The organism is Superficieibacter sp. HKU1 (genome assembly GCF_029319185.1).
Taxonomy (GTDB): domain Bacteria; phylum Pseudomonadota; class Gammaproteobacteria; order Enterobacterales; family Enterobacteriaceae; genus Superficieibacter.
On record NZ_CP119754.1, the window covers coordinates 287,025 to 343,909 of the forward strand.

Annotated in this window: 55 protein-coding genes (2 of these 55 cut by a window edge); 24 read left to right on the forward strand and 31 right to left on the reverse strand. The window is 54.4% G+C overall.

Features of this window, described 5'->3' with window-relative positions:
• Positions 1–502, forward strand: the 3' portion of a protein-coding gene (locus tag P0H77_RS01360; protein WP_276161369.1) for a pitrilysin family protein. The gene continues 992 nt to the left of window position 1, outside the view; 502 of the gene's 1,494 nt are visible here — the last part of the coding sequence; the start codon falls outside the window, past its left edge; its stop codon occupies positions 500–502.
• A gap of 187 nt (positions 503–689) precedes the next feature.
• Here P0H77_RS01360 and P0H77_RS01365 read toward each other — a convergent pair whose 3' ends face one another.
• Entirely contained in the window at positions 690–1,619 is a 930-nt protein-coding gene (locus P0H77_RS01365; RefSeq protein ID WP_276161371.1) for a sugar kinase, read from the reverse strand.
• Between the two features lie 233 nt (positions 1,620–1,852).
• On the opposite strand from P0H77_RS01365, the gene pdeH reads away from it, so the two are divergent.
• On the forward strand, positions 1,853–2,653 hold the full coding sequence (pdeH, locus tag P0H77_RS01370) for a cyclic-guanylate-specific phosphodiesterase (RefSeq protein WP_276161378.1): 801 nt from the start codon (positions 1,853–1,855) through the stop codon (positions 2,651–2,653).
• A 134-nt stretch (positions 2,654–2,787) separates the two neighbouring features.
• Positions 2,788–4,848, forward strand: a complete 2,061-nt coding sequence (locus P0H77_RS01375) for an AsmA family protein (RefSeq protein ID WP_276161386.1) — start codon at positions 2,788–2,790, stop codon at positions 4,846–4,848.
• Between the two features lie 262 nt (positions 4,849–5,110).
• On the opposite strand, the gene P0H77_RS01380 is transcribed toward P0H77_RS01375, so the two are convergent.
• The 3 genes from P0H77_RS01380 to P0H77_RS01390 form a co-directional block, all read right to left on the reverse strand.
• Positions 5,111–6,436 (reverse strand): MFS transporter, encoded by a 1,326-nt coding sequence (locus P0H77_RS01380; RefSeq protein ID WP_276161388.1) that lies wholly within the window; start codon positions 6,434–6,436, stop codon positions 5,111–5,113.
• 274 nt (positions 6,437–6,710) lie between these two features.
• Complete coding sequence (gene yhjD / locus P0H77_RS01385; RefSeq protein WP_276161390.1) at positions 6,711–7,781, reverse strand: inner membrane protein YhjD; 1,071 nt, start codon at positions 7,779–7,781, stop codon at positions 6,711–6,713.
• Positions 7,782–7,836: 55 nt separating this feature from the next.
• Positions 7,837–8,736, reverse strand: a complete 900-nt coding sequence (locus P0H77_RS01390; RefSeq protein WP_276161391.1) for a LysR family transcriptional regulator — start codon at positions 8,734–8,736, stop codon at positions 7,837–7,839.
• 117 nt (positions 8,737–8,853) lie between these two features.
• Here P0H77_RS01390 and P0H77_RS01395 point away from each other — a divergent pair, with 117 nt between their 5' ends.
• Positions 8,854–9,612 carry an SDR family oxidoreductase gene (locus P0H77_RS01395; protein ID WP_276161395.1) on the forward strand — a complete coding sequence of 253 codons (759 nt, stop codon included), beginning with the start codon at positions 8,854–8,856 and terminating at the stop codon, positions 9,610–9,612.
• A gap of 396 nt (positions 9,613–10,008) precedes the next feature.
• A complete protein-coding gene (locus P0H77_RS01400; protein ID WP_276161398.1) occupies positions 10,009–10,623 on the forward strand; it encodes a response regulator transcription factor in 615 nt (204 codons plus the stop codon).
• Here P0H77_RS01400 and P0H77_RS01405 read toward each other — a convergent pair.
• Positions 10,620–11,087 carry a lysozyme gene (locus P0H77_RS01405; protein ID WP_276161403.1) on the reverse strand — a complete coding sequence of 156 codons (468 nt, stop codon included), beginning with the start codon at positions 11,085–11,087 and terminating at the stop codon, positions 10,620–10,622. The two genes, P0H77_RS01400 and P0H77_RS01405, sit on opposite strands and share 4 nt — an antisense overlap.
• Before the next feature lie 198 nt (positions 11,088–11,285).
• Between P0H77_RS01405 and P0H77_RS01410 the strand changes: the two genes are divergently transcribed.
• Positions 11,286–12,872, forward strand: coding sequence for an STY4199 family HEPN domain-containing protein (locus P0H77_RS01410; protein WP_276161407.1), 1,587 nt, complete (start codon positions 11,286–11,288; stop codon positions 12,870–12,872).
• On the opposite strand, the gene P0H77_RS01415 is transcribed toward P0H77_RS01410, so the two are convergent.
• The 4 genes from P0H77_RS01415 to P0H77_RS01430 form a co-directional block, all read right to left on the reverse strand.
• On the reverse strand, positions 12,869–14,524 hold the full coding sequence (locus P0H77_RS01415; protein ID WP_276161414.1) for an alpha,alpha-trehalase: 1,656 nt from the start codon (positions 14,522–14,524) through the stop codon (positions 12,869–12,871). The two genes, P0H77_RS01410 and P0H77_RS01415, sit on opposite strands and share 4 nt — an antisense overlap.
• A 423-nt stretch (positions 14,525–14,947) precedes the next feature.
• Positions 14,948–16,300: a glutathione-disulfide reductase gene (gorA, locus tag P0H77_RS01420; RefSeq protein WP_276161418.1), complete on the reverse strand. Its 1,353-nt coding sequence runs from the start codon at positions 16,298–16,300 to the stop codon at positions 14,948–14,950.
• A gap of 102 nt (positions 16,301–16,402) precedes the next feature.
• Positions 16,403–17,245 carry a 23S rRNA (adenine(2030)-N(6))-methyltransferase RlmJ gene (locus P0H77_RS01425; RefSeq protein WP_276161421.1) on the reverse strand — a complete coding sequence of 281 codons (843 nt, stop codon included), beginning with the start codon at positions 17,243–17,245 and terminating at the stop codon, positions 16,403–16,405.
• Positions 17,246–17,343: 98 nt separating this feature from the next.
• Complete coding sequence (locus tag P0H77_RS01430; RefSeq protein WP_276161423.1) at positions 17,344–17,790, reverse strand: hypothetical protein; 447 nt, start codon at positions 17,788–17,790, stop codon at positions 17,344–17,346.
• Between the two features lie 153 nt (positions 17,791–17,943).
• On the opposite strand from P0H77_RS01430, the gene prlC reads away from it, so the two are divergent.
• Positions 17,944–19,986 carry an oligopeptidase A gene (gene prlC, locus P0H77_RS01435; RefSeq protein ID WP_276161428.1) on the forward strand — a complete coding sequence of 681 codons (2,043 nt, stop codon included), beginning with the start codon at positions 17,944–17,946 and terminating at the stop codon, positions 19,984–19,986.
• Positions 19,987–19,992: 6 nt separating this feature from the next.
• Positions 19,993–20,742, forward strand: a complete 750-nt coding sequence (gene rsmJ / locus P0H77_RS01440; RefSeq protein ID WP_276161431.1) for a 16S rRNA (guanine(1516)-N(2))-methyltransferase RsmJ — start codon at positions 19,993–19,995, stop codon at positions 20,740–20,742.
• 153 nt (positions 20,743–20,895) lie between these two features.
• Here the strand turns inward: rsmJ and P0H77_RS01445 are convergent, their stop codons facing one another.
• On the reverse strand, positions 20,896–22,098 hold the full coding sequence (locus P0H77_RS01445; RefSeq protein WP_276161435.1) for an NAD(P)/FAD-dependent oxidoreductase: 1,203 nt from the start codon (positions 22,096–22,098) through the stop codon (positions 20,896–20,898).
• A gap of 232 nt (positions 22,099–22,330) precedes the next feature.
• Between P0H77_RS01445 and P0H77_RS01450 the strand changes: the two genes are divergently transcribed.
• The 4 genes from P0H77_RS01450 (at position 22,331) to hxpB (ending at position 25,018) form a co-directional block, all read left to right on the forward strand.
• Entirely contained in the window at positions 22,331–22,834 is a 504-nt protein-coding gene (locus tag P0H77_RS01450; RefSeq protein ID WP_194207461.1) for an Rrf2 family transcriptional regulator, read from the forward strand.
• 171 nt (positions 22,835–23,005) lie between these two features.
• The gene (locus P0H77_RS01455) at positions 23,006–23,725 is read left to right on the forward strand and encodes a ribulose-phosphate 3-epimerase (RefSeq protein ID WP_276161445.1); all 720 of its coding nucleotides are present in this window, start codon (positions 23,006–23,008) and stop codon (positions 23,723–23,725) included.
• The gene (gene hxlB / locus P0H77_RS01460) at positions 23,722–24,279 is read left to right on the forward strand and encodes a 6-phospho-3-hexuloisomerase (protein ID WP_276161451.1); all 558 of its coding nucleotides are present in this window, start codon (positions 23,722–23,724) and stop codon (positions 24,277–24,279) included. Before P0H77_RS01455 ends, hxlB begins: the two co-directional genes overlap by 4 nt.
• Before the next feature lie 82 nt (positions 24,280–24,361).
• Complete coding sequence (hxpB, locus tag P0H77_RS01465) at positions 24,362–25,018, forward strand: hexitol phosphatase HxpB (protein ID WP_276161461.1); 657 nt, start codon at positions 24,362–24,364, stop codon at positions 25,016–25,018.
• A 62-nt stretch (positions 25,019–25,080) separates the two neighbouring features.
• On the opposite strand, the gene P0H77_RS01470 is transcribed toward hxpB, so the two are convergent.
• From P0H77_RS01470 to uspA, 7 genes are all read right to left on the reverse strand, one after another.
• Positions 25,081–25,365, reverse strand: a complete 285-nt coding sequence (locus P0H77_RS01470; RefSeq protein WP_276161465.1) for an HPr family phosphocarrier protein — start codon at positions 25,363–25,365, stop codon at positions 25,081–25,083.
• On the reverse strand, positions 25,355–26,533 hold the full coding sequence (locus P0H77_RS01475) for a mannitol dehydrogenase (RefSeq protein ID WP_276161469.1): 1,179 nt from the start codon (positions 26,531–26,533) through the stop codon (positions 25,355–25,357). Before P0H77_RS01475 ends, P0H77_RS01470 begins: the two co-directional genes overlap by 11 nt.
• An 18-nt stretch (positions 26,534–26,551) precedes the next feature.
• Positions 26,552–27,253, reverse strand: coding sequence for a DeoR/GlpR family DNA-binding transcription regulator (locus P0H77_RS01480; RefSeq protein WP_228066284.1), 702 nt, complete (start codon positions 27,251–27,253; stop codon positions 26,552–26,554).
• 37 nt (positions 27,254–27,290) lie between these two features.
• On the reverse strand, positions 27,291–27,719 hold the full coding sequence (locus tag P0H77_RS01485; RefSeq protein ID WP_276161477.1) for a PTS sugar transporter subunit IIA: 429 nt from the start codon (positions 27,717–27,719) through the stop codon (positions 27,291–27,293).
• Entirely contained in the window at positions 27,716–29,122 is a 1,407-nt protein-coding gene (locus P0H77_RS01490; protein ID WP_276161480.1) for a PTS mannitol transporter subunit IICB, read from the reverse strand. The genes P0H77_RS01485 and P0H77_RS01490 overlap by 4 nt, the downstream gene beginning before the upstream one ends.
• A 94-nt stretch (positions 29,123–29,216) precedes the next feature.
• On the reverse strand, positions 29,217–30,026 hold the full coding sequence (locus P0H77_RS01495) for a sorbitol-6-phosphate dehydrogenase subunit (RefSeq protein ID WP_276161487.1): 810 nt from the start codon (positions 30,024–30,026) through the stop codon (positions 29,217–29,219).
• Between the two features lie 479 nt (positions 30,027–30,505).
• Complete coding sequence (gene uspA, locus P0H77_RS01500) at positions 30,506–30,943, reverse strand: universal stress protein UspA (RefSeq protein WP_103675822.1); 438 nt, start codon at positions 30,941–30,943, stop codon at positions 30,506–30,508.
• Between the two features lie 392 nt (positions 30,944–31,335).
• On the opposite strand from uspA, the gene uspB reads away from it, so the two are divergent.
• Positions 31,336–31,671 carry a universal stress protein UspB gene (uspB, locus tag P0H77_RS01505; RefSeq protein ID WP_176919478.1) on the forward strand — a complete coding sequence of 112 codons (336 nt, stop codon included), beginning with the start codon at positions 31,336–31,338 and terminating at the stop codon, positions 31,669–31,671.
• Between the two features lie 52 nt (positions 31,672–31,723).
• On the opposite strand, the gene pitA is transcribed toward uspB, so the two are convergent.
• Positions 31,724–33,220: an inorganic phosphate transporter PitA gene (pitA, locus tag P0H77_RS01510; protein ID WP_276161510.1), complete on the reverse strand. Its 1,497-nt coding sequence runs from the start codon at positions 33,218–33,220 to the stop codon at positions 31,724–31,726.
• Between the two features lie 230 nt (positions 33,221–33,450).
• On the opposite strand from pitA, the gene P0H77_RS01515 reads away from it, so the two are divergent.
• From P0H77_RS01515 to P0H77_RS01530, 4 genes are all read left to right on the forward strand, one after another.
• On the forward strand, positions 33,451–34,644 hold the full coding sequence (locus tag P0H77_RS01515) for an NAD(P)/FAD-dependent oxidoreductase (protein WP_276161514.1): 1,194 nt from the start codon (positions 33,451–33,453) through the stop codon (positions 34,642–34,644).
• A 238-nt stretch (positions 34,645–34,882) separates the two neighbouring features.
• Positions 34,883–35,215 (forward strand): DUF1971 domain-containing protein, encoded by a 333-nt coding sequence (locus tag P0H77_RS01520; protein WP_276161519.1) that lies wholly within the window; start codon positions 34,883–34,885, stop codon positions 35,213–35,215.
• A 10-nt stretch (positions 35,216–35,225) separates the two neighbouring features.
• Complete coding sequence (locus P0H77_RS01525; protein ID WP_276161523.1) at positions 35,226–35,564, forward strand: DUF1869 domain-containing protein; 339 nt, start codon at positions 35,226–35,228, stop codon at positions 35,562–35,564.
• A 23-nt stretch (positions 35,565–35,587) separates the two neighbouring features.
• Complete coding sequence (locus P0H77_RS01530; RefSeq protein WP_276161529.1) at positions 35,588–35,944, forward strand: DUF1971 domain-containing protein; 357 nt, start codon at positions 35,588–35,590, stop codon at positions 35,942–35,944.
• 171 nt (positions 35,945–36,115) lie between these two features.
• Here the strand turns inward: P0H77_RS01530 and P0H77_RS01535 are convergent, their stop codons facing one another.
• The gene (locus P0H77_RS01535) at positions 36,116–36,910 is read right to left on the reverse strand and encodes an SDR family NAD(P)-dependent oxidoreductase (protein ID WP_276161537.1); all 795 of its coding nucleotides are present in this window, start codon (positions 36,908–36,910) and stop codon (positions 36,116–36,118) included.
• A 181-nt stretch (positions 36,911–37,091) separates the two neighbouring features.
• Between P0H77_RS01535 and P0H77_RS01540 the strand changes: the two genes are divergently transcribed.
• Complete coding sequence (locus tag P0H77_RS01540; RefSeq protein WP_276161546.1) at positions 37,092–37,388, forward strand: DUF1778 domain-containing protein; 297 nt, start codon at positions 37,092–37,094, stop codon at positions 37,386–37,388.
• The gene (locus P0H77_RS01545; RefSeq protein ID WP_276161552.1) at positions 37,379–37,855 is read left to right on the forward strand and encodes a GNAT family N-acetyltransferase; all 477 of its coding nucleotides are present in this window, start codon (positions 37,379–37,381) and stop codon (positions 37,853–37,855) included. Before P0H77_RS01540 ends, P0H77_RS01545 begins: the two co-directional genes overlap by 10 nt.
• A 6-nt stretch (positions 37,856–37,861) precedes the next feature.
• On the opposite strand, the gene nikR is transcribed toward P0H77_RS01545, so the two are convergent.
• The 7 genes from nikR to P0H77_RS01580 all read right to left on the reverse strand — a co-directional run bounded on the left by nikR (position 37,862) and on the right by P0H77_RS01580 (position 44,347).
• The gene (gene nikR, locus P0H77_RS01550; protein WP_276161559.1) at positions 37,862–38,260 is read right to left on the reverse strand and encodes a nickel-responsive transcriptional regulator NikR; all 399 of its coding nucleotides are present in this window, start codon (positions 38,258–38,260) and stop codon (positions 37,862–37,864) included.
• A gap of 12 nt (positions 38,261–38,272) precedes the next feature.
• Complete coding sequence (nikE, locus tag P0H77_RS01555; RefSeq protein ID WP_276161564.1) at positions 38,273–39,049, reverse strand: nickel import ATP-binding protein NikE; 777 nt, start codon at positions 39,047–39,049, stop codon at positions 38,273–38,275.
• A complete protein-coding gene (gene nikD, locus P0H77_RS01560) occupies positions 39,046–39,810 on the reverse strand; it encodes a nickel import ATP-binding protein NikD (RefSeq protein WP_276161567.1) in 765 nt (254 codons plus the stop codon). Before nikD ends, nikE begins: the two co-directional genes overlap by 4 nt.
• Positions 39,810–40,643 (reverse strand): nickel ABC transporter permease subunit NikC, encoded by an 834-nt coding sequence (gene nikC / locus P0H77_RS01565; protein ID WP_276161571.1) that lies wholly within the window; start codon positions 40,641–40,643, stop codon positions 39,810–39,812. The genes nikD and nikC overlap by 1 nt, the downstream gene beginning before the upstream one ends.
• Positions 40,640–41,584 (reverse strand): nickel ABC transporter permease subunit NikB, encoded by a 945-nt coding sequence (nikB, locus tag P0H77_RS01570; RefSeq protein WP_276161578.1) that lies wholly within the window; start codon positions 41,582–41,584, stop codon positions 40,640–40,642. The genes nikC and nikB overlap by 4 nt, the downstream gene beginning before the upstream one ends.
• Entirely contained in the window at positions 41,584–43,155 is a 1,572-nt protein-coding gene (gene nikA, locus P0H77_RS01575; RefSeq protein ID WP_276161587.1) for a nickel ABC transporter substrate-binding protein, read from the reverse strand. The genes nikB and nikA overlap by 1 nt, the downstream gene beginning before the upstream one ends.
• Positions 43,156–43,297: 142 nt before the next feature.
• A complete protein-coding gene (locus P0H77_RS01580; protein WP_276161595.1) occupies positions 43,298–44,347 on the reverse strand; it encodes an AI-2E family transporter in 1,050 nt (349 codons plus the stop codon).
• Positions 44,348–44,556: 209 nt separating this feature from the next.
• Between P0H77_RS01580 and P0H77_RS01585 the strand changes: the two genes are divergently transcribed.
• Positions 44,557–45,801 carry an MFS transporter gene (locus P0H77_RS01585; protein ID WP_276161601.1) on the forward strand — a complete coding sequence of 415 codons (1,245 nt, stop codon included), beginning with the start codon at positions 44,557–44,559 and terminating at the stop codon, positions 45,799–45,801.
• Here the strand turns inward: P0H77_RS01585 and P0H77_RS01590 are convergent, their stop codons facing one another.
• Positions 45,802–46,362 (reverse strand): DcrB family lipoprotein, encoded by a 561-nt coding sequence (locus tag P0H77_RS01590; protein WP_276161613.1) that lies wholly within the window; start codon positions 46,360–46,362, stop codon positions 45,802–45,804. It lies immediately after the preceding gene.
• 75 nt (positions 46,363–46,437) lie between these two features.
• The gene (locus P0H77_RS01595; protein WP_276161620.1) at positions 46,438–47,103 is read right to left on the reverse strand and encodes a 7-cyano-7-deazaguanine/7-aminomethyl-7-deazaguanine transporter; all 666 of its coding nucleotides are present in this window, start codon (positions 47,101–47,103) and stop codon (positions 46,438–46,440) included.
• Between the two features lie 167 nt (positions 47,104–47,270).
• Here P0H77_RS01595 and tusA point away from each other — a divergent pair, with 167 nt between their 5' ends.
• The gene (gene tusA, locus P0H77_RS01600; protein ID WP_176919455.1) at positions 47,271–47,516 is read left to right on the forward strand and encodes a sulfurtransferase TusA; all 246 of its coding nucleotides are present in this window, start codon (positions 47,271–47,273) and stop codon (positions 47,514–47,516) included.
• Between the two features lie 126 nt (positions 47,517–47,642).
• Here the strand turns inward: tusA and P0H77_RS01605 are convergent, their stop codons facing one another.
• A complete protein-coding gene (locus tag P0H77_RS01605; protein WP_276161630.1) occupies positions 47,643–49,172 on the reverse strand; it encodes a PLP-dependent aminotransferase family protein in 1,530 nt (509 codons plus the stop codon).
• 104 nt (positions 49,173–49,276) lie between these two features.
• Here P0H77_RS01605 and P0H77_RS01610 point away from each other — a divergent pair, with 104 nt between their 5' ends.
• The 3 genes from P0H77_RS01610 (at position 49,277) to P0H77_RS01620 (ending at position 54,493) form a co-directional block, all read left to right on the forward strand.
• Positions 49,277–50,926 carry an amidohydrolase gene (locus tag P0H77_RS01610; RefSeq protein WP_276161636.1) on the forward strand — a complete coding sequence of 550 codons (1,650 nt, stop codon included), beginning with the start codon at positions 49,277–49,279 and terminating at the stop codon, positions 50,924–50,926.
• A 174-nt stretch (positions 50,927–51,100) separates the two neighbouring features.
• Positions 51,101–52,768 carry an MFS transporter gene (locus P0H77_RS01615; RefSeq protein ID WP_276161643.1) on the forward strand — a complete coding sequence of 556 codons (1,668 nt, stop codon included), beginning with the start codon at positions 51,101–51,103 and terminating at the stop codon, positions 52,766–52,768.
• A 108-nt stretch (positions 52,769–52,876) separates the two neighbouring features.
• Positions 52,877–54,493, forward strand: coding sequence for an MFS transporter (locus tag P0H77_RS01620; RefSeq protein WP_276161651.1), 1,617 nt, complete (start codon positions 52,877–52,879; stop codon positions 54,491–54,493).
• Between the two features lie 5 nt (positions 54,494–54,498).
• Here P0H77_RS01620 and zntA read toward each other — a convergent pair whose 3' ends face one another.
• Complete coding sequence (gene zntA, locus P0H77_RS01625) at positions 54,499–56,694, reverse strand: Zn(II)/Cd(II)/Pb(II) translocating P-type ATPase ZntA (protein WP_276161656.1); 2,196 nt, start codon at positions 56,692–56,694, stop codon at positions 54,499–54,501.
• A gap of 76 nt (positions 56,695–56,770) precedes the next feature.
• Positions 56,771–56,885, reverse strand: partial view of a lysoplasmalogenase gene (locus P0H77_RS01630; RefSeq protein WP_276165220.1) — the end only. The gene runs 512 nt beyond the window's last position; only the last 115 of its 627 coding nucleotides appear in the window; its start codon lies beyond the right edge, outside the window; the stop codon is at positions 56,771–56,773.

Consider the following 56,885-nt stretch of genomic DNA (forward strand, 5'->3'; position numbering starts at 1 on the left):
CCAGCGTGCGCAGTGCGGTATTAATATCGATTCTCCGAACGAGAAGCTGAACACCAGTCTGGTTACCGTTGCTCGCGAACTGGCAACCCTGCGCGAAAAAGGACTGACGGAAGAGGAATTTAACGCGCTGGTGGCGCAGAAGAAGCTGGAGCTGCAAAAGCTGTTTGCGACCTATGCGCGTACCGATACCGACGTCCTGATCAGCCAGCGAATGCGTTCACTGCAAAATCAGGTGGTAGATATCGCGCCGGAGCAGTACCAGAAGCTGCGGCAGAGTTTTCTTGATAGCCTGACGCTGGAAATGCTGAATCAGGATCTGCGCCAGCAGCTTTCTCAGGATATGTCTCTGGTGCTGCTACAGCCGAAAGGCGAGCCGGAATACGACATGAAGGAGCTGCAGGCAAGCTGGAACGATATCATGCTACCGGCTGAACCTGCCGCGGCGTCTGCGGCGCAGGAAGATGTGCATCCGGAAGTCTCGGATATTCCACCGGCGCAGTAACTGTTTCGTCTTTCTACTGGCGGCCTCCTTGCGGGGCCGTTATACCGTGGAATGATGCCCGGCGGCGCTTCGCCTGCACGGGCCTACGGGAGTCGTGCAACTGGTTGATATGCAATAATGTGTAGGCCGGGTAAGGCGGAGCCACCACCCGGCAAAACGTCACTACACTAGCCAATCAGGTTTAATATTACTGCGGCATGGCCTCGCGCGGAATAATCGCCCCGCGATACTGGATCACCGTACTGGCGGTCAGGTGTCCGCGTTTTGCCGCTTCAGCCGCATCACCGCCGGTCAGACGCACGGCCAGATAGCCTGCGCTGAAGGAGTCTCCGGCAGCCGTGGTATCGATCACCTTCTCTTTCGGCAGTTTCACCGCAGCGACCTCAACGACTGGCTCATCGCCCACCGCGACCAGGCACGACTCTGCACCGCGTTTGATGACGATTTCTTTTACTCCCGCGGCCTGCGTGCGTGAAATCACCTCTTCAACCGGTTGCTCGCCCCACAGCGCGTCTTCATCATCCAGCGTCAGGAAGGCAATATCAGTACATTCCAGCATCTGACGATACACCTGCTGCGTTTCTTCCTGACTTGCCCACAGGCGTGGCCGATAGTTGTTGTCGAAGATCACCTGACCGCCGTTGGCGCGGCATTCGCGCAGCAGGGAGAACAATTTCTCGCGGCTGGACGGGCTGAGAATGGCCAGGCTGATGCCGCTCAGATAAAGATAATCAAACGTTGCCAGCTTCTCACAGATGGCAGCAGCTTCCGGCGTTTCCAACCAGAATTTGGCTGCCGCTTCATTACGCCAGTACCAGAACGTCCGCTCGCCGCTGTCGTCGGTTTCAATGTAATAAAGTCCCGGCAGGCGGTTTGCCATCCGCTGGATCAGGCCCGTGCCGACATTTTCGCTCTGCCAGGCATCCAGCATCTGCTGGCTGAAGTTATCGTTACCCAGCGCGGTCACATACTCAACGCTCAGCGCGGCGGCAGGGACCTGACGGGCTATATAGACCGAGGTGTTAAGCGTGTCGCCGCCGAAGCCGCGCTTCACTTCTGCACCTTTCTCTGACATCTCAATCATACATTCGCCGATGACGGCAATTTTCTTAGACATACAGTTAACCTGACCTGAAGCGGGAAATGAGCTTAGTCTGCTCTGTGGAGATTTTTCGGTCAACCATATTAAAACAACGTTCCATAATTTTTTTGAGCTAACGCGTGTTATTGGCGACTTTTGCCGTGCAGATTTTCAATTTGCCCACCGTTGAACATAAAGTTCTCAATTCGTGCGCCGATAACTCTGTGACGAGTACCGACAGATCATCCCCTTTGCACAGGACATCTGAGATGAAGTTAAAGCAGGTTATCCAGCGGCTGAACATTCCTGAAGCAGAGATTGAAAGCCTTCAGGAGCGGCGCTATTGGCTGCAATGTAAGCTTGCCTGGACCTATCAGCCGATCTATAGAACGGACGGCCGCCTGATGGCGATCGAAATTCTGACGATCGTGACCCATCCTGATAATCCCGGCCAGCGAATTGCCCCTGACCGCTATTTTGCCGAGGTTGCGGTACGTCAGCGTATGGACGTGGTGAAAGCACAGCTCGCTGTGCTACAGCAAAAACAGGCTTTTTTTGAGCGCAATCAGATTCTGGCATCGGTAAACGTGGACGGGCCAACGCTGCTCGCGATGCGCCAGGACAAAACGCTGCTGGCGACAATAGACAGTCTTTCCTGGCTGCGTCTGGAACTGGTTGAGCACATTAGCCTGCCGGTGGACTCATCCTTCGCTTCGTTCTGCGAATTTGGCCCGCTATGGCTGGACGACTTCGGCACCGGGATGGCGAATTTTTCCGCGCTGAGTGAAGTACGCTACGACTACATCAAAGTGGCGCGCGATCTGTTTATTATGTTGCGCAAAACGCCAGAAGGCCGCAACTTGTTTACCCTGCTAATCCAGTTGATGAATCGCTATTGCCAGGGCGTGATTGTAGAAGGGGTTGAGACGCTGGAAGAGTGGCACGATGTCCAGCAGTCGCCCGCCTTTGCCGCCCAGGGATATTTCCTTTCACGGCCGGTGCCCATGGCCACGCTTGACGATGTGGTGATGCAACTTTCGCCGGAGTGGATGGTTCAGCAAAGCGCTTAGCCGTCAGCCCTGACGTGCATTCTGCAGACGTTTAAGCAGGTTACTCTTTCATAATTAAGGAAACTGCCGCTCCCTTTTCTGCCAGCCTCAACTATCTTTAGGACAGGTAAGGTAATCAGAAAGCGGAGTGGGGCATGTCGAAAACAAGTAAAATACTTGCCATTATCTTTGGGACGCTGGTGCTACTCATTGTAGTTGCCATCATTATTATCGCGACCTTTGACTGGAATCGCCTTAAGCCGACCATTAACCAAAAAGTGTCTACGGAACTTAATCGTCCTTTTGCCATTCGTGGTGATTTAGGCGTGGTGTGGGAGCGGCAAAAACAGGAAACGGGCTGGCGAAGCTGGGTGCCGTGGCCGCATGTGCATGCGGAGGATATTATTCTCGGTAACCCGCCGGATATCCCGGAAGTCACCATGGTGCATCTGCCGCGCGTAGAGGCGACGCTGGCACCGCTGGCGTTATTAAGCAAAACGGTTTATCTGCCGTGGATCAAGTTTGTGCAGCCCGACGCGCGATTGATCCGTCTGTCTGAAAAAAATGATAACTGGACGTTCAATCTCGCCTCGGATGACGAGAAAAAAGACAATGCCCAGCCTTCCGCCTGGTCTTTCCGTCTCGACAATATTCTCTTTGACCGTGGCCGTGTCGCTATTGACGATAAAGTCAGCCGCGCCGATATCGAGATCCTTGTTGATCCGTTAGGTAAACCGCTGCCCTTTAGCGAAGTTACCGGCAGCAAAGGCAAGGAAGACAAAGGTAAAGTCGGCGACTATGTATTTGGCCTGAAAGCGAAAGGGCGCTACAACGGGCAGCCGCTGACCGGCACCGGTAAAATCGGTGGCATGCTGGCGCTGCGCAGTGAAGGCACGCCGTTCCCGGTGCAGGCCGATTTCCGCTCGGGCAATACCCGCGTGGCGTTTGACGGTACGATCAACGATCCGATGAAAATGGGCGGCGTCGATCTGCGCCTCAAATTCTCCGGTGATTCGCTGGGTGAACTGTACGACTTAACCGGCGTGCTGCTGCCGGACACGCCGCCGTTTGAAACGGATGGCCGACTGGTCGCCAAAATCGATACCGAGAAGTCCTCTGTCTTTGACTATCGCAACTTTAACGGTCGTATCGGCGACAGTGATATTCATGGTTCACTGACTTATACCACCGGTAAACCGCGTCCGAAGCTGGAAGGCGATCTGGAATCGCGCCAGCTACGACTGGCGGATCTGGGGCCGCTGATTGGCGTGGATTCGGGCAAAGGCGCTGAAAAATCAAAACAATCGGAGCAGAAAAAAGGCGAGAAAAGCGTACAGCCTGCTGACAAAGTACTGCCTTACGATCGCTTTGAAACCGACAAGTGGGATGTGATGGATGCCGACGTGCGCTTTAAAGGCCGTCGTATTGAACATGGTAGTAGCCTGCCGATAAGCGATCTCTCAACGCATGTCATCCTGAAAAATGCCGATCTGCGTTTGCAGCCGCTGAAGTTTGGTCTGGCAGGCGGGACGATTTCATCCAACATCCATCTTGAAGGCGATAAAAAGCCGATGCGCGGCGTGGCGGATATTCAGGCCCGCCGGTTGAAGCTGAAAGAGCTGATGCCTGATTCAGAGATGATGCAGAAAACGCTGGGTGAAATGAACGGTGATGCCGAGTTCCGCGGGACGGGTAACTCCGTTGCGGCGCTGCTGGGCAGCAGTAATGGTAACCTGAAACTGCTGATGAACGACGGTTTGATCAGCCGTAACCTGATGGAAATTGTCGGGCTTAACGTGGGTAATTTTATTGTCGGCCAGCTGTTTGGCGATGAGGAAGTCCGCGTGAACTGTGCAGCGGCAAATCTGGATATCGTGAACGGTGTGGCGCGACCGCAAATCTTCGCTTTCGATACGGAGAATGCGTTGATTAACGTGACCGGTACTGCCAGCTTCGCTTCCGAGCAGATGGATTTGACCATCGATCCGGAAAGTAAAGGCATCCGTATCGTCACTCTGCGTTCACCGTTGTACGTGCGTGGTACCTTCAAGAACCCGCAGGCGGGAGTGAAGGCGGGTCCGTTGATTGCCCGTGGTGCGGTAGCCGCCGCGCTGGCAACCCTGGTCGCCCCAGCCGCCGCGCTGGTAGCGTTGATTTCCCCGTCAGAAGGGAATGAAAACCAGTGTCGCACCATTTTGTCGCAGATGAAGAAGTAAGGTGTACGCACGCGGATGACGTTTTAGCACGGCGATAACATGCCCGGTGGCGCTACGCTTACCGGTCCTGCGTTCTGGTATAAGACTGTGAAGCTGTAGGCCGGGCAAGCGCAGCGCCGCCCGGCATGACAACGCGGGATTACAGTCCGGTGAGGCCCTGCCCGGTGGCGCTACGCTTACCGGGCCTGCGTTCTGGTACAAGATTGTGAAGCTGTAGGCCGGGCAAGCGCAGCGCCGCCCGGCATGACGACGCAATAGCAGGTTACAGCGACTGGTGACGGGTTTCGTGGGTCAGCAGCAGCGCAATTAACGTCAGGGCAGCCATTGCGGCCAGATAGAACCCGACGTAAGCCAGGCCGTAATTCGCCTGAAGCCAGGTAGCGATATACGGCGCTACGGACGCGCCCAGAATGGATGACACGTTATAGGAGAATGACGCCCCGGTATAACGCACTTCGGTGGGGAATAATTCCGGCAGCAGCGCGCCCATCGGGCCGAAGGTCAGGCCCATCAGGCTCAGGCCAATCAGCAGATACGCCATCACCAGCAGCGGATTTCCCGAGCCCAGCAGCGGCGGGAACACGAACAGTGCGAACAGAATAATCAGCGTGGTGATCACAATCATGCTTTTCCGGCGGCCAAACGCATCCGCCAGCAGCCCGGCAATCGGCACCATCACACCGAAACCAATCACCGCCATCATCAACATCCATAACACCTCGTTACGCGGCAGACCCAGCCCCTGCGGTGCAGCCGTGGTGCTGAAAGTCATTGAATAGACGGTCATAATGTAGAACAGGGTATAGGTCGCCAGCATAATGAACGTGCCCAGTACGGTCACGCGCAGGTGCTTCGACAGCAGCGTTCCCATCGGAACTTTCACCTGTTTCTTCGCGGCAGCGACTTTGGCAAAGACCGGCGTTTCATGCAGCGACACGCGCACGTACAGGCCAATCAGCACCAGGACCGCAGAGAAGATAAACGGCACGCGCCATCCCCACTGCATAAACTGCTCGTCGGTCAGCAGCCAGGAGAGCAGCAGGAACGTCCCGTTGGCAAAGAAAAAGCCAATCGGTGCGCCGAGCTGCGGAAAAGAGCCATACAGCGCGCGCTTGCGGGCCGGAGCATTTTCGGTCGCCAGCAGCGCCGCACCGCCCCATTCACCACCGAGGCCTAAACCCTGACCAAAGCGAGCCAGTGCCAGCAGCAGTGGCGCAAAAATACCGATGGTGGCGTAGCTGGGAAGCAAACCGATGACTACCGTCGAAATCCCCATCGTCAGTAGCGACGCAACCAGCGTTACCTTACGGCCTACACGGTCGCCAAAATGCCCGAATAGCGCTGAGCCTATAGGACGCGCGATAAACGCAATGGCGAACGTCGCCAGTGACTGTAGCGTCGCCGCGGTCGGATCGCCCTGCGGGAAAAAGATATGAGGAAACACAATCACCGCAGCGGTGGCGTAAATATAGAAGTCGAAAAACTCAATGGCAGTACCAATGAGGGAGGCAACGACGACCTTATTACGGGAATTGAACGGTGCGATGTCGGCGGCATTGTCGAGCGTAGTTGTGGCGGTTGCTTGCATAGATATTTCTTATTTTATGACGAACGAAAGGCCATATTACGCACAGCAAAAGCGACATTTCAATCCTGAAGGGAATAGCGAGGCGGTTAAAAAAGAAGCGAAAAGTGAATAATGTTCATACCTGCAGGTTATGGTCTATGAAATGCTTCACAGAATTTAAAAGTTAGCATTTAAAACCAGGTTTAGGTTAAATAAAAGTTACAGGTTGGTTTTATCTGCTGAAATGAAGGCGCGGGCTAAGATTTTGCTTTTTCTCTCAGCCCGCGATGAGCTATTAACGGTGCCCTTTACCCGGCATATGCGGGTCGTCTTTATACTCTGCCGTCGCGATCCACGCCGCGCAGAACAGCGTCAAACGCGCAAAGAAGTAGAAGAACGCCATCACGCCCAGAACGGAGCCAAATGCCGCTCCTGACGGGGAGGTTGCCAGAGAAGGCAGCGTCCAGGTCATGATAATTTTAATCACCTCAAAACCAATCGCCGCAATCAACGTTCCGCGCATCAGCGCTTTACGACGCGGGCGATGGCGAGGTAAACGCCAGAAGATCCAGAAGAACAGCAGATAATTAGCGAAAATAGATATTGCCAGGCCGATCAACTGCCACACCGGTTTCAGCCAGTCGATGTAATCCAGATAGAGCCAGGAAATAATTTTTTCCTGCGCTGCTCCGGCGATAGACGTAATCGACAGGGTGATGACCAGCGCCACCAGCAGACCAATCAGTGAAACAAAATCGCGGAGATATTTTACCCAGAATTTTTCGTCTTCCTGGGTTTTATTCTCCCAGACATCACGCGACTGGGCGCGGATCGCTTCGCGCAGGTTGCCTACCCAGTTCACCCCTGAATAGAGCGCGACCAGCAGACCGACGATGCCGACCGTAGTACGTTGCTGCACCGCAGTGCTGATAGTGCTTTTCAGGGTTGTTGCCGTGGTTGGGTCGTTCACACTGTCGAGAATTTTATTGAAAATATCCTGCAAAAGCGTCGGGTGCGAGGCGAGAATGAAACCGGCGGCCGCAAAACAAACCATCAAAATTGGGATCATCGATAAGAAAGAAAAATAGGTGATGGCCGCGCCAAACTGATTACCCAGCCTGTCATTAAAGCGTTCCGTGGCGCGGATCAGGTGCGCAATCATGGGACGGCGCTGAATTTTTTCCGCCGTCTCCGTCACCGTCGCGATGACACCACCGTCAGACGCTTTCTTTTCAGCTTCCGGCTGTTCCTTCTCGCCATGCTGTGCATCCGGCGTTGCATCAGGGGGCGTGTCCGTCATCACCTTTTTAACAGGCTTATAGTCCAGTTCGGTTACGGGGCGCTTTTCATCATTATCCGGCGTCATTAGAGAGAGATTCCTTTTTATGAATATGTGACGTATTAGGCAATTATAGTCACGGTTAATCGACGTAGGTTTTCATTACGCCAGTTAACCACTCCATAAACAGATGTACGCGCCGGGAAAGATTACGCCGGTGCGGATAAATCAGCGAAACCGGCATCGGCTGCGCGCGATACTGTGGCAAAATCTCAACCAGTTTTTTACTGCGCAGTGCGTCCTTCACGCCTGTCCGTGGAACCTGAATAATGCCCAGTCCCGCCAGACACGCCGCGTGATACGTTTCGGTGCTATTGACCGTTAAGATGCCGCCCGCCTTTATCCAGCGCGTGACGTTATTACTGTAAATTTCAAATCCCTGCGGACGCACGCCGGTATTCACCGCGTAGTAAACCAGGGCATGACTGGCTAAATCCTCCGGCGTTTCCGGATAGCCGAAACGCGCCAGATAATCCGGGCTGGCGCAGTTAATCAGTGACATCTTACCGAGTGGGCGGGCAATCAGGCCGGAGTCCTTCAACGTGCCGACCCGCACCACGCAGTCAAAGCCTTCACGGATCACGTCTACCAGCCGGTCGCTACTGCTGAGTTCAATTTCAATTCCCGGATACTGCTGTACAAACGCGGGCAGGTGGGGAATGACCATATTTTTAGCCATCGCCACCGGCATATCCACGCGGAGTATTCCGCTCAGGCTGCCGGGATCGTGCTGGAACATGCCATCCAGCTCCTCAAGATTACTGAGCAGATCCTTTGCCCGCTCGTAATACACCATACCGTCCTGGGTAAGGTGAACGCGGCGGGTGGTACGATGCAGCAACCGGGTCTGAAGCTGATTTTCGAGCGCCTGAATATGCCGCGATACGCTTCCCTTGGGGAGCCCGAACGCTTCTGCTGCACGGGAAAAACTCTCCAGCTCTGCTACGCGAACGAATAATTGCATTGCGTAAATTTTATCCATCGCTGCCCCATATTGTTGTTGCTGGTGAAACAGTGAAATACAAAAAGCAGTCTTTATTGATTTTTTTAGCAGCTAATAAGCTGTTTCTCAATCAACCCAGCACTGAAATGAGGATTTATGAACCAACGTATTGCATTAGTGACAGGTGGCAGCCGTGGTTTGGGGAAAAACGCAGCGCTAAAACTGGCAGAAAGGGGAATTGCGATTATCCTCACTTACCAACAAAATGCGCGCGCTGCGCAGGACGTCGTGCATGAAATTGAGCAAAAAGGGGGCACGGCAGTAGCGCTGGCGCTGGATGTCGGCAGTATAGCCTCCTTTAGCCATTTTATTGCGGAGGTCCGTCAACAGCTTAACGATCGCTGGCAGCGTCACAATTTTGATTATTTAGTAAACAATGCCGGAATTGGCTTACACGTGCCTTTTGCTGACACGTCAGAAGCGCAATTTGACGCATTGATGAATATCCATTTTAAAGGGCCGTTCTTTTTGACACAGGGCCTGTTACCCTTACTGGCGGACGGCGGGCGTATTTTGAACGTCTCAACCGGTCTGGCACGATTTACGTTGCCGGGACACAGCGCCTATGCTGCAATGAAGGGCGCCATGGAAGTGCTGACGCGCTACCAGGCTAAAGAGCTGGGCGCGCGCCGGATCACGGTGAACAGCATTGCTCCCGGTGCCACGGAAACCGATTTCAGCGGCGGTGTGGTGCGTGATAATGCACAGCTTAATGAGTTCGTCTCTGCACAAACCGCGCTGGGACGTGCGGGCTTACCGGATGATATCGGCAATGCTATTGCGATGCTTTTAAGCGACGAACTGGGCTGGATGACAGCACAGCGGGTGGAAGTTTCTGGTGGGATGTTGTTGTAATAGAAATCAGCTTTTCTCCCGGGAAAAGCTGACATTATTTTAATCGATCTCAAAATAGAATATTTTTTCACTTTAAATGCTAAATATTACTTTGTAACAATCTCCCGGGAAATTGCCCTTCCTCTTCTGGCGCCGGGCCGTTAATATTACCGGGAATTAATATTAATAATATGATTTCTGTTTATTCGCATAAGAAAATCCTTAATAAAACTTTGATGTAAATCATTAATTTGTAATAATTATGCGATGGCAGTAATTATTGACGAACATTATCTTTTACTTCTCATCATCATCGGTAAAATGCCCCAGGCTAAGCAGCAAGTATTTATTTCAGCTTGCTGAGAATACCCTTCCACCATGCTTATGGGTCAATAGCTTTTCGATGGAGAAAGAGTAATGCAGGTAATCATGTTTGACAGGCAGTCAATATTTATACATGGAATGAAGATAAGCTTACAGGAGTTGATTCCGGAAATAGATATCCAGGGGCTCAGTCAGGCAGAGGATCTGTGGCGTTGTCTGGATGAGCGCCCCGAGGCTATTTTAATCCTGGATGGCGATATGGAGCGCGATCTTTGCCAGTCTATCCTTCAGGAGAAAAATACTCGTTTTCCCCAATGCCGGGTACTACTGGTGGTGTCTGATTGTACAAAAGAATGGTTACAGGACGCATTGCGTTATAACGTCCTGGCCGTCGTACAGCGTGATTCAGAGCCGGATAAGTTCTCGGTAGCCATTAATAGTGTGGCAATGGGGCTGATGTGCCTGCCGGGTGACTGGCTGGTAAAACATGAGGAAAGTGACAACGATCAAGAATTACAGCACCTGAGTAGTCGCCAGCGCGAAATACTGAGGCTACTGGCCGCGGGTGATTCCAATAAACAAATTAGCCGCACGCTGAATATCAGCGCCGGCACGGTTAAGGCTCATCTTGAGTCTATCTATCGACGTCTTGACGTTAAAAATCGCACTCAGGCAGCGATGATGTTTAACGAGACAAGCTGCCACTAAAGCGTCTCCACTTCACCACCCTGAAGAAATAAGGCGCACTCAGCCTGACGTTGCGGCGTCAGGCTGTTAATCTTCTTTCCATTAAGCACAATCGCATTTTCCCATTCTGCCAGCGCCTTGTCGAATTGACGGGCGTTAATATATTTGAGGATCGCTGACTGGTAGAACGCTTCATTGCCACAGCTCAATGCCAGGGAAACCAGCGCGTCATATTGTGGCTGATTCAGACTAATTTCCAGACATTGTTGCAGCAGACACTGGCAGCGCTGAATATCCAGAATCAACAGGGCTTCAGCTGTTTCCGGCGTTAGCGGGCCGGCAAAGTTTTCATAGCAGGCAATCATATGTCCGTAGCCGATCACCCAGAGTCCACTTTCATCCTGATATTGTTCCAGGTTAAGGCCCTGATATTTTTTTATCAGCGCAATACCTGCCAGACTGATCGTCAACGGTTGCTGTGCCATCGTTATTTCCTCTTGTTACTGGCTGGCAGTCTAAGGTAAAGCGCGGAGAGGAAACACTTGCCAGATGGCCCAGGGTGAATTCGCAGACAAAATATTACCGTGGTGGAGATGCATAGATCACTGTATTGAAACAGAATTTGTTATATCTTGTAACCGCACTTTACAGCGGGTTTCAATTTAGGCAGCGCGGGAAAAAGCATGGTCACCAGTACATCACACCAGATTCGCGAGCAGTTTGAACACTGTCTTGCGATCATTCGCCAGGCATCGCTTGAAGTTTTGCTCCTGCTTAACGTTAAGGTGACGGAAGGAAAAGACCCGCGCTGGTTTCTGGAACAGCTCGATCAGGCGCGTCTGAGTCTTGGCGGCTGGGCCAGCGTCGCACAAAGGCTTAATCTGAATGACGCCCAGATGAGCCGTTTTACGCTGCATTTACGTCATCTTCAGCAGTGGGTGCCGCAGTATGAGCGCGGACAGGAGGTGAGTCAGCATCAGCTGATTGTCGCGCTGCGTTTCGTGACGGAGCTGGAGTACCTGCGCCAGAAGCAGCCGCTGTTGAAATTCTCCGCGCCGGAAGCGTCAGAGACTCACGCTCAGCAGCAGGCTCAGGGACAATTACGTACTCTGGAGCTGACGCTCAAAGCCCTTATCGCTCAGGCCTGGCCCGATCCGGTGCGTCTTAATAACCAGCTAAAAATACAGTTTGGTGCCGATAAGGTGCGACGCTGGCTCAAACTGGGTGAACGCCACGATGTGCTGAGCGGAATGCGCTTTAGCGAGCTGGCCCTGATGCTGGTCGATAAAAAAGAGTTTGCCCGTCACTATGCCCCGCTGTTCAACGACCCTTCCACGCTCAGTTTGTTTGTGGAACCCCGCGCCACGCTGCAGCATTTTCTCGAAGACTGCCGGCAGATCCGAAACAGGGTGATTGCCGGAGAGCCGCTAAGTCTGGCGCAGCGTGCGCTGCTCGATCACTATAGCCAGCAAATTATCGGCCCGGTTCAGCAAGCTTTTGCGCATAATCAGACCCGCGTCAATCCTGCCGCGTTTACCGCTTTGCAGGAGAGCGAACTTGATGATTTCTGGGAGAATGCCCGTAAGAAGGATCGGCTTTCCGGCGGCGATGATACTGAAATCAGCGACAGCATTGAGCGACCTGACACCCGGCGCAAGCGCTCGGCGCAGGAACGCGACAAACTTATTTCTGTAGTGTTGTGGACACTGGTTGGCATTACCGTGCTGGGTATGTGCGGCGGCGGATTATGGATGATTAACCAGAGTAGCGCCACGCCGCAGGCCAGCGCGCAGAGCACCGGAAGCGGCGTTAAGATAGAGCGTGAACCGGCCTCCCCGCGTGAGCAACTGACCAGTATGGGGATTACCTGGGATGCCAGTAACCTGCGTTCTGCTATCGATCGTAACGACCCGCAGGTGACGCAGCTTTTTCTGCGGGGCGGGATGAACTGGAAGCTTTCGTGGACCGAAGCCGCTCACGCGTCCGGGAATGATAAGGTGTTGGCGCTGCTGTTGCGTTACCGTCTGCAGATGGATGAGAAAAGGCCCTGTCGCCGTTTTATGACGACCGTGGGCGCCGCGATGGCGCAGGGCGGCGCATTAACGCCGATGCGTAAAGAGTATCTCCAGGCATTCTGTACCGCGCCGCCGGTCGTCGAGCGGCAGCGGTATGATACAGAACAGGCAAAACGGCGGGCTAAGGCGCAGCCGGACGCACAGAATAAACAATGGCTGGCGATCCAGACTGCGATTTATAACGAGGTGCGCTAGCTGCGCGGCGGTTCACCATACAGCGCAATCAGGCGACGTACCACGCCGTTAGTCCAGCCGAAGCCATCCTGTAACGGGTACTCGCCACCGCCACCTTCCTGCGGCGTGCTGTCGGCAATATGATATTTCTCGACCAGCTTATGATGCTGCTGGTAAACGTGATTAACCGTTTTCAGCCAGCAATGGGCAATCTCATCGCCCAGCGCATCGTTACCGTAAAGCTTGAAGCCCTGGATTGCCATCCACTGTAGCGGTGCCCAGCCGTTGGGTTTATCCCACTGTTCGCCGCTTTCATAATCGCTGGCCATGATCCCACCCGGCGTGAGCAGACGCGCACGCACCACTTCTGCCAGGCGGTCGGCCTGCTCGTGCGTCGCCATGCCGGTATAAAGCGGCACAATGCTGGCCGCAGAGAACCGCGCCTGCTGCTCGCGTCGCCAGTCATAGTCACGGAAGCAACCGTCTTTTTCATCCCACAGATAGTGGGTTATGGCAGAGCGGCGCTCGGCAGCCTTCTGACGGAATTTAGTTTCCGTTTCCCGATCGCCTTTGACGCCTGAAATGTTAGCGATAGTGCTTTCCAGTTTGAACAGAAACGCGTTCAAATCGATGGGAATAAACTGTGTGGTACGGATACTGGCGAGACGGTGAGTATCACGCAGCCAGCGGGAAGAGTAATCCCAGCCGGACGCCGCACCGGCACGCAGATCGCGATACACTTCGTTCGCCGGACGGCTTGAGTGCTTCGCGGTTTCCACGTCTTCAAGCCACGATTCGTCACGCGGCGTATCGCGATCGTCCCAATAACGGTTAAGCAGCGCACCGTTGGGCATGCGCACCACGTGGCGATAGCCCTGGTTCAACACCAGCGAGTCCGCGCCGTCCATCCAGAAATTGTATTCCATCAGCAGATGGTCGAGGTAACGACGCGCACCGCGCACACCGTCTTCTTCGAACAGTTCAACCATCAGGGCAAACACCGGCGGCTGGGAACGACTCAGATAATAGGTACGGTTGCCGTTCGGGATATGACCATATATTTCGATCATCCAGGCGAAGTTATCCGCCATACATTTCAGCAGATCGCCACGCCCGCTTTCCGCCAGGCCCAGCATAGTGAAGTAGGAATCCCAATAATAGGTCTCACTAAAACGTCCTCCTGGCACGATATAGGCCTGCGGCAGGGCGAGCAGCGACGACCACGGGATATGATCCTGCGGCTCACGCGTCAGCGTTGGCCAGAGGTTATCGATATGCTCTTTCAGAGAGTGTTCAGGATTCGAGATGTATTCTTTACTGTAATCCTGTGGCAGCCAGAAGTGCGCGTTAACAAACTCGCGCAGATCAAAACCCGGCCGACGTTTAACCCGCCGGTAGCGGATAAGAATATCCAGCGGATCGATTTTCGGCGCGCAGTCCGGAAACGTTTTGCTGTCGGCAAAAATACGCATGGACTGCACGTGCTCAAAGAGTTCCAGATAACGATCGGCAGGCGTCAGGGCATCGGATGCCGGGAACCCTTCGATCATCTCCGGCTCCGGCTCGACCTCGGTCATTTCATCCAGTTTTAATTCGCATGGATCGGTTGAGTAGTTGAGCGCAATATCAAGCATCAACTCTTCCTCCACACTGCGCATTTTCTGGTTGAGCATAATGACAAAAACCTCCGGATTAGGTCGTTTTCAATACACGGGGAGTAGCCCGGTTCATCTTTAAGGGTAGACATTCGACGCGATCGTTGATCGGCAAAATGTGCGGTAGATCACACTTCTTAGTGAGTAAGTAAAGAGCAAAAAACGTTCAGGTCGCTGTTAATTAACAGGAAAAACAGGAATAGTTATTATTGGCCCGCTTTCACTTTCAGAGTAATTACTTTACGGCTTTGGGCCGGGTGAAATGGCAAGAGCATATTATATCTGTGTGGGTGTCAGGATGGAACCGGGGGCTGTGAGGTGGAGTGTAAAATTGGGTTACTAAATAACCGTTTTTACCATCCGTGACGCTGCGCTTACTCAGCCCGTAGCTGTTTTACATTAAGCATAGGTCCGCACAAGCGCAGCGCCGCAGGGCAATACTTACCGCATCGTCACAAATTCTTCCGCCCCGGTCGGGTGGATGGCGACGGTATTATCGAAATCTTTTTTCGTGGCGCCCATCTTCAGCGCCACCGCAAAGCCCTGCAGCATTTCATCCATGCCGTAACCAATACCGTGGATACCGACGATTTTTTCCTCTGGTCCGATGCAGACCAGCTTCATGCGGCACGGCTGGCGGTGGGAGGTGACGGCGGTATACATCGCCGTAAAGGACGATTTATACACCTTAACCGCATCGTCGCCATATTCTTCCCGCGCTTTCTCTTCGCTCAGCCCGACGGTACCAATCGGCGGATGGCTAAATACCACGGTCGGCACATTGCTGTAGTCGAGATGCTCGTCCGGCTTATTGTTAAACAGGCGCTCGGAGAGGCGGCGGCCTGCGGCGACGGCAACGGGCGTCAGTTCAATCGCGCCGGTGACATCGCCCACCGCGTAAATACCTTCCACGCTGGTATTCTGGTATTTATCGACCTCAATATAACCTTTTTCACTGGTGCGCACGCCCGTTGCGGCCAGGTTGAAATTGTCTGTGGCAGGTTCGCGTCCTACCGCCCAAATCAGGCAGTCCACCGTCTGCGAGCGGCCATCTTCCAGTTCAAGCGTCAGGCTGCCGTCGGCATTTTTCACTACCGCCTTCGGCACCGCATGGGTGTGCAGGGCCGGGCCTTCGGCGTTCATGACTTCCACCAGCGTTTCGGACAGCATGTTATCGAAGCTGCGCAGCGGCGCGTGTTTACGCACAAACAGATGGGCTTCTGCGCCGAGGCCGTTAATGACCCCGGCGAGTTCGACGGCGATATAGCCTGCGCCGACAACAGCTACGCGCTCAGGCAGCGCCGGAAGTTCAAAGAACCCGTCGGAGTCGATGCCGTATTCCGCGCCCGGAATATCCGGATGGATCGGACGGCCGCCGGTGGCGATCAGAATATGATCGGCGGTGATCGTCTCGCCGTTCACTTCCAGCGTTTTTGCATCGACAAAGCGGGCGAAACCCTTAATCACGTCGACCTGATTTTTCCCCAGTACGTTATCGTATGAGGTATGGATACGATCGATGTAGGCGGTGCGGCTGGCGATGAGCGTGTCCCAGTTGAAGTGGTTAATTGTGGTATCAAAACCATAATCCGGGCCGTACAGATGGATCGCTTCGCGGATTTGCGCCGCATGCCACATGACTTTCTTCGGCACACAGCCAACGTTAACGCAGGTGCCGCCCAGCGCTTTCGCTTCGATCAGCGCGCATTTCTGGCCGTACATGGCCGCACGGTTGATGGAGGCGATACCGCCGCTGCCGCCGCCGATGGCAACATAGTCGTAATGTTTCGTCATGACCGTTCCTTACACCTGAAAAGAGAGCGGATACGTCAGACGCATCCGCAGAAATAAGTGGATTGTAGCGCGCGATTGGGCAGCGTCCACCGATGGCTGCGATTACTCCGGGACGACCCAGCTCACGGTAGCGTGTCCGATACCGGTCGGCACCAGTTTGCTGTGCAGCCACGGCAGCACGTTATTCATCTGCTGCTCCAGCTTCCACGGCGGGTTAATCACAATCATCCCGGAAGCGGTCATGCCGTGCCGGTCGCTGTCGGGACGTACTGCCAGCTCGATTTGCAGAATGCGGCGAATTCCGGTCGCTTCCAGCTCTTTAAGCATGCGCTTGATTTGCTGACGCAGCACCACCGGATACCACAGCGCGTAAGTGCCGGTGGCAAAACGTTTGTGGCCTTCATGGATGCCGGTCACTACCGCCTGATAGTCGGTTTTGATTTCGTACGGCGGGTCGATGAGGATCAGGCCGCGACGTGAGGCGGGGGGCAGTTTGGATTTCAACTGCTGATAGCCATCGGCGCGCTCTACGCGGGCGCGGTTGTCTTTCTGAAACTCACCGCGCAGCAGCGGAAAATCGCTCGGATGCAGCTCGGTCATGTGCAGGCTGTCATGCTCGCGCAAAAGCTGGCGGGCGATCAGCGGCGAGCCGGGGTAATAGCGTAACTGGCCGTTGCGGTTGAAGTGTTCAACTACGCCAATGTATGGCTTCAGTTCGGCAGGCAGGTCGTCCTGCTGCCAGATGCGCGCGATGCCTTCGAGATACTCGCCAGTGCGCTCGGCGTATTCGCCACTCAACTGATAACGGCCTGCGCCCGCATGGGTGTCCAGATAGAGAAACGGTTTGTCTTTCTCTTTCAGCGATTCAATGATCAGACTCTGAACGGTATGTTTGAGGACGTCGGCATGGTTGCCAGCGTGAAAGCTGTGGCGATAACTGAGCATATAAAAGCGAATTCCGGGAAGTGAACACAATAACCGACAGTTTACCGTAGATCCGTCATGATTACCGCCCTGGCGCTTTTAATTCTGCTGAAGACCGGTCATAACGTAAAAAGCGTGAGTGCGCTGACGCTGGCGTTCGGGTTGGCCTGCTTTACTGCCTCCAGAAATACCGCAAAGCTGCGGTTAAACAGGGTGTAATTATGCAGAAAGCGCGCCTGCTTCTGTTGGCCGTTAATTGACCAGCTCACCGACCAGACCGAGCGGTTATTGACCTTCGTCGATTCGCGTTTTACCCCGGTGATAGTGGTCAGCGGAATGGTGGTGGTGTTCGCGTCGGTGACCTCATAAAAGTTCTCAGTATCAAAGTAATAGCTCGCCTTGTAGCTACGAGAACTGCCGAAAATGCGCAGCAGAAACGACGATGAAGAAATTAATTTGCGATCGCCGGGGCCGCCGGGAGCATCCGCAGGCCGGGTATGCGACAGTTTTTTGGTCACCAGGTAGAGGATGACGATCAAAACAATAAGCGGTAAAAACGCTGCCATGAGCACGTCCTGTATCAAGGTGCGAGAGTGACATTATAGTGAGCTTCCCGCCACGCCTGCCATTGAAATTCTCTACACTTAACCCCATGCTAGATCTAACAGATAAGCGCCGGAACGTGCGCTTCATTTACCCTATCCAACAGGACCGCGCATATGACCAATCCTTTATTGACGCCTTTCGATCTCCCGCCTTTCTCCGCAATCAAACCTGAACATGTGGTTCCTGCCGTCACCAAAGCGCTGGATGACTGCCGCGCCACGGTCGAACGCGTAGTGGCGCACGGCACGCCGTATACGTGGGCGAATTTGTGTCAGCCGCTGGCGGAGACGGACGACGTGCTGGGACGGATATTTTCGCCTGTCAGCCACCTGAATTCGGTAAAAAATAGCCCGGAACTGCGCGAAGCTTACGAGCAAACCCTGCCGCTGCTTTCTGAGTACAGCACCTGGGTCGGGCAGCACGAAGGGCTTTACAAGGCATACCGCGACCTGCGCGATGGCGAACACTATGCCTCGCTGACGGCGCCGGAGAAGAAAGCGGTCGATAACGCGCTGCGCGATTTTGAACTGTCCGGTATCGGGCTGCCGAAAGAGAAGCAGAAACGCTACGGCGAGATCGCGACCCGTAAATCTGAACTGGGCAACCTCTACAGCAATAACGTGCTGGATGCGACGATGGGCTGGACGAAGCTTATCACCGATGAATCTGAACTCGCCGGAATGCCGGAAAGCGCGCTGGCCGCGGCAAAAGCGCAGGCTGAAGCCAAAGAGCAGGACGGTTATCTGTTAACGCTGGATATCCCGAGCTATTTGCCGGTGCTGACCTACTGCGACAATCAGGCGCTGCGTGAAGAGATGTACCGCGCTTACGGCACACGCGCGTCCGATCAGGGGCCGAATGCCGGTAAGTGGGATAACGGCCCCATCATGGCGGAAATCCTCGCCCTGCGCCACGAGCTGGCGCAACTGCTGGGCTTCGAAAACTACGCATACAAATCGCTGGCAACTAAAATGGCGGAAAACCCGCAGCAGGTGCTGGACTTCCTGACCGACCTCGCCAAACGCGCCCGTCCGCAGGGTGAGAAAGAACTGGCCCAGCTGCGCGCCTTTGCGAAAGCGGAGTATGGCGTGGACGAGCTCCAGCCGTGGGATATCGCGTACTACAGCGAAAAACAAAAACAGCATCTGTACAGCATCAGCGATGAGCAGCTGCGCCCCTATTTCCCGGAAGAGAAAGCGGTTAACGGTCTGTTTGAAGTGGTGAAACGTATTTATGGCATCACCGCTAAAGAGCGCAAAGACATCGACGTCTGGCATCCGGACGTGCGGTTCTTCGAACTGTATGACGACAAAAACGAGCTGCGCGGCAGCTTCTATCTCGACCTCTATGCGCGTGAACACAAGCGCGGCGGCGCGTGGATGGACGACTGCGTGGGCCAGATGCGTAAAGCGGACAGCACGCTGCAAAAACCGGTCGCCTATCTGACCTGTAACTTCAATCGCCCGGTCAACGGCAAACCGGCGCTGTTTACCCATGACGAAGTGATCACCCTGTTCCACGAGTTCGGTCACGGCCTGCATCATATGCTGACCCGCATCGAAACCGCAGGCGTGTCGGGCATCAGCGGCGTGCCGTGGGATGCGGTCGAACTGCCGAGTCAGTTTATGGAAAACTGGTGCTGGGAGCCTGACGCGCTGGCGTTTATCTCCGGTCATTACGAAACCGGCGAACCGCTGCCGAAAGAACTGCTGGATAAAATGCTGGCGGCGAAAAATTACCAGGCGGCGCTGTTTATTCTGCGTCAGCTGGAGTTCGGCCTGTTCGATTTCCGCCTGCACGCCGGGTTCAGCCCGGAGCAGGGCGCGAAAATCCTTGAGACGCTGGCGGACATTAAAAAACAGGTCGCCGTGGTGCCGTCTCCGGCCTGGGGCCGCTTCCCGCACGCGTTCAGCCACATCTTCGCCGGCGGCTATGCGGCGGGCTACTACAGCTATCTGTGGGCTGACGTACTGGCGGCGGACGCTTACTCTCGCTTTGAAGAAGAAGGGATTTTCAACCGCGAAACCGGGCAGTCGTTCCTGGATAATATCCTGACGCGCGGTGGTTCCGAAGAGCCGATGGAGCTGTTCAAACGCTTCCGTGGCCGTGAGCCGCAGCTGGATGCGATGCTGGATCACTACGGCATCAAAGGCTGATTTTACGTGCAAATCTGCTTGATTGACGAAACAGGCACCGGAGACGGTGCCTTATCTGTTCTTGCGGCCCGCTGGGGGCTGGAACAGGACGATAATAATCTGATGGCGCTGGTGCTGACGCCAGAACATCTGGAACTGCGTAAGCGGGATGAGCCGAAGCTTGGCGGCATCTTCGTCGATTTTGTCGGCGGGGCGATGGCGCACCGGCGAAAATTCGGCGGTGGTCGTGGTGAGGCGGTGGCGAAAGCGGTCGGCATTAAGGGCGATTATCTGCCGGATGTAGTCGATGCTACGGCGGGACTGGGGCGCGATGCCTTTGTGCTGGCCTCGGTAGGGTGTCGGGTGCGGATGCTGGAACGTAATCCGGTGGTCGCGGCGCTGCTGGACGACGGCCTGACGCGTGGCTATGCCGATGCCGAAATCGGCGGCTGGTTACAGGAACGCCTGCAGCTGATCCATGCTTCCAGCCTGACCGGGCTGGCGGAGATCACCCCGCGTCCGCAGGTGGTGTACCTCGATCCGATGTTTCCGCATAAGCAGAAAAGCGCGCTGGTGAAAAAGGAAATGCGGGTATTTCAGTCGCTGGTGGGGCCAGATTTAGACGCCGATGGCCTGCTGGAGCCTGCGCGTCAGCTGGCGAGCAAGCGCGTGGTGGTTAAACGCCCGGATTATGCGCCACCGCTGGGCAATGTCGCCACCCTGAATGCGATTGTGACCAAAGGGCACCGGTTTGATATTTATGCGGGGACGGCGTAGCGCGGTAAGCCGGCGCATTGTCGCAAGTTGTCGCGTTGCCGTAATATGCGTCCGGTTTGGTGCCTGATTTCTGGTTTTGCTTGTTGTAGGCCCGGTAAGCGCAGCGCCACCGGGCAGAATTCCACCGTCCTGTACGTCAGGCGGAAAACCGTTCTACACAAACGGCGCTAACGGATCGGCAATCTTAAACGCCGTCGCTTTTTCCGCCTTCGGCGGGTAAATCAACTCGCTGGTGATTGAAAGCTTCAGCTTTTTAGCATCGGCTCGCGTCAGTTTCACCTGCTGATCCCATCCCTCGGTATACACCGCGCCCCAGGCCCCCAGATCCAGGCAGGTTACGTAATTTTCCTGACGATAAGGTAGTGGCTCGACCGCAAGCAGGCTGGCGGCGGCGTTATTCCCGGCAAACTTGCCGAGTTGAATGGCGTGCTGACAGGTCATCAGCGCATGGTTGCCCTTATCGTCGGTTGCGGCATACGCCACATCGCCGGTGGCATAAACATCGTCATGCCCTTCGACCTGAAGGGCATGATTTACGTGCAGGCGTCCCTGAGCATCTCGCGGTGCGGCGATCTGCGCGGTGAGCGCATTGGCCTGCACGCCGACGGTCCAGATCACCGTTTTAGACGCGATTTTCTGCCCGTCTTTTAAGGTCACGCCGTCAGCATCAATATGCTCAACTTCTGCGTTAACCATCCATTCAACGCCCAGTTCTTCGGACGCCTGCATAACCACGTCGCGCAGCGCCTGGCTGTAGCGCGCACCAGCCATCGGACCTCGTTCAACTACGACTACTCTGGTCTTAGCTTCCTCGCCGAGCAACTTACGCAAACGGGCCGGTAGTTCCATCGCCATCTCAATGCCGGTAAAGCCGCCGCCGCAGACGACAACGGTATTACGCGCCGGGCTGTCCTCACACTGCGCCAGTCCGTTAAGGTGCTGTTCCAGAACAGCAGCGCTTTCAATCTGATCCAAATCGAAGGCATGCCGATCAACGCCCGCGACAAAGGAACGATCGAGGTGGCTACCGGTCGCCAGGATCAGCCGATCATAATGGACACATTGTGTTTCACTGGCCGCGTTACTAAAAATAACCTGTTTATTTTCAACAACAATTCTCGATACCACGCCCTGAATAAACTTCACGCCGGTAACATCAAACAGTGGCTGGAGCGGTGCCGTAAGCCCTTCAACCTGCGTTTCGTAAAAGCGCGGACGCACGCGCAGTTCCGGTTGCGGTGCAATCACCGTTACGTCGATATCTTTTTGCTGATGAAGGTCAATAAGGCGGGCGGCACTAAGGGCTGACCACATACCGGAAAAACCTGCGCCGAGGATAACAATGTGTTTACGCATTTCTTTTTTACTTAACCGTGAATGAGGAATCTTAACTCGGATTTTATTTATCCTAGTTAAGGATCGCAAGCGCAGAAAATGATTTTTATGATAAATTGCGAGGTTATTGAAATAAGCTGTTGATAATAATAGTTTAAAAAACAAAGAGTACTTTCCTTTATGCTGGGTTCTATAGCGCGATAAACAGGAAAACGGTACACTAACTAAGAGAATTTTTAGCTGAGAATAAAGAATGGCATTTTACAGTTCAGGCGTTGAATACGGGATCCACAGCCTGATGTGCATGGTGGACAGCAAAGGAGATGCGCGCGAAATGAGCGTCCGCGAAATTGCTGCGCTGCAAAGCGTCCCTTATGACTATCTGGCAAAAATCTTTACCCGGCTTTCAAAGGCCGGGCTGGTGAGCAGCACCGAAGGTAAAGGTGGCGGTTTTAAACTGGCGAAGCCGGCAGAACATATTACGGTGCTGGACGTGGTCACGGCTATTGACGGTGACAAGTCAATTTTTGAGTGCCGCGAAATCCGTCAGCGGCTGGCGGTTTTCGATGAGCAGGCTCCTGCCTGGGCCTGCGAAGGGATCTGCGGCGTACGGTCGGTCATGGATATGGCGCAGCAGCGCATGGAAGAGGCGCTGTCTCAACATACGATCCTCGATCTCACGCGGAAAATGTACCGTAAAGCGCCGGATGAATTTGTTATTGAAGTCCAGGAGTGGATCGCCGCCAGAAAAGGGTAACGCCTCCCGCGTATCCTGCCGTTAACCCATTGAATTTTAATCTCGTACAGAATTGTTTTCGATCGCGATCACAGTTCACTTCGGGCTGCATATTATATGCATTATTTTGCGCGTAATATTATAAAACACGCAAAATAATGCATTTTGTAATAATGCTAAGGATTGAATGAAATGGCGTTTAAATCGGTCATTTTATCGCCCTCTCTGATGTGTGCTGATTTACTTAACCTAAGTCATGCCGTCAGGGAGCTCGAAGAGGCGGGTGTCGATGCATTGCATATCGACCTTATCGACAGCGCTTTTAGTCCCAGCATGCCGCTGGGGCTGGAGACAATTAAACAGCTACGTAAAAAGACCCGTCTGGATTTCGATATCCATATTATGTCTGTCAATAATGAGTGGTTTATCAAACAGGTACTGGATATCGGCGTACAACGTATTGCCTTCCATTATGAGACGTCGCTACATCCCGACAGGCTGGTTAACCTAATCAAGAAAGAGAACGTTGAGGCGGGCATCGCACTTAATCCGGCTACCAGTCTGACGACGCTCGACTATCTTCTGCCTTCGCTGGATTACGCATTATTGATGCTCATCAATCCGGGCTTTGCCGGAGATAAAAGCGAGCAGCAGGTGCCCTACGCGGAGGAGAAAATCCGGCAACTTCGTGCAAAAATTTCAGCAGCCGGAGCTGATACTGCGATTCAGGTTGATGGCCGCGTTTCATTTGCCACTATTCCGGGGCTGATTGCTGCCGGTGCCACCAATCTGGTGCTCGGCAGTACGGGACTGTTTGTTGCCGGACAAACGCTTCAAGAGAACAAACGCACGCTCGATCGGACGGTGACAGAAGGTCTGGGACGAATAGAAGGTCAGGGAGTGAACGCATGAATTATCAGCTCAATAAAAGCCATGTCATTAATGAACTTAACGCTACTCTCGACAACGTCTCTTCACAGAGCGTCGGGCAACTGCTGGAGATGATTGAATCCGCAGATCGGGTCTTTTTTGTCGGCGTTGGCCGGGTGCTGCTCTCCTTGCAGGCGATAGCCAAGCGCCTGGCGCATCTGGGCATCCAGACCTGCATTGTCGGGCAAATAACGGAACCAGCGATTACCGCCAACGATCTGCTTATTGTCGGCTCCGGTAGCGGTGAAAGCATGTTCCCGTTAGGGATTGCGCGAAAAGCGAAAACCTTTCATGCCAAAGTTGCGCATATTGGCGCTAACCCGCAAAGCAGCATGAAGGAGGTCAGCGATTTGTTTATTCGCATTCCGGTAAAAACCAAACTCAACCTGCCTTCGGAAACGCCCTCCATTCAGCCAATGACCTCGCTTTTTGAACAAGCTTTGCTTTTGCTGGGCGACATCCTCGCGCTCCTGCTGATCGAAAAGCGACAAATCAATATGGATGCGCTTTGGCAGTTTCACGCCAATCTTGAATAAGGTTCGCGTTTCGGTGCTTCTCTTTACGCCATTGTGCTCAAACTGCACGATGGCGCATTTTCTTTATTTGTAAGGAATAAAAATGGCGATAACCGTTATTTTTGATATGGATGGCGTACTTATCGACTCTGAGCCAGTATGGCGAGACGTCGAAAAAAAATTCTATTTACAGCATCACGGACTGACGCTGGTCGACGATGATTTTGATGCTTTCACCGGAATGCCGGTAATGGTGTTTTTGCGTAAACTGCACGAGAGACACCGGCTACCCGCGCACGATCTTTCCCTCGTTCACGATGTTATCGTCGGGCAGGTAGCGGAAAAAATACGCCAGCAGCCCCGGCCTGTGCCTGGCATCTTTGATCTCCTGGATGCGCTACGCCTGCGTAATATCCTCATGTCGGTAGCCTCCTCTTCACCGCTGCGTCAGATCGATAACGTTCTTGATACGCTCAATATTCGCCATTACTTCCAGGCCGCCATTTCGGCGGAGACGCTGGCACACGGTAAGCCGCATCCGGAAATCTTCCTTAATGCGGCGGCCATGATGGATGCCGATCCGCAAAATTGTCTGGTGATTGAGGATTCGCTTAACGGGCTGATTGCCGCTAAAGCTGCCGGAATGCGTGCGCTGGCGTTGCCGGCACCGCATCAGCGTCACGATCCCCGTTTTACGCTAGCAGACCAGATTATCGATCATCATGATGAGGTCTTACCTTTCATTCTGCATTCGTGGTAAAAACGCAAAAAAACAGGTTTACCGACTGTCAGGTAAACCTGTTAACAGGCGAAAAGGGATTATTATTCGCCTAAACCTTTCTCTATTTCACTCGTTAAATTTTCCATGGCAGCGGTGGCGTCGTCACCTTCAAATTCCACCCGTATTTCATGCCCTTTTTTAATACCTAAAGACATCAGTGCCATCAGGCTTTTAGCGTTAACATATTTATCGCTGCGCGACAGGTTAGCGACCGTAACGGAACAGGCATAAGGCTTCAGGGTCGACACGAACGTCGCGCCAGGCCGGGCATGCAGCCCATTTTCATTACGGATAATAAATTGTGCGTGACAATATTTATTGACCATAGTGATTTACGGATTGCTGGATGGAATAACCCGCGTCGTTATAGTGCTTCGCAACGCAGCGTGTAATTTCATGATCTTCAGGCAGACCGATAACATTCGCAGCGGTCGCCAGAAGTCCCTGGCTCTGTATCGATTGCTGGATAGCCCCCGAGGCTTTATCGTCAGGAGCGTAATACGCCAGACCGCAGGCGATAGCTTTGGCAATCGGCGTGTAATCCAGACCAAATTTCAGGCACAGATGCGCTACACCCATCAGGCGGTCGCGATTGGCCAGTTTACGGATGGGATCCCAGGCAACGCGATGGATAGAATCCGGCAGCTCGTTTTTCGCTTTCGGCAGATATTCCAGATCCGTCAACGCTTCGCGGGTGATTTGCGGATATTCCAGCATCACCGCTTTAATGGTGACATCGTGGACTGCATTCACCAGCTCGGCGATTTCCGGGTCGGCAGAGGCGTCGGGAATGGTTTTATAACCTTTCAGGAAGCCAAAGTAGGCGGTGGTGGCATGCGGACCGTTGATAGTGAACACTTTGATGTCTTTCAGCATTTCGAGGTGCTCTCTCGGTTCCAGCCATTCGACATCGCTGATGTCGTTGTAAAGCGGGGTCTGAATCAACAGTGAGGCGACGGCAGTGCTGTCAATGTTGGTAGCGTAGTTGGTTTCGGCATCCGTGGAGCGGCGAACGATGGAATCACGAACCGCGACGTGGGTATCAAACCAGGCGCGGGCTTCCGGCGAAGAAATTGCGTCGCGGTAATAGCCTTCAATATCTTTAATAATATGGTTTTTGTTGGTTAAGCAGATCAGCGTCATTTTTTTGTCAGGATCGACTTCATACTGCTTTTCAAAACAGGCGGCCAGATAGTCTGCGGAGGCCGGGAAATCTTCCGGATATAGCGGGCACATAATAACGGAAGATTCAAGGAAATCATCCATTACAGAATAGTTATCATCAGTCAAAAATGCATTAAAGTTGGTGATGTCATGCATAATGATGTCATCGGTACGAAATACCTGAACGGTATATTTGTTATGTTTTTTTAATTCGTCGATGACTCGGGGGTCTTTATCCAGGAACGAAATATTCCAGCCTGCATTATCAAACGTCTCGCCGACAAAACCTTTACCAAGGCGGCCAGCGCCTACAATTAATACGCGTTTCATTAACATACCTCATAATATTTAGATGTCCTTACTCGTGAATATATGAGTGATATCCTTGAGTGAGGACACGACGAAATTAGACCTGGTCTCAAGTTTTTCTTCAGTTACAAGGATGGCAACTTCATTAGAGACTTCAGCCATTTTTTGTTTGGTGTAGCACTCATCCAGCCCTGGAATTGTTACGCCGACTTCGCTATCAACATGGGCGACGCCCATAAAGTAGATGTCGGGACGAATAGCGGCCAGTTCACGAATGGTTTCTGCACCAATTAATACCAAAGAGTTTTTGTAAAGCCGGCCCCCTAAACCAATAACTTCCACATTTTGATAATCACTGAGTAAATGCAAAATAGGAATATTGTTGGAGACAACTGTACATTTTATATCTTTAGGTATTTGTTTAACTAATTCGTAATTGGTTGTTCCTCCATCAATCAGAATGACACTATTCTCTTTGATTAAATGCACTGCTTTCTTTGCAAGTTTAACCTTTTCATTAATGTTGAGATCCTGCCTGACATTAAAGTCAGTGACTGCCGGGCCAACGCGTATTGCGCCACTGTGTACGCGCCGAATTAATCCCTGGTTTGCAAGTTCATTTAAGTCGCGCCTTACCGTATCTTCAGACACCTTCAGGCGCTCACTTAATTTACTGGCAACGATCTTTTTTTCTTTTTCAAGTATCTGAAGAATAATGTCTTGTCTGGCTGCCTTCATCATTACATACTCATGTTATTCAGAGAATAACGAGTATATCTTATAAGTTCAGGACTTGTAAAATTTGTTCTGCTGATGTGGCATTACGTAACGCCATAACATTCTCTTCTTCAATACATATAAGGGCGATTTTATTCAGTAAGTCCATATGTTCACCCTCCTTGCCGGCAATACCGATGGTTATATATGCAGTATTCCCCTCACCAAAGTCGACACCATTGGGAAACTGCACTAACGAGATCCCGGTTTTAATGATTTCACAGTCTGAGCCATCCGTACCGTGAGGGATAGCTAATCCATTCCCCAGATATGTAGACACTATTTCCTCACGGAGCTTCATTCTTTCAATGTATCGCTCAGTGATATAGCCGTTTTGTTTTAAAACGTCTCCGGTTAACGTTATTGCAGCGAATTTATCGTCAGCTTTCGCATTAAGAATAATGTTTTTTAGAGAGAAAATTTCATTCATGTTGTTGCTTCCTGATTCGCCGCCTGATTGTGTTGCTTAATAAATGCAACGGTTTCATCGTAATCACTTAACTTAATAAAGTTATTAACAGTGATAAACGCCGTGTTTGCATTTTCACAGCTAAGCTTCGCGCGTTCGAGCAACCCTGAGAGGGTAATGACGATGTCGTACTCCTTGCCTACCCGGTTAGCCGAATCATTAACAACGGTGATGGTATCGAGATTTTCTTCCTTCAGCCGTTTTCGCAGTACCGATGCTCCCATGGCGCTGGAACCCATGCCAGAATCGCAGGCAACAAGTATTCGCTGGATGCTTTTTCTGGCCGTCGCAGGCGCAGACGTCGGCGTTGCCATACCGGGTACAAAATCAGTGACGGATTTGACCTGACGACCACCGACAATAACAGGATCTTCTTCTTCACCATCTTCTGAGCCGGGGCTGATTTTCAACAGCAGCCAGCCAAGCGTGCAGGAGACGATAAAGCCCGCGCTAATCGAAACCAGGTTGGCGATGATGGCGCTTTTCGGTGTCATCATCGCAATAGCGATCAAGCTGCCCGGAGACGCTACCCCAATCAGGCCGCCACCCATAATGACCTGCAGGAACAGTGAGACCGCCAGACCACCCATGGTAGCGAAGACCAGCAGGGGGTTTGCCAGCACGAAGGGGAAATAAACTTCACCAATGCCGGCAATCCCGGCAATGAACATTGCCATCGGCGCGGTCTTTTTAGCGCGTCCACGTCCGAAGAGGGCGATAGCCATCAACGTTCCCAGCAGCGGGCCGTTATTGGTATCCACCAGGAACATGATCGATTTACCCAGTTCAGGAACCTGCGCAAAACCGATCGGGGCAAGAATACCGTGGTTAACGACGTTGTTGAGGAACAGTACCTGTGCCGGAGCCATAAACACCGACAGCAGCGGCAGAAGGTTATGGGTAGTACACCAGTTAACGCCTGACGTAATAATCACGATCAGCAGACGGATCACTGGCCCAACGGTCATGTAAGCAAAAATCGCGCACAGCAGACCGATGATCCCCAGGCTGAAATTATTCACGAACATTTCAAAGCCGGGTTTAATTTTGGGCTGCACTTTCTGATCGAATTTCTTCAACAGCCAGGATGAGAGCGGGCCCATGACCATCGCACCACTGATCATCGTAATATTAGAGCCTACAATGACGCCCATGGTGGCGAAGGCTGCAATCACGCCGCCACGCTGACCGTGAATGTTGTATCCTGCTGTGTAGCCAATCAATAATGGAAAAAGATAATTCAGGATTGGGCCGACCATCTCTCCTAATTTTTCATTGGGGAACCAGCCGTTTGGAATAAAAATGGCGGCCATTAATCCCCATCCGACAAATGCACCCAGATTCGGCATAACCATGCCGCTCATAACTCCACCGAACTTTCTAATTTTCGCTAACGTAGGGCTATTGGCAATTCGATTGTTCCCCATGGTCGGCTCCATTTCTTATGATAATGAGTGATTAGTGATGCGATTTACCGCCAGTGATATTGATGACGGAGCCCGTAATGTACGAAGAGCGATCTGAAACCAGATAAGAAATAAGATCGGCAATCTCTTCCAGCTTGCCGGGACGTCCCAGGGGAATGATGCCTTTGTAATCTTTATGCACGTGAGAAGGATCGGTGCCGCGGGTATAGGCCAGCGCACGGAAATTCGCTTCGCTGTTCATTGGGGTAGGGACGTTAATACCGGGTTCAACGCTGACGATGCGAATATTGTACGGCCCCAGTTCTTTTGCCCAGGCGAAGGTAAAGGCATTGACAGCGGCTTTGGTTGCGGAATAGCAGCTCTGGCCACGTGAGCCCTGGACGCCAGCCTCAGAGGTCATATTGATAATTACGCCGGACTGTTGTTCGACCATTTGCCGTGCGACGGCCTGGGAGACGAGATAGACCGCTTTCTGGTTAACATTCACCATAAAGTCGAAGTCATCTTCACTCAGTTCGTATTCCGGTTTTTGTTTGAAGACATCCACCAGCAGGCGCGGACGGCTGACGCCTGCGTTGTTGACCAGCCCGTCAATATGACCAAATTTCTCGACCACGGTAGCGGCAAGCTGCTCGACCTCTGCTTTTTTGGTCACATCGCATTTGATGTAGGTGATGCCGTCTGTCTGACTAAACGTGGCATTAGGTGCGAGGTCGGCATACACCACGGTTGCGCCATTAGCATGCAGGTTTTCAACCATCTTTTCGCCAAGGCCCATGCTGCCGCCAGTCACAATCACCACTTTTCCGGAAAGATCCAACCACTTTGTTGCTTGATCCATTTTTCGTTCTCTCACTGTTCTATGTTGGTTTACGCATGCATCGGCGTGGGTACGTAACGCTGCATGTTAGCCAGGAATAAATGCGTTTTTGTGCGCGTTTGTAATTTATGCGCAGAAAAACGCATTGACTATGAACAGGATCTCAATATGCGAGGTAAATCACATCATAAATTGGTTATTCTTTATTATTCATGTAATTACATTATTTCATTTATTTTGCGTAGAGGATCGCATTTCTGCGTTGGTGATTAATTAATCAATTAAGAGTGCGTGTAAATGCGTTTATTAATATTTTTAATGCATTTACCCGCATTGGTATGTTTTTGCTATGTTTGATGATTGTTATGTAATGGTGAAATAAACAATGCGAAGGCGTGGTGGCGAAGAGAAAATTAAGGCGCTAGCAGAAGAAACGGGGGAAAGGTAGATATAAAAAAACTGCGGATCCGCCGCAGTTTTTTTGTTGGCAAAGTGCAGTTTTATTCATCCTCTTCGTCACGCAGGGGAACGATCAGCATGTCGACATGTACGGTATTAATCAACTGGCGCGCAGAGGACATGAGCTTGCTCCAGAAATCCTGATGATGACCGCAAACAACCAGGTCCATGTCATATTTTTTGATCGCATCAACCAGTACCTGACCCAGATCGCCGCTGCCGCTCAGGGTTTCGGTGATAGGGTAACCCGCATTAGTGGACAGCTCGCTCAGCGCATGATGCGTTTCTTCAGAAATGCGTTTTTGCATATCGCCAAGGTTCACATCAATCAGGCCGGTGTATAGATCGGAGTAGTTAACATCCACATGAATCAGGGAAATTTTTGCATCGTAAGGACGTGCCATGGATACCGCTTTGTCTACCAGCACTTTGCTTTCTGGAGAAAGGTCAACCGCAATAAGAATGTGTTTGTAAGCCATAGTGTTACTCCTTCCATAAGTTGTCGATGACCAGTGGGCCTGACCGCCTGCGGTAGCTGGCTGCCTTTTCCGCGTCCTGCGTACTACACACGCGGGATGAATAAGCCCTGCCTTTAGAAGCCTGGTGTAGAGGATAATCCTACCTTATAGCGCACCAGGCCCTTCGTCAATGTCGCTTGCTCAACTCAAAGTTGAACAAAATTTTCAGACAATTGCATTGATAATGGTTAACGTTCTGGTAAAAAAATTAACTGATCTCCTACACTATTTAATGAGCCGGTCGGATAAATAAATGTGATCGGTTTCTCACTCTTTCAATGAACTCTTTTGTCCGTGTGTTGGGGAGCGATTGCCCGCAGGCTTTAACGGTGGGTAATTGCCGGGGAGGCGGTATGATCAGCACCATCGCGCTTTTTTGGGCTTTATGTGTTGTTTGTGTTGTTAACATGGCACGTTATTTTTCATCCCTGCGTGCGCTGTTAGTGGTATTACGCGGCTGTGACCCTTTGCTTTACCAGTACGTCGATGGTGGCGGTTTCTTTACTTCTCATGGCCAGCCCGGTAAGCAGGTGCGACTGGTGTGGTATATCTATGCCCAACGCTACCTTGATCACCATGATGATGAGTTTATCCGCCGCTGTGAACGCGTGCGCGGACAGTTTATTTTGACCAGCTTTTTGTGTGGGCTGGTCGTGGTCAGTCTGATCGCATTGATGATTTGGCACTAAAAAAAAGCGGGCCAGTTTCCTGACCCGCTTCTGCTTTCTGAAATACTCGCCGTTAAATGATATGCAGGGCCAGCCAGTACAGGATGCCCGACAGCAGGATTGAGGCTGGAAGCGTAAAGACCCACGCCATCAATATGCTGGTCACGGTTTTGCGTTGCAGACCGCCACCGTCTACGATCATCGTCCCCGCAACGGAGGATGAAAGAACGTGGGTGGTCGAAACCGGCATACCGGTATAGCTGGCAAGCCCGATGGAGACCGCTGCCGTCATCTGCGCGGACATACCCTGTGCATAGGTCATGCCTTTTTTACCGATTTTTTCACCGATAGTGGTGGCAACACGTCGCCAGCCGATCATGGTACCAATACCCAACGCTAACGCGACGGCCATGATGATCCAGATTGGGGCATACTCAATCGTGCTGAGCATATCGCCTTTCAGCTTTTTGAGCAGACGCTGATCGTCAGCGCTGACATTCGGTATCTTAGCCACTTTATCGGTCGTATCCGCGATACACAGCATGATGCGGCGCAGCTGGCTACGCTGTTCTACCGGAAGCTTGTCGTAGTTATCAATGTCCGCCAGCATCGTTTTCGCGCGGTTCAGTGCGTTAACGGCCAGGCCTGGATGGCAATGAAACTCGGTCGGCTTGTTACCGGTTTGTTCCGGCGTCGGAATGACCGGCTCTTTTTCGATCGCTTTTTGCAGGAAGTCCGGATGCTGCTGGAGATAGACTTCTACGTTATTGATCGCGTCGCGAGTACGGGTAATGTCGTAACCAGAGGCATTCATGTTGACCACGAATCCCGCAGGTGCAACGCCAATCAGTACCAGCATAATCAGGCCAATCCCTTTCTGGCCGTCATTCGCACCGTGAGAAAAACTCACGCCAATGGCGGACAGGATCAGCGCGATACGCGTCCAGAACGGCGGTTTTTTCTTCCCGTCTTTCTTTTCACGTTCTGCTGGTGTCAGGTGGATACGGGCGCGTTTTTTGGTGCCGCTCCAGTAGCGACGCAAAATAAACACCAGGCCCCCTGCGAAGATCAGGCCAACGATGGGAGACACAATCAACGAGGCAAAGATATTGATAACTTTGGGAATGTTGAGCGCATCTACCACCGATGTACCGCTCATCAATGCGTTGGTTAAACCAATGCCGATGATGGCGCCAATCAGGGTATGAGAACTGGATGCTGGCAAACCAAAATACCAGGTCCCCAGGTTCCAGATGATAGCCGCCAGCAGCATGGAGAAAACCATCGCCAGGCCGTGAGCGGAGCTGACATTCAGCAGCAGATCGGTTGGCAGCATATGCACAATCGCATAGGCCACGCTCAATCCACCGAGCAGAACGCCGAAAAAGTTAAATACCGCAGCCATGACCACCGCGAGTTGCGAGCGCATTGCACGGGTATAAATCACGGTCGCAACAGCATTTGCGGTGTCGTGGAAGCCGTTAATGGCTTCGTAGAACAGCACAAAAACCAGAGCAAGTAATAATAAAAGGCCCGTATGGAAATCAAGACCAGCAAACAAATGTAGCATAGGACGTTACGCCATTTTGAGGACATGAACGCGGCGCATTATCAGTGACTTTGGCGGCGCGGGCAAAGTGAAATATAGCCTTTTTTTGATATTAGTCGTGCTTTGTCAGATCGTGCTAAAGATTTATCTTATAGATTTCAATGAAATAATAGATACAGCGCATTTTTACGCTGGTGCGACCACTGGGTAATCTTTACAATTCACGCCCTGATTGAAGAGAGGACGCTGCTGTGGAAAGGTTTGATGCCATTGTTATCGGTGCGGGTGCCGCAGGAATGTTTTGTGCGGCCACGGCAGGCCAGGCCGGAAGCCGGGTGTTGCTGATCGATAACGGCAAAAAACCGGGCCGTAAAATCCTGATGTCGGGCGGAGGACGCTGCAATTTTACCAACCTCTATGTCGAACCTGCCGCCTATCTGAGCCAGAATCCACATTTTTGCAAATCAGCGCTGGCGCGCTATACGCAGTGGGATTTTATTGAACTGGTAGGAAAGTACGGTATTGCCTGGCATGAAAAGGCGCTGGGCCAGCTTTTTTGCGATGATTCCGCCCAGCAAATCGTTGATATGCTGGTGAAGGAGTGTGAAAAGGGGCAGGTGACGCTGCGACTGCGCAGCGAGGTACTCAGCGTCGGGCACAATGCCGACGGGTACATCCTGCAGCTCAACGGCGATACGGTGGCGGCGGCGAAGCTGGTCATCGCCAGCGGCGGGCTGTCCATGCCGGGACTGGGCGCGTCTCCTTTTGGCTATAAAATCGCGGAGCAGTTCGGCCTGAAGGTACTGCCAACGCGCGCCGGGCTGGTCCCCTTTACGTTGCATAAACCGCTGCTGGAGCCGTTACAGACGCTCTCCGGTGTCTCGGTGCCCTCAGTCATTACCGCGCAAGATGGTACCGTGTTTCGCGAAAGCCTGCTGTTTACCCACCGGGGGCTTTCAGGTCCGGCGGTGCTGCAAATCTCCAGCTACTGGCAACCGGGAGAATTTGTCAGTATCAATTTGCTGCCGGACTGCGATCTGGAAAGCGTTCTGAATGAGCAACGGGCGGCGCATCCTAATCAGAGCCTGAAGAATACGCTCGCGATGCAACTGCCCAAACGGCTGGTCGAGTGTTTGCAGCAGTTAGGGCAAATTCCGGACGTCACGCTGAAACAGCTTAACGCGCGCGACCAGCAAACGCTGGTAACGACGTTAACCGCATGGCGCGTACAGCCGAACGGGACGGAGGGTTACCGCACGGCGGAAGTGACCCTGGGCGGGGTCGATACGCATGCGCTTTCATCGCGCACGATGGAGGCGCGTCATGTGCCGGGGCTTTATTTTATCGGCGAAGTGATGGATGTGACCGGCAGGCTGGGGGGATATAATTTCCAGTGGGCGTGGTCGAGTGCCTGGGCGTGCGCCCAGGCACTGGTCGAATCGTAACGTATTGAGAAGCCGCAATAAATTATTGCGGCTTTTTTATTGTTATTTTCCATGTCTGTAGCGCATGTATTTTAATTAATACTCAATGAGTACGAGCATTGCTACCCCTTAATTGTTGCGGTGATAATAATAAGCGAGAAAAAAAGCGGTCCACAAATTTCTAAATGAGTATATGATATGCAACATATGATTGCCTTATTCCCTGAATAAAGCTTAGGGAAGAGTAAGAGGTTTAAATATGGAACGTATTGTTATACCTGCTCATTATATCCATACCCGTTCTACGCCGTTCTGGAATAATGAGACCGCGCCAGCCTCTATCTGGAAACGTCACCTTGATGCCGGTACGCGGCAGGGGGTTTACCCCCGCTTAAGCGTGATGCGCGGCGCGATCCGCTATTACGGTTATGCAGATGAGACCAGCCCTGAACCGGTGGAAACACTGACAATTAACGCCGGAGAATTTGGCGTTTTCCCACCGGAAAAATGGCACAACATAGAAGCATTAACCGGCGATACGCTATTTTGCGTCGATTTTTATGTTGATCCGAAAATTTTGATCGAGGGATGAGGTATTTATAATGATGACAGAAAACAGAGGTTATTCTCTGGCAGTGACCAATAGCAGCAACCATGAAACCGAAGACAAAGTGTATTTGAAACCCATGTCCCTTTATGTGCCGGATCTTGCCGTGCAGGCGGTGACGGAGCTGGTTTCTGGTTTGTCATCGGCAAACGAAAATGCACACGAATTTGTCCTGACGGTGACGAATAACAATAACGGTATTTCAGTTGATAAAAATTTTGCCAGTCTGAGTGAGTTGCAGGATCCGCTCACTGCCGCGGATAGCGTAAAAGAGCTGATTAATATCGTTCGCGGCTATGAGTCTGACGAAGAAACCAATGTGTGCGGCTGGTAATTCTACCCCCTGGAGGATTGATTATGGCGTTTCAAATTCCTGCTCATTTTCGTCACACCCGTTCCACGCCGTTCTGGGATAAACAGACGGTTCCCCAGGCGTTATTAACCCATCACAATACCAAAAAAGGCGTTTATGGCCGCCTCTCGGTAATGGAAGGCGCGGTGAAATATTTCGGCTTTGCCAGCGAAAATGACACCACGGCGGAAATCGAAGTCGTGATTGAGGCCGGGCACTTCGGCATCAGCCCGCCGCAGTACTGGCATCGTATTGAGCTACTGACCGACGATACGTATTTCAACATTGATTTCTTTGCCGATCCGGAGGAAGCGCTGGAAGGTAAGGGGATTGGCCAGGTAGTGAATACGCACCGCGGTTAACGCCGGTAACGAAGAGCCGCTGGCCTGTGCGGGCGGTTTGCCGGGCGGCGGCTGCGCCTTGCCCGGCCTACGATGCCGGCATAACGTTATTTGTAGGCCTGTGCAAGCGCAGCGCCGCCAGGCATTATGAGGTCATGCCTGGCCGAATGGCTGCGCTCATTGCGGCTCACGTCAGACAATATCATCCACTACGCCGCCATCCACGCGCAGCGCCGCGCCCGACGTGGCGGAAGCCTGCTCTGAACAGACGTAAACCACCATATTCGCCACTTCTTCGACCGTGGCGGCACGCTGGATCACCGAACTGGGGCGGTTTTGCATCACGAACTCTTTTGCCACTGTCTCCAGCGATTTGCCGGTTTTTTCCACTTCATCCTTCATCATGGCGGCAAAACCATCGGATAAGGTCGGCCCCGGCAGGACGCTGTTCACCGTTACACCGCTGCCCGCGACGAATTTCGCCAGTCCGCGCGAGAGGGAAAGCAGCGCCGTTTTGGTCACGCCGTAGTGGATCATATCCGCCGGAATATTGCGTGCCGATTCTGATGAAATAAACACCACGCGTCCCCAGCCTTTGCGTACCATGCCCGGCAGCAGCGCGCGCGCCAGGCGCACGCCCGACATTACGTTCGTTTGCCAGTAGTTATTCCAGGTATCGTCATCGGTCGAATAAAAATCCTGCGGGCCGAAAATCCCGGCATTGTTAACCAGAATATCGACATCCGGTGCCACCCTGAGTAGCGACTCCACCCCTTCCGGCGTGCTGAGATCGGCAATCGCCGCGCGAAGCTGCGCGCCTGGCACCGCCTGCTGAAGATGCTGGATGCCCTGATTCACGCTGCTTTCGCTGCGCCCGTTGATAATCACTTCCGCGCCGCTTTCCGCCAGCCCTCTGGCGATCCCTAAGCCAATCCCCCCGGTGGAGGCGGTCACCAGCGCCACTTTTCCCGTAAAATCGATTTTCATGCTTCGCTCCGGATTGTGATGAATGTTCGGATCATTAAGCGTAGCAGGCGAAGATTGATGGGGTTGAGGAACACCTGGAGCAAAAATTGAAGCACCTTACCTGGATGAACCGAGTTGTATAGCTTTTTGCTAGTGTAAAAGCTATTTTATGTATAGCAATTTGCTATCTACAGGAGGCGTTATGCCAGCATCGACAGCAAAAGTTTCGAAAAAATTCAACCGGGATAACCAAATTAACCTGCGCGCCAGCGATGCTGAACGCGCCATCATTGATTATGCTGCCAGCTTATTGAATAAATCACGTACAGATTTCATTCTTGAACTTGCTTACAACGAAGCACAAAATATTATTTTAGATCAACGGCTTTTTGTCCTGGATGCGGATAAATATCAGGCGTTTGTCGAGCAGCTTGAAGCGCCTCTGGAGAATGTCGAAGGTCGTAATCGTTTAATGGATGTGAAACCTGAATGGAAGTAACCACGCCCAAAATACTCACTGACACCCATGTGATGACTGATTTTTGTTGTGGAAATAGCGTCCTGGATGACTGGTTAATGCGGCGAGCATTAAAAAAACAGGCGTTAAACGCTTCCCGAACGTTTGTTACCTGTGAGAGCGGGACCCGGAATGTGGTTGGCTATTACTCACTGGCTTCGGGTTCAGTTACACATCATGCCGTCCCGCGTGGATTGCGGCAGAATATGCCCGAACCCATCCCGGTTATTCTCCTGGGTCGTCTGGCTGTCGATCAACGTTATCAGGGCCAGGATATGGGTAAGTGGCTCCTTAATGATGTTGTTAACCGCGTCATTAATGTCGCGGAGCAAATTGGGGTAAAAGCCATGATGGTTCACGCCATCAACGAAGACGCCCGGAGATTCTATAAACATTTCGGCTTCGTGCAGTCGGTTATCGCAGAAGATACCCTGTTCTGGCGTTTATAAACTTCCTCACTCCTCCGCCAGACACTGCAAGTGCCCGTGGCGCACGCCGCGCTGGGCGATCACATCGTCGGCGAAATGCTGGATCTCGTGCATATTGCCCTTCAGTACCGCGACTTCCAGGCAGTCATCATGATTGATATGCACATGCAGCGTGGAGACTGACAGATCGTGGTGATGATGCTGCGCCGAGACGATACGACTGGCGAGATCGCGTTTCTCATGTTCATAAACATACGATAACACCGCATAGCCGCTCTGCCCGCCGTGCTGAGTGTGCTCGTGCGTCAGCGTGTTGCGCAGGATATCGCGAATCGCTTCTGACCGGTTGTTGTAGCCCCGCTGCTGGCTTAGCGCGTCCAGCGTAGCGAGAAGATCGTCGTCAAGCGTAATGGTGATTCGTTGCATTGGAATGCGTCCTCAGGATTGCGTGCGTCGCGGAACGGGGAAGGCGGGAAGTACCGCCTGCTGTAGTGCCTGACCTTCCGGCGTCAGTAACTTTAACGGTGACTGCACGGGAGCCGTTTCGATAATTTTCCCCCGATCCATCACCATCACTCGCTGGCAAAAACGCTCGACCAGGCGCAGGTCGTGAGTAATGAACAGGCAGGCGGTGCCGAACTGCTGCTGTAACCGCTTAAGAAGCTGGATGATGCCCGCCTGCAATACTAAGTCCAGGCTGGAGACCGCTTCATCCAGAATCAACAGGGCGGGCCTGACCACCAGCGCGCGCGCCAGGCAAACGCGCTGGAGCTGGCCGCCGCTCAGCTGAGACGGCCGCTTGTCTATGATATCAATGTCCAGCTCGACGGCGCGAAGCATCTCCTCAATGCGCTCCCGCTGCTCTTTTTTCACCAGCGTCATCAGGTGGCGCATCGGTTCGGCAATAATATCGCCGACGGTTTTGCGCGGGTTCACCGCGCTGATGGCATCCTGAAACACGAGCTGGATATCGCGGCGAAATGCCTTTCGCGACGCCCGGTCCAGGCGCGCCAGGGTTTTGCCGCGCCAGACGATATCGCCTGATTCCGGGCGTTCCAGCCCCACCAGCAGCCGCGCCAGTGTGCTTTTACCACAGCCGCTACGGCCCAGCAGGGCCACGCTTTCGCCTGCCTGGAGCGTCAGGGATATATCGCGCAGCACCGCAGGCTGGTGGGGGTAGCGATGCCCCAGACCGGAAACGGAAAGCAGCGTCATGCGGGTAACTCCATACCATAAAGTGCCAGATGTGCGGCCAGCAGGCCGCGCGTGACCGGATGCTGCGGGGCGCTAAAAATTGCCTCCACAGGGCTATGTTCGACGATCTGCCCCTGATCCATTACCGCCACCTCGTCTGCCAGCCGTGCCACCACGCCCATATCGTGCGTGACGATCAGCATCCCCGGTGCGCGGCGCTGAATGATGGCGTCCAGCAAGTCCAGAATCCGCGCCTGAGCCACGGCGTCCAGATCGGTGGTTGGCTCGTCGGCGATGATAAACGGCGCGTCGGCCAGCACTGCCATCGCAATCATCATCCGCTGTAGCATGCCGCCGCTCATCTCAAACGGATAGCGCTTCAGTACATGCTCTACGTTCTCCAGCCCGACGGCCTCTAAGGCGTCAATAAGCGTGGCGTCATCCGCCGGTTTGCCCAGCGCCCGGCACGTTTCGCGCGCGTGCGTCGCCATGGTATGCAGGGGGTTAAAGGCGCTGCGCGGGTTTTGCATAATGGTCGCGACCTTCAACCCGCGCAGTTCAGCACAGGGGACGGCTTTGCCATCCGCCAGCAGCGTTCCCGCCGTCTGGCGTACGCCCGGTGGCAATACGCCTAATGCCGCCGCGCAGGTCAGCGACTTCCCGCTGCCGCTGCCGCCGACCAGCGCCAGCACGCGGCCACGTTTAAGCGTCAGCGATACACCCTGCACCAGCGGTTTGTCCGCCTCAAGCGCAATATTGTGCAGTTCGATGGATTGCGGCATCAGTGGGCATGCTCCGTTTCCAGATGAGGGTCAAGGTGATCGCGCAGGGCGTCACCGACCAGGTTAAACGCCATGACGCTGATAAACAGCGCCAGCCCCGGCCAGACCATCTGCAGCGGCTGGGTCCAGATATACTGGCGCGCATCGTTGATCATCACGCCCCATTCCGGCGTTGGCGCAGTCACGCCGAGGCCGAGGAACGACATTCCGGCGACATGCAGCATCATATGGCCAATATCCAGCGTCGCCAGCACCAGCAGCGATGGGATCGCCGCGCCTGCCAGGTGATCGACAAACACCCGAATATGCCCCGCGCCGGATAACCGTGCAGCCAGCACAAATTCACGCTGGCGTAGGGAGATCACTAACGTTCGCACCATGCGTGCATACCAGGCCCAGTGCGACAGCGCGATGGCGATGATCACGTTAGTCAGACCGGTCCCCAGCACGCCTACCAGGAAAAAAGAGAGGATCGAGGTCGGAAAAGTCATAAAAATATCGGCGACGCGCATGGTCATCTGATCGACGCGCCCGCCGATCAGCCCGGCGCTGCCGCCGACCACCAGCCCCAGCGCCAGTACCAGCAGCAGACAGGCCATCACCGAGCCGAGCGACACCCGCGTCGCCGCCAGCAGGCGGGAGAAGATATCGCGTCCCAGATGATCGGTGCCGAGCCAGTGCTGACTGTCCGGTGGTAGCAGACGCGACGGGAGATCAATGGCCTGCGGATCGTACGGTAGCCACCACTGACTGGTGAGGGCAATTACCGCCAGCAGGGCGATGACAATGAGCGCCAGGCGTACCGACCAGCGTGAAGAGAGAAAAAAGTTCACGAATGCGCTCCTTCATGGCGACGAATGCGCGGATCCAGCGCGGCGTTCAGCAGATCGACAATCAGGTTACAGACCACAAAAACCACCACCATGATGAGCGTAAAGCACTGGATCACCGGGTAGTCGCGGTTAAAAATCGCCGAGACGGCATAGCGCCCCACGCCCGGCCAGGCAAAGATATTCTCGATGATCATCGTGCCGCCGATCAGCTCGCCGATATGCATCCCGACGGCGGTGATCATCGGCAGCGAGGCGTTGCGCAGGATGTGATGACGCTCGGTGTGTTTCTCATTCAGGCCGCGCAGCCGCGCCCAGGTAACATGCCGCTGCCCGGCGACGTCCAGCATGCTGGCGCGCAGCAGGCGAGCATTAATCGCCAGCGACATAAAGGCGATCGACACCGCGGGCAAAACCAGATGCTGCCAGCCGCCGTAGCCCATGGCGGGCAGCCATTTTAAATACACCGAGAAAAACGTCACCAGTAAAAAGGCGAGCCAGAAATTGGGCATCGACACCCCGAGAAACGCGATCAGCCTGACGATGAAATCCGGCAGGCGATTGCGATGGCGCGCCGCCCAGATGCCCAGCGGTACAGAGGTCAGCAGAATCAACACCAGCGCAGCCCCCGCCAGCTGCAGCGTGGCGGGCAGAAAATGCAGTACGTCATTCAGTACCGGACGCTGCGTCGCGAAAGAGATACCGAAATCGAGATGCAGCGCCTTCCATAACCAGTCGCCGTACTGCGCAACCAGCGGCTGATTCAGCCCCAGCATCTCGCGTGTGGAGGCCACCATCTCCGGCGTTGGCGGCAGGTTCGATAAACGCAAATAGTCCAGCGCCGGATCGCCGGTCCCCAGGCGCAACATCAGGAAGATCACAACCGAGGCGGCGAAGATCATCGGGATCAGCAGCAGCATGCGCCGCAAAGCATAACGCAACATCAGGGAGCCACCGGCGTAATCTGTTCAAAGGGGATTTCAGAGGTAATCGGCGCGTAAGGAATGACGCCAAGTTCAGGCTTAGCCACCACCATCATCGACATATAACTGATGGGGAGGTACACCGCCTCGTTATGCAGACGGGTCAGGATATCGCGATACAAAGACTGACGCTGCGTTTCATCCGTAGTCGTAAGCACGTCGCCAATCTCTTTATCGATTTGCGCTTTATCCGGCAGGCCCAGTTGTGCCTGATAGTCAGCGTGGGACGGGACGCGCATTGAACTCATAAAAGCGTGCGGATCGTACGGTGCGCCCCAGGTACGGGAGAAAATCATACCGAAGCGGCCATCGCGCATCCGGGCGTAGATGCTGCTCTCTTCTTCGCCGATCAGCGCGACATCCACGCCGATTTTACGCATATCGGCCTGAATGACTTCGGCCATCGACTTGCTCAGCGCATCGGTGCCGATATAGGCCAGTTCTATGTGCAACGTCTGACCATTCTTTTCACGGATGCTCTGCCCGGCAGGTAACGTCCAGCCTGCTTTTTCCAGCAGCGTAATAGCCTGCTGCGGATCGTACAGACGCGGTTTCAGGCCGATATTGGCGTAAGGTACGGTGGGGGCGAATAAGGTATCCGCTACCTGCTGTGTTCCGTACAGCGCGTTGTTAATCAGCGATTTTTTATCCACCGCATAATTCAGCGCTTCCCGCACCGCCAGCTCGCTGGTGGGCGCTTTGGCGGAGTTCAGCGCCAGCATCACGGTTTCGGCGGGCGCGGAAAGCTGCGTGTGATACTGCGGATCGTGGCTGAAACGCGCGAAAGTGTCGAGCGGCAGCAGCCCTTCATTGCCGTACAACAGATCGATATCGCCGGTTTCAAATGCCACGGCGCGGGTGGTTGGGTCGGGGATCACCTTTACGGTGATCTTTTGAATCTTCGGTTTTTCGCCCCAGTAATGCTCGTTACGCACCAGCACGTCATACTGATTCAGCTTCGACTCTTTCAGCACCCACGGCCCGGTGCCAATCGGGGCTTTTATACCGTGCATAGTCTCGTTGTTTTTAAACTGCGACGGCGCGATAAAGCGGAACGGGCGCGGCAGGGCCAGCTCCTGCAAAAAAGGGTAGTAGGCGTCTTTAAGGGTGATTTGCAGGGTGGTTTTATTAAGCGCTTTGACATCGGTGATCTGGTTGGTCAGCTCCAGCCAGGCGTGACGCTGGCGGTTATCCAGCACGGCGCGGAAGTTCTCTGCCGCGGCATGAGCATCAAACACCTCGCCGTTGGAAAACGTCACGTCGTCACGCAGGATAAAGGTCCAGGTCTTACCGTCCGCCGAGTGGCTCCAGCTTTGCGCCAGCCACGGTTTCACCGAGCCATCGGCCTGGTATTTTACCAGCGGCTCGTAGACCATGCTCTGAGCGAACATCTGGTTGGGGGTATAAAGGTGTGGATTAAGTGGACCCACGTTAACCGGCCAGGCGGTGGTGATGTCGACGGGTGCTGCAGCGCGCGTGAACAGCGGCGCGCAGGCAAGCACCGCCAGCAGCACATAGCGTAATCTGGACAACGTTATTGCCTCACGTAAGGAGAGAATCGATTAAAGTATGATGATTTTAGGGATTCATCATACTTTTGCGTTGTCCTGAATCAAGGTATGCCCGGTAACGATAAGAAAGTGCTATGCGTTGCGCCGGGAGAAAAATAAAAACTTATCCCGGCAATCGGCTTTTCGGTCTTCCCGGCCCCAGCAGAATTGCCAGTTTGCTGCCGCCGTTGGTGGTTTCCATCCAGATCTTACAAACGCTGGTGAGCGGGACTGAAAGCAGCATCCCGACCGGGCCGAGCAGCCAGCCCCAGACCAGTAACGACAGGAATACCACCAGCGTCGACATCCCCAGCCGGTGCCCCATCATGCGCGGTTCGACCATATTGCCCAGCACCATATGCACCACCAGGAACAGCGCGCCAACCATCACAAACTCATACACGCCGTTAAACAGCAGCGCCTGAAACATCGGGGGCACCGCCGAAAGCACGGATCCGATATTGGGAATGTAGTTCAGCAGGAAGGCCAGCACGCCCCACATCAGCGCAAATTGCACGTCCAGCAGTAACAGGCCCAGCCAGACAATCACGCCGGTCCATAAGCTAATCAGTGTTTTCAGGGCCAGGTAATGTGAAACGCCCTTCAATGCGCGGTGCAAACCGGCAATGTGGATTTGCGGATTAGAGAGCGCGAAACGCAGTTTATAAGGCACGTGGCGTACTTCAAACAGCATAAACACCACGGTCATTACCAGCAGTACCACGCTTGCCATTGCGCCAGAAAGTTGGGTCATCAGGGTGGTGGCAAAGGCCATCACCTTTTCAGAATCCATCCGTCTGAGCATGAGTTCAGGTGAGAGGTGCAGGTTAAGCAGGGGAATTTGCCGCTGTAAATAGATCACTTTACCGGTCAGCTCTTTATTATATTTCGGTAGCAGAGCGATAAAATCATTGAGTGAGGCGGCCAGCACTGCAAACAGGGCGGTCAGCACGATCATCATTACGATGACCACGATAGTGATCGCGACGGGACGCTTAACACCCCGACGGATGAACCAGGTCACCAGCGGGTTCAGCACAATAGCAAAAAAGATCGCCAGCAGAAGCTGAACAATAATATCTGCCGCCGCATGAATACCCGCCAGAATAATGACCAGCGAGGCCAGTTTTAACAAAATATGCAGGCCCGCTTTATCGGGATGTGGGGTAATCATGAATGGTTCCTTGTTCGAGAATGCACTGCGTGTATGTCCTTCGTTTTGCCAGTCGCGCTGTCCGGGCCGCACTCGCTCGCCTCAGTGACTTGCCTCTGAGCTGCCGCCTTGTACAACGTAATTGAGTTGAGTATAGCGCTTTGTTCGATATCCGCCGGAGACACAAAATCTGAAAAGGGCTGCAACATTTCATTTCATGACGTGTAATATTGAAACATTGTTGTAAAAATGTGGTGATCGTTATGCCTGAACCCGTCGCCGGGCCGGAGCCGAGCGGCTTACGCCTGAACCTGCGGATCCTGTCTGTCGCTATTTTTAACTTCGCAAGCTACCTCACTATCGGTCTGCCGCTGGCGGTCCTTCCCGGCTATGTGCATGATGTAATGGGATTCAGCGCTTTCTGGGCGGGGCTGGTCATCAGCCTGCAATATTTCGCTACCCTGCTTAGCCGTCCGCACGCCGGGCGCTACGCCGACCTGCTGGGACCAAAAAAAATCGTCGTCTTTGGCCTTTGCGGCTGTTTCCTCAGCGGCGTCAGCTATCTGCTGGCCGCCTCCGGCAGCGGCTGGCCCATCTTAAGCCTGGCGCTATTGTGTCTGGGGAGGGTGATCCTCGGCTTCGGGCAGAGTTTTGCCGGCACCGGTTCGACGCTGTGGGGCGTTGGTGTCGTCGGATCGCGGCATATCGGACGGGTGATTTCCTGGAACGGCATAGTGACCTACGGCGCGATGGCGATGGGCGCGCCGCTGGGCATGCTGTGTTATCACTGGGCGGGACTGCGCGGACTGTCGCTGATTATTATGGCGGTGGCGCTGGTCGCGCTGCTGTGTGCGTTGCCAAGAGCGGCGGTGAAAGCCAGCCGGGGGAAACCGATGTCGTTTCGCGCCGTGCTGGGCCGGGTATGGCTGTACGGCATGGCGCTGGCGCTGGCCTCGTCAGGCTTTGGCGTGATCGCCACGTTTATCACCCTGTTCTATGACGCAAAAGGCTGGGACAGCGCGGCGTTCGCCCTGACCCTGTTTAGCTGCGCCTTTGTGGGTACCCGCCTGCTGTTTCCGAACGCGATTAACCGGCTGGGCGGCCTGAACGTAGCGATGCTCTGCTTTGTGGTCGAAATCGCCGGGCTGTTGCTGGTGGGGATTGCGGAAACGCCGCTGCTGGCGAAAATCGGCACGCTGTTGACGGGGGCAGGCTTCTCGCTGGTCTTCCCGGCGCTGGGCGTCGTGGCCGTGAAGGCGGTACCGCAGGAGAATCAGGGATCGGCGCTGGCGACCTATACGGTATTTATGGATATGTCGCTGGGGATAACGGGACCGCTGGCCGGACTCCTGATGACCTGGGCGGGCGTACCGGTGATTTATCTGGCGTCGGCGGGGCTGGTGGCAGTCGCGTTATTACTGGGATGGCGGTTAAAAACACGGCCTCCGATGTTGCCACCGGAAGCCGCCGCGTGATTATTTAATCACAACGGTATTGATGATATTTTCCGCGGCAGTTTGCGCTTTCTGCTGATCGTCGGCAGGCAGCGTAACCTGCAGGGTCAGCAGTTTGTTGTCAACCTTGCTCAGTACCACGGAAGACCATGCGGTCTGGCCTTTCGCAGAAATGATGCTGTCGAGCTGCTGCATTTCATGGCCTTTTACGGTCAGCGGCTTATTAGAGACCACCTGAAGCTGCGGATCGCGGTTGCGCTGCTGATCTTCAAGACGTTTCGCCAGTACGTCCAGACCTTCGCTGGTGTCATCGCCAACAATAACAATCACTGCTTTCTGCCCGGTCGGGTCGGAATAGACGTGCATGTTATTGGCCTGAGTTCCCAGCTTGCCGCTCTGGTCAGACATATCCGCCGGTAATGAGAAGGTCACTTTCCCATCCAGCAGGCTAACAGGCTGACCGGTGGCATTGCTTTCCGTCGAGGCCGCCTGAGCGGACGAGGACGGCGAGTCGTTGTTGTCACAGGCCGCAAGCCCCATCACCAGCAGGCCAATACCGACATATTTAACCATCTTGCGCATTGACTTCTTCCTTATTCGATAAACGGCCATGAATGGCTCATGACCCTATCTTAACACAACCGCAACGCCGAACCTTTAACCCGCCTGCAATGCGGAGAAATCAGATTTATCCGTCAGCCTTTTCAACAGGATATTCAGCACCACGCCGTACATCGGCAGGAAGAAAATCAGGCTGATGAGTACTTTGAAACTGTAATCAACCAGCGCGATCTCTACCCAGTGCGTCGCCATAAAGGGATCGGAACTGCGCCAGAAGGCGATGAAGAAGAAGGCGAGGGTATCGCTGACGTTACCGAACAGCGTCGAGGCGGTCGGTGCCATCCACCAGCGATGGTTTTGCCGCAGGCGGTTGAAGACGTGTACGTCAAGGATCTGCCCCAGCGCGTAGGCCATAAAGCTTGCCGCGGCGATACGGGCGACGAACAGGTTAAAGTGCGCCAGCGCGCCGAATCCCTGCCACTCGCCCATATAAAACAGGGAGGAAATAACGTAGGACGCCAGCAGCGCCGGAACCATAACCGCAAAGATAATGCGTCGTGCCAGCGGTGCGCCGAAAATACGCACGGTCAGGTCGGTTGCCAGAAAGATAAACGGAAAGCTAAACGCGCCCCAGGTGGTATGGAAACCGAAAATCGAGATCGGCAACTGCACCAGATAGTTACTGGAGATGATCACCAGCAGGTGAAAAAGCGATAGCCAGACCAGCGCCTTCATGCGCTGAGCGGAGGTAAACTGCATCATGTTGTGACCTTTTTAGTGGTTGGGGTGAGGGAACCCAATGAAAACCGCCGCATGATACTGCTTTGGCCGCGCTTTGCAACGGTTGTTTTTCACGCAATCGTTAACCTGACTTGCGTCACAAAAAAGGCGGCGTAAACTATCGCCGTTTTGAATAACGCGAGATGACCATGACCGATTCGTTTTCGACTGCCGACCATACCCTTGATGCACTGGGCCTTCGCTGCCCGGAGCCCGTCATGATGGTGCGTAAAACCGTGCGTAATATGCAGGTGGGTGAAACGCTGGCGATTGTTGCCGACGATCCGGCGACAACCCGCGATATTCCAGGGTTTTGTACGTTTATGGAGCATGAGCTGGTGGCGCAGGAAACCGGCTCGTTGCCGTATCGGTATTTGATTCGCAAAGGGCATTAATTCAGCCTGCGGATACACGTTATACCGTGGAATGATGCCTGGCGGCGCTGCGCTTGCCTACAGGTGGCAAATAACCTGTAGGCCGGGTAAGGCGAAGCCGCCACCCGGCAAACGATGCACCCAAAACTACGCTTTGCTCCGGCACATCAGAGTACCGCGTCGCCTGGCGAAAGCCATCTCCGCCTCGTCCGGCCAGACCGCCTTCAAACGCTGCACCGCAGTTATAATCTCGTTTTCACTAATGCCCGCAAAACCAAGGATCAGCCCGTAGTGGTTGTCATCTTCGGTGGCGTGCGGCAGCCAGAGAGAGCTTAACGGCGTTATTTCAATGTTGGCGGCAAGCGCACGCGCGACCAGCAACTGCTCCTGCTCAGCCGATGTGAGGCGCACCGTCACCTGAAGCCCCGATGAAACTTCCGGCATGTCGCCGATATGCAATAACTGCGCGCGCCAGGCGGTGAGCAGCGCATCGCGGCGCGCCCGGCTCACTTTGCGCATTTTACGGATATGCGGCTGAAAATGCCCTTCGGCGATAAAATCAGCCATTACGCGCTGATCGTTCATCGGCGGCTGGCGCGTGGAAAGCGTGCGTAATAATGTCAGTTTATCCGCCAGCTGCGGCGGGGCGATCAGATAGCCCAGGCGCAGGCCGGGATACATGACTTTTGAAAACGAACCGATATATATCACCCGGTGGCTTTCATCCAGCGCCGCCAGCGGCATCAGCGGCGTGCCGTTATAGCGGTATTCGCCGTCGTAATCATCCTCAATGATCCACGCCTGACGTTCAGTCGCCCAGTTGAGCAATTCCAGCCGCCGTGACAGTGACATCGTGACACCCAGCGGGTACTGGCAGGAGGGACACACATAGGCCATCTTCGCTCTCGGGATCGCCGCCAGCCCTTGCGTCATCATTCCTTCATCGTCCACACCCAGCGGATTGATGTGAACCCCAAGGCAGGAAAATGCGCCCGCGGCCGCCCAGTAGCAGGGATTTTCTATCACCACTTCATCGCCGGTATTTAACAGCATGGCGGCGCAGACCATGATGGCCTGCTGCGCGCCCAGCGTCACCAGCACCTGGGCAGGATCGCATTTTAACCCACGAGCATTGCGCAGATAGTTGGCAATCAGTTCCCGGAGCTGTTTATCCCCGGCCGGATCGCCATACCCCATATAGGCAACCGGCTCGCGCCGCCAGAAGCGGTTTTGCAGCCGTGACCAGGTCTCAAACGGGAAACAGTCCAGCGCCGGCAGGCCAATACGAAACGCCCGCGGCTGATCGGTGTGGACAACATGACGGTTAAAGCGGGCGGCGATAGCAAGATTCATCCCGTCATGTAGCGGAGCGTCGGAAGGCAGCGCCGGCAGAATGCCGTGGGCAGATTTGGCCTTGTGCATCAGTGTGATATACGTGCCATCGCCGGTTCGCGTCTCCAGCAGACCGTCAGCGCACAGCCGTTCATAGGCGATGATGGCCGTGTTGCGCGAGATGTTGAGCATGGTCGCCAGTTCACGCGTTGCGGGCAGCTTGCTCCCGCCGCTTTCCGGCTGGCTTATAATGAGTTCACGAAGCGCCAGATAAAGCTGCTGGCTTCTTTTTCGGCCAGGTGCAAGCGTGATGCCGGTAAGTTCAAAAGGCAGGGGCGTCGTCAAAATTGGTACCTTAATATTGCCGGTTTTTGGTTCTTTTATACGCCAAACAAGCGGCCTAGCATAGCGCCACTCTTATTCTTCTCCCTTACATCGAAGGCAAAGATATGACGACCGATGCTATCGTAATCTATCAGGCTAAAAAAATTATCACCATGTGCCCCTCGCTGCCGGAAGCCACGCACGTTGCGGTACGCGGTGATCGGATCCTGAGCGTGGGATCGCTTGAAGAACTGGAAGGGTTCGGCGACTATACGCTGGATACCACGTTCGCTGACAAAGTGCTGATGCCGGGCCTTATTGAAGCGCACTCGCACGCCACCGGCGGCGGCATGTGGCAATTCCCTTACGTGGGCTACTACGATCGCCCGGATTATACCGGCAAGGTCTGGAAGGGCTGCCGTTCGTTTGACGACGTTGTCGCCACGCTACAGGCGATTGAGCGGACCATGACCGATCCGAACGAGCCGCTGATCGCCTGGGGCGTCGATCCTATCTATTTCGGCAGCGAAAAGCTGGGCCGCGAGCATCTCGATCGCGTCTCCACGACTCGCCCGGTTGCCGTTATCCACATGAGCATTCACCTGATGGGCGCGAATACCGCTGCGCTGCATGACTGCGGTATTTTCGATGACTGTACCATTGAAGGCGTCGTGAAGAATGCCGACGGCACCCTGCACGGTGAGCTGGTCGAATTCGCCGCAATGGGCCCCATCCTGAACAAATATGGTTTCTGGGACGCGTTAACGACGGAAACCGCTATTCGCAATTTTGGCCAGGAAGCCTTCCGCGCGGGCTGCACCAGCGCGGCAGATATGGGTCTGACGGATTTTAACAACCCTGAGCTGGCCGCTAACTATATCCGCATGACGCGTGAGAACAGCTTCCCGATCCGCCTGCTGGTCGCTTACGGCCCTCCGTTTGTGAAAAAACCGTTTGTGGAAGCCGTCGAGTTTGCTGCTGACATGATGAAGCACGGTCATGAGAAGATGATATTCGGACCGATGAAGATCTTCCTCGATGGCTCCATTCAGGGTGGCTCCGGGCGTATGCTCTCGCCGGGCTACTATAAAACCGGCGCAAACGGCGCGTGGAACGCCACGCCGGAGCAGGTTGATCAGCAGGTTTATGAAATCATGTCCCGCGGCTATCAGGTGCACTGCCATTGCAACGGCGATGAAGCCTCGGAAGCCTTTATTCAGGCGGTTGAAAAGACGTTAAACCGTATCCCGGCGGCAAACCATCGCGCGACCATGCAACATGCGCAAATGCTGCGCGAAGATCAGTTTAAGCGTATCAAGTCGCTGGGGATGTGCGTGAATTTCTTCAGTAACCATATCTACTACTGGGGCGACCAGCACTACGCGAAAACGATGGGACCGGAGCGTGCTAACCGGATGGATGCCTGCGGCAGCGCCGTGCGCCATCAAATTCCCTTTGCGTTCCACAGCGACTGCGGCATTACCCCGGTCAATCCGCTGTTTACCGGCTGGTGCGCGGTTAACCGCGTGACCGCCAGCGGCCGCGTGTTGGGCGAGCGTGAGAAGATTAGCGTCGCCGATGCGCTGCACGCGATGACCGTGGGCGCAGCCTACACCATGAAGCTGGATCACCTGATCGGCAGTATCGAATGCGGCAAATATGCCGACTTCACCGTGCTTGAGCAGGACCCGTTAGCCGTTGAGCCAATGAAGCTGAAAGATATCGGCGTATGGGGCACCGTCCTCGGCGGTCGGGTACAGCCTATTCCTCGTTAACGTTAATGTGCAGGTGAGATCCTCATCAGAGACCGCTGACAACGTGGGTGTTTCCCCGTGTTCCACGGACGGTTTGTCATCAACCTCAGATGGGATCCTCACCTGTACTACTTTTTATCCCTTTTCCGGCCTGGCGGCTGGCGGGTTTCTTTTGCTTTTAAAAAGGTCATAACGATGTCTTCTTTTGTCTCTCCTTCGGCGTCGCGTGATGCTGACGCAACGACGGCGATGAAATGGCTACCGTTGCTGGTACTGTGTCTGGCCCAGCTTTCCACCTCCGGCGACAATGCGACGCTCAGCATTGCGACCGGCGCGCTGGTCGCCGACCTCCATGCGTCGATGGATTTAGTGAATATTGCGAACGCCATGTATTCCCTGGCTGCCGGTTCGTTAATGGTGGCGGCCGGGATGATCGGCCTGATCGTCGGCTGGAAAAAAACGTTTCGTATCGGCTGCGGGCTGCTGTTTTTAGCGGAGTTGACCGCGTATTTTTCACCGAATATGGAAGTGTTTACCTACGGTGCACGTCTGCTTTCCGGGGTCGGCGGCAGCTTTATGATCCCGTCGGTACTGGGGATTATCGCCAGTAACTACAAAGGTCCGCAGCAGGCCGTCGCGTTTGGCGCGATTGGCGCGGCGAGCGGCGTCTCGTTTGCCGCTGGGCCGATTATCTGTGGGCTGCTGGTCGATCATCTGGGATGGCGCGCCGCCTTCGCGGCCATTGCCGGGCTATGCATTGTTATTTTCGCCGGATCGTTCCTGGTGCCGACGCCTGCGAAGCCCGAGCGCAAAGTGACCTTCGATCTGCCGGGCGTCCTGTTGACGGTTATCGGTCTGTTCAGCCTGATCCTCGGTTTCCTGAAAGTCTCAAGCTGGGGGCTTATCACGCCGTTTAACGCGCCGTTCACCGTGATGGGGATTTCTCCTGCGCCGGTACTGGTGGTGTTCGGCCTGATCGTGCTGGCCATTATGCTGAAGTGGGAGCGTTATCGGGAAGAGAAAGTGGGCAGCGCGCTGATCCCGCTCTCGTTCCTGCGCACGCCTCAGGTGCGTAACGGCCTGTATCTGACCGCCTTTATTTTCCTGGCGTACGGCTCCGGCATCTTTGTTACCGTCAGCTTTGTCCAGGTGGTTGCCGGACTTAACGGCATCGAGACCGGGCTGTTAATTCTGCCTTTTGCGCTGGGCGTAGTGATTTTCTCGCTGGGCCTGCCGGTGGTGTATAAAAACGCGAACCCGAAACGGATGTGCCAGCTGGCGCTGCTGATTGGCACGCTGGGCTCGGTGCTCTGTATTTTCGGCTTTGAGCCGTCGGATTTCAGCTTTATTGTGCCCGTCGGGATGTGCCTGATCGGCGTGAGCATGGGCATTGTTTCAGCCTACTCCAGCTATATTGTTACCAGCGGCCTGCCTTCGCGTGACGCCCAGCAGTCCGGCGGCGTGCAGGCGACATCGCGTAACGTTGGCCAGGCGATTGGCGTTGCGGTCTGCGGCATGGTGATGCTTACGGCCATTACCATGAGCGTGCAGGATGCGGCGCGTAGCGATACGCAACTGAGCAGCGATACGCGCACGAAAGTTGCCGATATCACCGTTATTCCGTATCTGAGCGACAGCGCCTTTTCGAAGCTGATGCTGGATCACGGCATTAATCAGACGGACGTTGCGCCTCTGACCACGGTGTATAAAACGGCGCGTTTAAATGCGACCCGCGCGGGAATGGTGGCGACAGCGATCATGACGCTGCTGTTCCTGTTTGGCACGCGCAATCTGCCGACCCGGACCAAGGGAAACCAGAACGATGATGCTTCTGACGATAAGAAAAAAACGGCCGTTCGCTAAGCGAGCCCCGGCTTTACTGCATAAAGCTTATCAGCGCTAAGTTTGCCAACGCGTACCTTCTTTGAGGAGGTGCGCGTTTCGCGTTTTTATCTCCCAGGAGAATTGACTATGAGCACGCCGTCAAGCAAGACCCCATGCACGCTCTGGCTACCGCTTTTTATCCTTTGCCTGGCGCAGTTTCTGGCTTCTGCCGACAACGTGACGTTAAGCATCGCGACGGGGAGTTTGATGCGGGAACTGAACGCCAGCATGACGCAAATCAGCGCGGCCAATACGCTGTATCCGCTGGTCGCCGGAACCTTTATGATCGCCGGGGGAATGTTGGGCAGCGTGATTGGCTGGTTAAAAACGTTTCGTATTGGCTGCCTGATTTACCTGGTAGCGGAACTCTGCGCCACCCTCTCTCCCTCCATCACGGTTTTTATCTGGATCGCGCGCCTGCTGGCAGGCGTGGGCGGGAGTTTTATGATCCCGTCGGTATTTGGTTTGCTTACTGGCTTATACCACGGCAAACAGCGCGCCGTCGCGTTCGGGGCACTGGGCGCGGCAAGCGGGATCTCCTTTGCGCTGGGGCCGATTGTCTGCGGCGCGCTGCTGGATATGGTCGGCTGGCGCTGGGCGTTTGGCGCGCTGGGCGGCGTACTGGTCGTCATTTTGTGCTGTTCCCTGATCATCAACGAACCTGCCAAACACAATGCGCCGGTACGCTTTGATTTTCCGGGCCTTATTCTTTCAACCGCCGGCCTTTTTTTACTTATCTTCGGCGTGCTGCAAATTTCCAGTTGGGGATTCATTACGCCGTTTAATCCGGCAATTCATTTTTTAGGCATGAGCCCGGCACCTTTTCTCATTTTAAGCGGTCTGGTTGTCATCCATTTTATGCTGCGCTGGGAGCGCGTCTGCGAGCGTAAAACCGGCAGCGCCATGATCCCAAAGGCATTTCTTCACACGCCGCAGGTGCGCACTGGCCTGTATCTGACCGGCTATATCTTTTTTGCGTACAGCGCCGGTATTTTTGTGGTGGTGAGCTTTGTGCAGATTGTTGCCGGGCTGACCGCCATCGGTACCGGCCTGCTGATCGTGCCGTTTGCCATCACCCTTGCGGGATGCTCTCTCGGATTGCCGGTACTGATTCGCCAGCGTCGTCCGCGTCGACAATGCCGGATTGGGCTGATGCTGGGCGTGCTGGGCGCAATCGTGGCCTCGTCGGGAATTTCAGAAGAACATTTCAGCGTGCCGCGGGTCGTGCTGGGGCTCTGTTTTATCGGCGCGAGTATGGGCACGATTGCGAGTAATGCGCCGTTTCTGGTGACCAGTGCGCTGCCGGATAAAGAAGCGCGCCAGTCAGGCGGTATCCAGGCCGCCGCACGCGATGTCGGTCAGGCGATGGGAGTGGCGCTGGTGAGCATGGTGATGCTTACGATGTTGACGATCGGCATGAAAGATAAGGTCGTCAATGCCCCCGTCAGCAAGCAAACGCGCGACGCGTTGCAGCATCTGGCGGTGGTGCCTTATCTGAACGATCCGCAGTTCACCCTGTTTATGCATCAGGCGGGCGCGCTGAAAAACGATCTGCCGGTATTAACCCAAACTTACCGGCAATCGCGCGCGCAGGTCACGCGTGCCGGGCTGTATGCGATGGCGCTGCTGACCCTGCTTTTTTTGTGGCCGACACGGGCGATCCCGCTGGCCGAGCGCGAGGAGAACATCGCCCGCACAGAGTAACCGTTTTAACGTCCTTTACGCAGCAGGCGCAGCGCGTTCGCCGTCACCAGCACCGTTGCGCCGGTATCTGCCAGCACCGCCAGCCACAGGCCGGTGATACCGAGCAGGGTCGTCACCAGGAAAATACCCTTCAGGCCCAGCGCGATAGCGATGTTCTGCCGGATATTGGCGTGCGTCGCGCGGGCAAGGGCAATCATCTGCGCCAGGCCCGTCAGGCGGTTATGGGTCAGTGCGGCATCCGCCGTTTCCAGCGCCACGTCGGTGCCGCTGCCCATCGCGATGCCAATTGTTGCGGCTTTCATGGCGGGTGCATCGTTGATACCGTCGCCGACCATCGCCAGCGGCATCTGGCGGTTCAGCGCGGTTACCGCCTGAACTTTGTCGGCGGGCAGTAGCCCCGCCTTAAAATCCAGACCCAGTTCCCCCGCGATGGCTGCCGCCGCGCGCGGATTATCACCGGTCAACATCACGCCCTGCACGCCAAGCTGATGCAGCGCATCCACTGCTTCTCTGGCGTCTTCCCGTAACGTATCGCGTAGCGTAATCAGACCCAGCGCGCGCTCCTCCTGCGCCACCATCACCACCGTTTGGCCTTCCTGCTCAAGAGTACGAATTTGTAGGCTAAACGCCTCGCCGGGGAATTTCTCCGCCGCGCAGATCAGAATTTTTTTGCCCGCGACGAGCGCTTCAATGCCCGCGCCCGGCAGCGTGCGCTGCTCCGTGGCGTCAGGCAGCGTAAGCCCACGGGATTGTGCTTCCCGCACCACCGCCTGCGCCAGCGGATGCGTTGAGCCCTGTTCAACGGCAGCGGCGAGCGCCAGCAGCGCATGCTCGTCCATCGCGCAGGGATAAATGCCCGTCACCTGGGGTTTCCCCACGGTCAGGGTGCCGGTTTTATCAAAGGCGATTTGCTGAACACGCCCAAGCTGTTCCAGCGCTGCGCCGCCTTTAATCAGCGCGCCGCACCGTGCCGCCGCCGCCAGTCCGGAGGTGATCGCGGCGGGCGTGGAAATCACCAGCGCGCACGGGCAGCCAATCAGCAGCAGCGTCAGCCCCTTATAAATCCACTCCTGCCAGGCGGCAGCAAACAACAGTGGTGGCACCAGGGCGACCAGCAGCGCCACCAGCATAATCGCCGGCGTATAAAGGCGGCTGAAGCGATCGATAAAGCGCTCAATAGGCGCGCGCCGCTCCTCGGCTTCTTCAATCAACCGCAGGATGCGGTCAATCGCGCTGTCGCCTGGTTCAGAGGTAACGGTAAGCTGGACCAGACGATCGACGCTGGTGGCACCTGCCGCCACGTTCTCGCCTGCGCTACGCTCTACCGGGACGGATTCCCCGGTCAATGCGCTTTCATCAAAACTGGCAAACGGCGTCAAAAGCTGACCATCGGCGGGCAGTCGGCCACCGGCAGCGACTTCAATGGTATCGCCGGGACGGAGATCGCGTTGGGCGATGGTTTCCCGCTGACCGTCGCGCAGCCGCACGGCGGTGTCCGGTTTTAACGCCATAAGGGCGCTGACGCCCTGGCGGGCGCGGCTGGCGGCCCAGCCTTCAAGGCGTTCGCCGATCAAAAACAGCAGCAGTACCATCGCCGCCTCTGCCGTCGCGCCGATAAACAGCGCGCCGAGGGCGGCAACGCTCATCAGGGTTTCAATCGCGAAGTAACTGCCGCTCTTGATCAGCCGTAGCGACTGGCGAAGGACAGGGTACAGTCCCACCAGGGTGGTGAGGATGAATGCGGCCTGACCTGCCGGGTGGTTAACGTGCTCAAGCCCCCAGCTTACGGCCATCATGACTATCAGGATAAGCAGCGGAAGATTTTCCCGCAGGCGCGAGGTGGTGGGCGGCGGGGCAGACTCATGACGCAGCGTATAGCCTGCGTTTTGTACCGCCTGTTCAATTTGCTGGCTGACATCGCCAGAGGCATTCACCGCCAGTTTTTCCGTGGCGAACAGCACCTGAACCTGGGTAACGCCCGCCACCTGGCGTACGGCGTTTTCTACCTTACGCGCACAGGCGGCGCAGTCCATTCCTTCGACTTTCCAGCTATAGCGGGCGTCAGCGACGGCGTCGGCAGGCGCGGTTTCGGCGCAGCATGAAGCATCAGCGCAGCATGACGCGGGTTCCGGCGCAGCGGGCGTAAATTTAAGCGTGGCGAACTGCGGGGCTTTTTTGCCATTAGCATCTGGAGTCGACATTATATTCTCCGGGGAATGATAATTTTCTCATTACCCGAAGCATACACTCTGGAGTCGACTCCAGAGTCAAGCGCAATCAGAGATAAAGTGAACGCACAATCAAGAAATGTCCGGCGAAGTAGCAGGCGGCCGCAATGGCGTTATCGGCGCGGAAACGGCGACGGTAATGGCTACCCAACCAGACAATGTTA

Bases quoted from the DNA above. Each gene is read 5' to 3' on its own strand.
- P0H77_RS01470 (WP_276161465.1), bottom strand. From the start codon at position 25,365: ATGGTCAATAAATATTGTCACGCACAATTTATTATCCGTAATGAAAAT.
- uspA (WP_103675822.1), bottom strand. From the start codon at position 30,943: ATGGCTTACAAACACATTCTTATTGCGGTTGACCTTTCTCCAGAAAGC.
- P0H77_RS01590 (WP_276161613.1), bottom strand. From the start codon at position 46,362: ATGCGCAAGATGGTTAAATATGTCGGTATTGGCCTGCTGGTGATGGGG.
- P0H77_RS01480 (WP_228066284.1), bottom strand. From the start codon at position 27,253: ATGATGAAGGCAGCCAGACAAGACATTATTCTTCAGATACTTGAAAAA.
- P0H77_RS01395 (WP_276161395.1), top strand. From the start codon at position 8,854: ATGAACCAACGTATTGCATTAGTGACAGGTGGCAGCCGTGGTTTGGGG.
- nikE (WP_276161564.1), bottom strand. From the start codon at position 39,049: ATGACGCTGCTTTCCGTTTCCGGTCTGGGGCATCGCTACCCCCACCAG.
- zntA (WP_276161656.1), bottom strand. From the start codon at position 56,694: ATGTCGACTCCAGATGCTAATGGCAAAAAAGCCCCGCAGTTCGCCACG.
- P0H77_RS01545 (WP_276161552.1), top strand. From the start codon at position 37,379: ATGGAAGTAACCACGCCCAAAATACTCACTGACACCCATGTGATGACT.
- hxpB (WP_276161461.1), top strand. From the start codon at position 24,362: ATGGCGATAACCGTTATTTTTGATATGGATGGCGTACTTATCGACTCT.
- P0H77_RS01430 (WP_276161423.1), bottom strand. From the start codon at position 17,790: ATGGCAGCGTTTTTACCGCTTATTGTTTTGATCGTCATCCTCTACCTG.
- hxlB (WP_276161451.1), top strand. From the start codon at position 23,722: ATGAATTATCAGCTCAATAAAAGCCATGTCATTAATGAACTTAACGCT.
- P0H77_RS01380 (WP_276161388.1), bottom strand. From the start codon at position 6,436: ATGCAAGCAACCGCCACAACTACGCTCGACAATGCCGCCGACATCGCA.
- P0H77_RS01580 (WP_276161595.1), bottom strand. From the start codon at position 44,347: ATGATTACCCCACATCCCGATAAAGCGGGCCTGCATATTTTGTTAAAA.
- P0H77_RS01620 (WP_276161651.1), top strand. From the start codon at position 52,877: ATGAGCACGCCGTCAAGCAAGACCCCATGCACGCTCTGGCTACCGCTT.
- P0H77_RS01365 (WP_276161371.1), bottom strand. From the start codon at position 1,619: ATGTCTAAGAAAATTGCCGTCATCGGCGAATGTATGATTGAGATGTCA.
- yhjD (WP_276161390.1), bottom strand. From the start codon at position 7,781: ATGACGCCGGATAATGATGAAAAGCGCCCCGTAACCGAACTGGACTAT.
- P0H77_RS01405 (WP_276161403.1), bottom strand. From the start codon at position 11,087: ATGGCACAGCAACCGTTGACGATCAGTCTGGCAGGTATTGCGCTGATA.
- P0H77_RS01610 (WP_276161636.1), top strand. From the start codon at position 49,277: ATGACGACCGATGCTATCGTAATCTATCAGGCTAAAAAAATTATCACC.
- pdeH (WP_276161378.1), top strand. From the start codon at position 1,853: ATGAAGTTAAAGCAGGTTATCCAGCGGCTGAACATTCCTGAAGCAGAG.
- gorA (WP_276161418.1), bottom strand. From the start codon at position 16,300: ATGACGAAACATTACGACTATGTTGCCATCGGCGGCGGCAGCGGCGGT.
- P0H77_RS01455 (WP_276161445.1), top strand. From the start codon at position 23,006: ATGGCGTTTAAATCGGTCATTTTATCGCCCTCTCTGATGTGTGCTGAT.
- P0H77_RS01485 (WP_276161477.1), bottom strand. From the start codon at position 27,719: ATGAATGAAATTTTCTCTCTAAAAAACATTATTCTTAATGCGAAAGCT.
- prlC (WP_276161428.1), top strand. From the start codon at position 17,944: ATGACCAATCCTTTATTGACGCCTTTCGATCTCCCGCCTTTCTCCGCA.
- P0H77_RS01425 (WP_276161421.1), bottom strand. From the start codon at position 17,245: ATGCTCAGTTATCGCCACAGCTTTCACGCTGGCAACCATGCCGACGTC.
- P0H77_RS01535 (WP_276161537.1), bottom strand. From the start codon at position 36,910: ATGAAAATCGATTTTACGGGAAAAGTGGCGCTGGTGACCGCCTCCACC.
- uspB (WP_176919478.1), top strand. From the start codon at position 31,336: ATGATCAGCACCATCGCGCTTTTTTGGGCTTTATGTGTTGTTTGTGTT.
- tusA (WP_176919455.1), top strand. From the start codon at position 47,271: ATGACCGATTCGTTTTCGACTGCCGACCATACCCTTGATGCACTGGGC.
- P0H77_RS01450 (WP_194207461.1), top strand. From the start codon at position 22,331: ATGGCATTTTACAGTTCAGGCGTTGAATACGGGATCCACAGCCTGATG.
- P0H77_RS01615 (WP_276161643.1), top strand. From the start codon at position 51,101: ATGTCTTCTTTTGTCTCTCCTTCGGCGTCGCGTGATGCTGACGCAACG.
- P0H77_RS01490 (WP_276161480.1), bottom strand. From the start codon at position 29,122: ATGAGCGGCATGGTTATGCCGAATCTGGGTGCATTTGTCGGATGGGGA.
- P0H77_RS01390 (WP_276161391.1), bottom strand. From the start codon at position 8,736: ATGGATAAAATTTACGCAATGCAATTATTCGTTCGCGTAGCAGAGCTG.
- pitA (WP_276161510.1), bottom strand. From the start codon at position 33,220: ATGCTACATTTGTTTGCTGGTCTTGATTTCCATACGGGCCTTTTATTA.
- P0H77_RS01520 (WP_276161519.1), top strand. From the start codon at position 34,883: ATGGAACGTATTGTTATACCTGCTCATTATATCCATACCCGTTCTACG.
- P0H77_RS01595 (WP_276161620.1), bottom strand. From the start codon at position 47,103: ATGATGCAGTTTACCTCCGCTCAGCGCATGAAGGCGCTGGTCTGGCTA.
- P0H77_RS01400 (WP_276161398.1), top strand. From the start codon at position 10,009: ATGCAGGTAATCATGTTTGACAGGCAGTCAATATTTATACATGGAATG.
- nikD (WP_276161567.1), bottom strand. From the start codon at position 39,810: ATGCCGCAATCCATCGAACTGCACAATATTGCGCTTGAGGCGGACAAA.
- P0H77_RS01375 (WP_276161386.1), top strand. From the start codon at position 2,788: ATGTCGAAAACAAGTAAAATACTTGCCATTATCTTTGGGACGCTGGTG.
- P0H77_RS01530 (WP_276161529.1), top strand. From the start codon at position 35,588: ATGGCGTTTCAAATTCCTGCTCATTTTCGTCACACCCGTTCCACGCCG.
- nikB (WP_276161578.1), bottom strand. From the start codon at position 41,584: ATGTTGCGTTATGCTTTGCGGCGCATGCTGCTGCTGATCCCGATGATC.
- P0H77_RS01540 (WP_276161546.1), top strand. From the start codon at position 37,092: ATGCCAGCATCGACAGCAAAAGTTTCGAAAAAATTCAACCGGGATAAC.
- nikR (WP_276161559.1), bottom strand. From the start codon at position 38,260: ATGCAACGAATCACCATTACGCTTGACGACGATCTTCTCGCTACGCTG.
- P0H77_RS01445 (WP_276161435.1), bottom strand. From the start codon at position 22,098: ATGCGTAAACACATTGTTATCCTCGGCGCAGGTTTTTCCGGTATGTGG.
- P0H77_RS01525 (WP_276161523.1), top strand. From the start codon at position 35,226: ATGATGACAGAAAACAGAGGTTATTCTCTGGCAGTGACCAATAGCAGC.
- P0H77_RS01415 (WP_276161414.1), bottom strand. From the start codon at position 14,524: ATGCTCAACCAGAAAATGCGCAGTGTGGAGGAAGAGTTGATGCTTGAT.
- P0H77_RS01410 (WP_276161407.1), top strand. From the start codon at position 11,286: ATGGTCACCAGTACATCACACCAGATTCGCGAGCAGTTTGAACACTGT.
- P0H77_RS01495 (WP_276161487.1), bottom strand. From the start codon at position 30,026: ATGGATCAAGCAACAAAGTGGTTGGATCTTTCCGGAAAAGTGGTGATT.
- P0H77_RS01475 (WP_276161469.1), bottom strand. From the start codon at position 26,533: ATGAAACGCGTATTAATTGTAGGCGCTGGCCGCCTTGGTAAAGGTTTT.